Source organism: Dysosmobacter segnis (genome assembly GCF_014297285.1).
GTDB lineage: Bacteria > Bacillota > Clostridia > Oscillospirales > Oscillospiraceae > Oscillibacter > Oscillibacter segnis.
The window spans coordinates 1-53,548 of the sequence record NZ_JACOQI010000020.1; the positions used below are offsets into that span (position 1 = coordinate 1).

Below are 53,548 nucleotides of genomic sequence, written 5' to 3' on the forward strand. Positions count from 1 at the left end.
CTGTCTCAGATATGCGATGTATCTCATTCGACCCTGAAAAACAGCGAACGCCGCGGCGGACAATTATCTGTCGACACGATTGAGCGGATCTGCGATGGGTTGGGCATTACCATGTCGGATTTTTTTGCGAGGAAAGGTTGATACGAACACAGTCTTGCCATTTTACCTTGAATTCGATATAATTACTTCATATCAAAGGCAAACCCAATGTGCTATGAGGAGAAATTACTATGAATAAGAGCGAATTGATTGCCACCATGATTGAGACCAGCGGCCTCTCTAAGAAGGATTGCGATGCTGCTCTGTCTGCGTTCATCGCCACTATTGAGGGTGCTTTGAAGTCTGGCGATAAGGTGCAGTTAGTTGGCTTCGGCTCTTTTGAGGTCAGAGAACGCGCTGCACGTATCGGGCGCAATCCCCGTACCATGGAAACTGTGGAGATTCCCGCATCCAAGGTTCCTGCCTTCAAGGCGAGTCTGGCATTCAAGGACGCAATCCAGTAATTACAAAACACGGCCTGGGCTCTTGCCCCAGGCCGTGTTTTTAATATGCGAAACGCTTATCCGCAAAGATGGCAATTATATTTTATCATCTGGTAACCGTCAAAGCTAAAGGCGTATAATAATCGTGGCGGCTTCTTCAAGTTATCGAAACTGCGCCATATCATTTTGCTTGTCCATTTATATTTCCTCCTGCAAAAAAATAAGCCGGAGCGAACTTGATCGCTTCGGCAGGTAAACGTATGATGGGCAAAACGCCCTTTTTGAATCTGGAATGCATCAATACTAAGATTGGATATATTTCCGGATGGTGAAGACCGAGGCACGCTTGGAGAAGTGTTGCGATTTTGAACATTAGTCGTTATATATAATGCATGGTAGGTTGGCACATCATTTCTAGAGAAGGCAACAGTGTTGATATGGAATTGTAGGAAGATACAATATACGTCATATACAACGCTATGGGAGATTCAGTGAGGATTTTACGAGACGGGAGAATCGAAGTGGGGTTCAATGAAGATGGCATGCTAACCGCTTTATTTGAGGAGGGCAACCAAAATAAAAACAAGTGTTCTGTTAAGAATGCTGCACTGGTTGGCTATCATCAAAAACTCTGCGGAGGAAGTTACTTATGTGGGATACGGAATTGTTGATTTAGCGGGGTTTACTGGTACAACATAGGTAGTATAAGCGGATAAAATAATTCAAAAAAGGAGAACATTGAATATGCAATTTTTCAAGAAGAATCAAAAGCGGATTGTGATATTTTTCCTATTTGCAGTACTACTGGTATGTGTACGACTGACGATTGGTAAGTTACAGGAAACGATTGATAACTCGCCAGAGGCGAATGTCAGGATAACATCTACGGGAATTGATGTAGAAAATCATCAACTTCTTCTAGATGCCGCTGTACCCCTAAAAGGCTGGAAGAAGCCTGCTCTGCTTCTTGAAACGGAGGATACCTCTACGGAAATTTCCTTAACGGAGACAAAAAGCGGTTTATTCATCGGCTCTTTTAGGGTGCCCTTGGATCAGCCAAACAGCTTTCAGCTCTACCTGACGGATGAGGGTACTGTTCAAAAGCGCCTTCGTGATTGCGACAATGCAATAACACTGCTTCCGGTGCATTTTAGAAAATATAATCTTTTGACCCCAAAGTTTGAAGCGGGAAATCTCAGGAACGGAGTTATTACCACCGAAGTGAGTGATATTTGTTTAGAGGGCGACGAAGATGGTAGCTGTACCGTAGAACTACGTGTGTACTGCAATGGCATTTTGACCAAGGTAGCGCCTGCTACACGGGATGCAGAAAGCGGCCTCTATTGTTCGGAGCGTATAGAAGTACCGTGTAGACGGAGAGACGCCCTATGGTTGACCATTGCCTATCAGGATACTCAAAATATCGAATGCGAAGTTACTCTTGGACGCTGGGAGATTACCGACAATGGTGATGTCCAGCGTAAGCCTGAGCTGGCGCAAGATATTTACCCAACTTTGACTTGGCCGGAGGAAAATAACAAAACGGCGTAGCTGTAATGAATCTTTCTCATCTGGCGTTCGAAAAGCAATAGCCAGTAAAATTTTAATAGGCGGCATCATAGTCATCCTGGAAATAATGTCCGTGATGGACGCCCTCGCGGTCGAAGTCCCACTCCCAAGTCACAAACTGGACGCCGCGCTCGCTGGGGTGGCCCGCCAGCACTGCGTCACCGAAGTCAGCAAGGACGCGGTAGTCACCAGTGAGACCGCTGGCTTTGAGCCGCGGCGCGGTTTCCAGAATCGCCATGTACTCCGAAGTCGTTTTGGCGGTGTCGATGACGCTTTGCAGCGCATCCTGCGCCCGGACGCTGTCCACACACTCCTGCCGGTACAACACGCTGCCCTGCCGGAGATGCGGCAGAGACGCCCTTTTTCCCCGCAGACGGGCAGGTGGTGATCCTCGATGGGCTCTACCGTGAAACCGTTTTGCCGCAGCCGGGTGGCGGTTTCTTCAAGGAAACGGAGCTGCGCGGTTTCGTTCTGATTGTTCATTTTGGAGTCCTCCTCGTAAGCAAAAAAATAAGCCGGAGCATCCTGAAATGCTCCGGCCGGTTGACGGATTAAGTTGTGAAATGAAAAAGGGCGCCCTTTTGATGGCTTCGACGAAACCAACAAACAGACGCCCGAAAGATCGTATAAAATTTTGAGGAAAGATCGCTCTATTCTGCGCCCGCAAAAAGGGCGCTTCTCAGGATTTTGCCTTTGAATCTGTGAAAAGGGGAGTTCAAATCTCCCCGGTTACCAAAATAACGCGAAAATATCTTTTTTTCTGAGCGCAGAATTTGAAATAAAAAAAGGCGGCAACCCTTTGGTATTCTAAGCGTTGCGCTTAAAATATCCGAATTGTTGCCACCTTATGGTACACTCAGACTCCCCAAAATCGAACCCTGTCGCTTCTTCGGCGGCGGGGTTCTTTTCTACCCGGAAAGTCTTGGTTTTGCAAGAGGTTAGGTTATATGCGGTGGTGATTTTATACCCGTCAGGTTCGTCCCACACTGTAACGGAATTGACGAGTAGATCAATGAGCCGTCTGCGAAAATCTTCATCTTCGATGTTTCCATATTTGAACTGGCTCAACCAGAATACAATTTGGTCACGGTCAATCCGATAGACGAATTTTTCCTCAGCTTTGATTTCTTTGTTGAGCGTCTTCTTCTCATGTTCGAGCTGGACAAGTCGGTTCATCAATGTTTCGGAAGCAATACCCTTTTCAATGGCAGCGGTGATATTCATGATTGATTTTTCAACTTCTGATAACTGAGCGGTCAACTGCGGAATATGAGTATCGTTTATCAAATCCTGTTCACTCTGTCGAATTGCCATGTCTGCAATTTCATCAATGAGCTGATCGGTCAAAAGGTTGAGAGCGTCACGGGCTACTATCCCTTCGATATAATCTTTTTTCAAAGGCCGCTTGTCACACCCAAGTTTTCTCTTTTTGGTGTAACAGGAATAGTAGTGGTAGACCTTGCCATGTCTACCGGCTCCGCTTTCACCGTTCATAGAAGCCCCACAATGACCGCAGAACAGCTTTCCAGACAAGAGGTAATCTACCTTAGCCTTGCCCCTTGCTGGGGCTGTGGCGGTCTTAGAAAGCCGCCGCTGTACCGTTTCAAATAGCTCCTTGTCAATGATGGCGGGAATACCATTTTCGATGACAATATCTTTGTAGGTATAAGTGCCGATGTAGCGAGTATTGCGGAACATGGCCTTAAAGCTGCTGCGGTTGAACTCTGTGTTTTTGGCGGTCTTATATCCGGCAGAGTTAAACTTTCGGCAAATGTCAGCGACACTTTCACCATTGGCATAAAGAGAGAACGCTTCTTGAACGATGTGTGCGGTATCTGGATTAACGACCAGCTTATGATTTTCCACCTTGTATCCAAGGGGGATATGACCGCCTACGCTGTGGCACTTCAAGGCAGATTCACGCATACCTCTTGTGACCTTCTGCGACAGCTCGGCAGAGAAAAACTCAGCCATACCCTCTAACACAGATTCCAAGATGATACTCTCAGGGCTGTCGGTAAGGTGTTCCGTGGCGGAGAGGACTTTCACGCCGTTCTTCCGCAGACGCATTTTCATAATTGCGCTATCGTTGCGGTTACGAGCAAAACGGTCGAGCTTCCAGACGATGACATATTCCCAATTCTGCTTTGCGCTATCCGCAACCATTTCCATGAGGTGAACCCGCTTTTCCACATCTTTGTGAGCGGTCGTTGCTCGGTCAACATAGATTGCTACAATGCGGTAGTGGTTTGCTTTACAGAAGGCACGACAGTCACGAAGCTGCCCTTCAATGGATTGGTCACTTTGACCTGTGGAGCTATACCGAAGATAGAGAGCAACATCTTGATCGCCGTTGTAAAGCGTATATGGGTCTTCTTGAAATTGAGAGATTTCTTCCTCTGTCAGACAGGAGAGGTCGATTGGAAATTTTTTCATGCAAATCTCCTTTTTAGCTCCATGACTCTACCAACAAAGCGCAATCGTCCAATTTCAACACCGCCAAAAACACGGGGAGGATAGTGTGGGTTAAAAGAACGAAGGGTCACAGTATCTTCATCAATACTGATTTTCTTAACAAATCCTTCTTCGTCATCAACAATGACAACCATAAGAGTATCTGTTTCGGGAGGTGTATCCTTTTTAACCAGCACTAAATCGTGATCGTCTAAGACTGGCGACATACTATCTCCGTCAACTTGTAACCAGAAACAATCATCACAGTCATATTCGGGGTCAACTTGTTCATATCCCAATGCTTCTTGCTGAGCGATGACACCTTTTCCTGCGGACGCATGACCGAAAATAGGTCGCTTGCAATTCTTTTCATAAGGTTCGGTGGTCAAACCAACAGAGGACAAGTGAAAGAGAGGGTCGTCAGTTTCGCCTTTCAAATAGTCAGCCGTTGTTCCAAGATTGATAGCAAGAGTTTTTAAGTCTTCATCTGAAATCATGCGGTCAGGCTTTTTATCTACATCGTTCAAATAATACTTGGGGCGGTTGATAAGTTTGCAAATATAGGTGACGCTTTTCCCTTGTTGTTTGGCTAAATCTCTAATACGGCTTGTGTTCATAAGTACCTCCTTCAAAAATATCCTACTTTTTTAGGATTTGCTATTGACAATCCTACAAAGGTAGGATATACTTTGGATTGTGAACAAGAGATTTTGACAACAAAAACCCGACCCCCGAAAGGTTTTCTTTTTTCGGCGGTTGCTGTGGTCAATGGTTTAATTGTCTGGCAAGTAAATTGTACCATTACGCCCACTGGTTGTCAATAAATATTGTTCTCAATTCAAAGAAAGGAGAGGTTTTGTGAAAGAGCGTGAGAAAATTCGCTATCGCCTGAGCGTCAATCACCTGTCGTTTGCATGGTTGATTGATATGCTCCGAAAGCGGGGTATTGAAACGAACGGCCCTGTCCTGAGTGCAATTCTCGCAGGGACTCGTAACGGCCCTTCTGTGGACAAGATCATCGCTGAGTCTATCGACATTCTGGACTGGTACGAGCGGCAGATCGGCGGTGTGTCATGAGCGACAGTGCATTTGCCCCGGAAGTGCGAGGACAGGCCAAAGCGTTCAGCTCACTCCTTGCTCGATCTGTCCGAGAGTTTTTCAAGGACGAAGGGAACCGCAAGCAGTTCGAGAGCTGGTACGAACAGAAGTACGGAACACCGTATCAATGGAAACCTATGGTTTGGAGGAACAGATAATGAAAAAGGTATTTGGAGTATTGGCATTTCTCTCGTTTTTCTACCTGTTAGGTGTCGTTGGTGCGGTAGAGCAAGACACGATGACTCTTGGCGCAGGCATGGTTCGCATGGGTATCGGCCTTGGCTGCTTCTGGTTGTTCTGTGAACTGTCCGGTGCGTTTTATCCTGACCCGCCGAGAAAAAGAAAGAGCCGCTGACGGAACTGGTACTTCCATCAACGGCAAGCGTAAAAGCTCAATCTGATTATATCAGAACCTATTGTTTTGTAAAGGAGAACTTTATGAATAGCACGATTGCAAAACTCGCTGACGAGTTCGAGAAGATGGAGAAAACCATCGCTTCTCAGAAGAAGATGATCGAAACCCTTATGCCTACGGGCTATGTTGATACCGATACCGTCAAACTTCACCTTAACTCTGTGTATGGTGTCATGTTCGGCGGTCGCCCCTCTCCGAAGCGCTGCAAGCTGGAAGACTGTTCTTGGGACGAGATCAATATGTATTCTTCCTTCGGCCTTGCCGACAAGATGTTCGAGGTCGGTGATACCAAGAAGTTCCGTCTGGCTGACGGCTCCTACCTGACTGCCCGTATCATCGGGTTCAACCATGACTACGCAAGGGACGGCAGTCTGGTTCATATCACTTTTGAGACTGTGGAAACCCTTGACGGTGACATTCCTATGAATGAGAAGTCTACCAACGAGGGCGGCTGGGACGCTTCCTATCTCCGTGCCAAGCTCAACGGCAACTTCTTCGAGAAGCAGCTTCCCGCTGATTTGAAATCGGCCATTAAACCCGTGGTGAAGATGACCGCCAAGAGCAGCAAGAACGAAGTGCGGGTTCCTTCCGTTGACAAGCTGTTCGTTCTTTCTGAGCAGGAGGTCTTCGGTCGCAAGATTTATTCCTGCGGTTATGAGGGTAAGTGGTACGAGTGGTACAAGCGAGAGAACACGCCCTATGGCAAGTGCAAGCAGAATGGTGAGAGGGATTGGAGATGGGAGCGTTCTCCTTTTTCCGGCAACACCAGCTATTTCTGTGGTGTGTACACCAGCGGCGACGCCGACAGTATCTACGCCAGCTACTCCTATGGCGTGTCCTTCGGCTTCTGCGTTTGATCGGGTATCTCGTAAATCCCGCCCCGTCAGGGGCGGTGAAAGGAGTGAAAACATGAATGTCAATCGCAAGGTTGGCACTGGCTTTGAAAGAGACTTATGCCTGAGCCTGTCGGGTTGTGGCTTTTGGGCGCACAATCTCGCTCAGAACAGTCAAGGTCAGCCGTTCGATGTGATTGCGGCTCGAAACGGTGTCAGCTATCCCATTGACTGTAAGGATTGTTCCAAGAACATTTTCAAGATGGAGCGTATCGAAGAAAACCAGTTTTCCGCTATGACGCTCTGGAAAGATACCGGGAATGGAGAAGGCTGGTTTGCAATCAGGTTGATAACTGGTGAAGTTCGGTTTATCTCCCTTTCTACGCTTTTGGAATTGTCCGTTTTGCGAACTGTGCTGACTGCCAACGATATTAGGCGATACGGTATCACACTCGGAGAGTGGGTGTCCCAATGCAAGTAACTGTTGGTAATCAGCTCCGAATTGAAAACCCGTCTGAGCAGTTGCTTACATGGTGCAAGAAGCAGCTTATCCTTCCCAATCCTGAGTACGCCAAGAAAGTCCGTATGCACTTTTGGGTAGGCAACACGCCTGAGAAGTTGTACCTGTTCCAATGGGACGGTGACACACTGGTTCTTCCCTATGGTTGTTTGAACAATGTGTTGGCGATGGACGATTGTCACATGAAGGTCAATCTTCCTACACCGACCGAGGTGGATTTCGGTTGCACCATTCCGCTCTATGACTACCAAGTGGAAGCCAAGGAAGCCCTGATAACTGCCTACTACGGTATTCTTCAAGCCCCTGCGGGGTGTGGTAAGACGCAGATCGGAATTGCTGTTGCGGCGGATACAGGACGAAGAACCCTCTGGTTGACTCACACGAGAGATTTGCTCGTACAGAGCAAAAGCCGAGCAGAGCAGTACATGAGTCCTTCTCTGACTGGCACGATCACCGAAGGTAGGGTTCAAATAGGTAAGGCAATTACCTTCGCAACGGTGCAGACCATGTGCAACCTCGATCTGAGCCAGTACCGTGATGTTTGGGATTGTATCATCGTGGACGAGTGTCACCGTGTAGCAGGAACCCCAACCGCTATGACGCAGTTCTCAAAGGTGCTGAACGCTCTGGCAGCTCGACACAAGTATGGCCTGTCCGCTACGGTTCACAGGGCAGACGGTATGATTGCCGCTACCTACGCTCTGCTGGGCGGGATTGCCTATCAGGTGCCGGACGAAGCGGTGAAAGACAAGATTATGACCGTTAGCGTTCTCCCCCGTGCCACCCATCAAGGACTCAGCCGTGAGTTCTTGGACACGGACGGTACAATCATTTACGCTAAGTTGGTCAATTTCCTCGCTGACCGTTATCCTCGAAATGACCTGATTGCCGCTGATCTTGTGGCAAACCGAGATCACTACAATCTCATTCTCTCTGATCGGCTGACGCATTTGGAAACCCTGATGAATAGGCTTCCGCCCGACCTGAGAAAACAGGCAGTCATGATTGATGGGAAGATGACCACGAAGAAAGCCAAAGCTCTCCGAGAACAGGCCATTGAGGAAATGCGACAGGGGCGCAAGCGGTATCTGTTCGCCACTTACTCTCTGGCGAAAGAGGGGCTGGACATTCCCCGGCTCGACCGGCTGTACCTGACTACGCCGCAAAAGGACTATGCTGTGATAACTCAGAGCGTTGGTCGTATCGCTCGTACCTTCGAGGGAAAGGGTGAGCCTATTGCCTACGATTATGTGGACGATGGTATCCAGTACCTCGTGAGAAGTTATAAAAAGCGGTGTACCACCTACCGCAAGTGTGGTTGTAAATTCATCGAATAGGAGGTGTCGAAGTGAAAGTTTTGGTCGCTTGTGAAGAAAGTCAAGCGGTTTGTACTGCGTTCAGAGAGAGAGGTCACGAAGCCTACTCATGTGATATTCAGGAACCGTCAGGCGGACACCCCGAATGGCACATTCTCGGTGACGCTCTCGAAGCCGTTAAAGGCGGGAGCGTGACTACGATGGACGGACAGGTTCATGTCGTTGGTAAATGGGATTTGCTGATTGCACACCCGCCATGTACTTACCTAACCAATGCCGGAGCAAGACACATTTGGAAAGGCGGTCAGTTGCAGCCAGATCGAGTGCAAAAGGGCATTTTGGCACGAGATTTGTTTATGCGTTTCTGGTATGCGGATATTCAGAGGGTGGTTATTGAAAATCCAGTTCCTTCTAAGATTTTCTGCCTACCTGAGTATTCTCAAATTGTTCAGCCTTTTCAGTTCGGACACGCCGTAACTAAGAAAACCTGTTTGTGGGAAAGAGGGGTGCGCCCCTTGGAGCCAACAAACATCGTGGAACCGGTTAAGGGACGAAAGATGGTTTTGAAAAACGGAACTGTCCGCTACTCCTGTTGGGAAATGGATTGCGGTGGAAGTAAGGAGGAACGGGCGAAAGCTCGAAGCAAAACTTTCCCCGGTATTGCAAAGGCGATGGCTGACCAATGGGGAGGTGACGTCGGCAGTCATGGATAATCTCTTTATCTTCGACTGCGAATAGCAGTCTTTCAAGATGACTGGCTGTTCGTGTTCAAGCACAGAGGTACAGGTGAATACACAGTCATTCACAACGATAATGACGCAATCTGGCAGTTTCTTCGAGAGCAACCACTTCTCTGTGGCTTCAATAATAAGGCGTATGACAATTTCATTCTGAAAGCTGTTGCCGCTGATTGTACGCCGCAGGAAGTAAAAGCTCTGAGTGAATACCTCATTGATGGTGGACAGGGCTGGCAACACCCTCTTATGCGGGGCAATCCCGTATTCGTGACCTCGTTTGATATTCGTGACGATATGTACGAGGGTCTTTCGCTGAAAGCCTGTGAGGGTCATTTAGGAATGTCGGTGGTTGAAAGCTCTGTGCCGTTTGATCTTGACCGTCCTCTGACCGATGAAGAACTGGACGAAACGATTTTTTACTGCAAGCACGATGTTGACGCTACCGAGAAATTGGTAGACCTCAGACAATCGTATTTGCAGACAAAGATTAACCTCGGTCGCAGAGTGGGTATCTCGGACGAAAAAGCCCTGTCCTGTACCAATGCTAAGCTGACCGCTCTCATGTTAAACGCAAGGCGTAGAGAGTGGAATGATGGTCGAGATTATGTCTATCCTCCACGGTTAGATGTGTCCATTATCCCGCAAGAGATTTTGGATTTCTTCGACACCATTCACGACAAGTCAATCCCAGACGAAGTTCTTTTCAAAACCGCTCTGACCTACAAGTTTGGCGATTTCCCTTGCCGGTATGCGTGGGGCGGCGTTCATGGCTCAGTTAAAGGGTATCACGGCAAATCCACGGTGAAACGGGTTATCCAAAACCGAGATGTTTCTTCACTGTACCCCTCGCTATTGGAATTGTTCCAGTATCTTTCCCGGAATGTGCCTGACCCTCATGTGTTCTACAATATTCGCAAGGAACGCATACAGGCCAAGCATGACGGTAATGACCAGTTGGCGAAGGACTTGAAGCTCCCGCTCAACACGGTGTCGGGGGCGCAGGAGAACCGCTACAACGACCTCTACGACCCGTTGAAAACCCGTTCTATGCGAATATCGGGACAGCTTTTCCTGACAATGCTGCTTGTTCAGTTGCTTCAAGCGTGTAAGTCAATCGTCCTGCTGAACTTCAACACGGACGGTCTAATGTACGAGATTGACGCTGACGAGGTTCCCATTGTAGATAGCGTCTGTGCGGCGTGGGAACAGACCACAGGGTTTGAATTGGAACTGGACGAGATTGACGAGGTTTGGATTAAAGATGTCAATAACCTCATTCTCCGAAAGACCAACGGCAAGGTCAAGTCAGTTGGCTCGTATGTTAGCTACGGCGCAACCTCGAAAGGTGCATGGCAGATCAACAATTCGATGGTAATTGTCAAGAAAGCCCTGATTGACTATTTCACGAAAGGCGTTCCTGTTCGAGAAACAATCATGAATAGCAATGACATTATGGATTTTCAGATCATCGCAAAAGCAGGTTCTTCCTATGACGGTGTTGTTCAGAAGATAGGCAATCGTGAGGTACAAGTCCAGAGAGTCAACCGTGTGTACGCCGTAGACCCGTTCAAAGATCGCCAATGGTTCGGTACGCTTTATGCGCTGCAAGGCGAGAGCTACAAGAAAATTGGCAATATCCCCGATCATTGTCTGGTAGACAACGACAACCATCTATCCTTTGATGAAATTGACCGAGAGTGGTATATCGCTACAACCGAAAAGAGAATTATGGACTTTCTCGGAGAGAAACGGCGAAGAAACACCCGTAGAGTCAATTCCATCAAGAAAAAATTATTAGAAATGTTGGAGGTATAAATATGGCTACTACCAAGAAAGCCGCTGAAACTGCGGCGGTGGATTATTCCACCATGAATGTATTCCAGAAGTTGCAGCTTGCCCGTGTGCGCTTCCTCGAAGCTGGCGTGGACAAGAGCGGCAAGCACATGAAGCTCGAATATAAGTATTTCGAGCTGGCGGACATTGTTCCTAAGGCCGAGCAGATTTTTCTTGAAATTGGTCTAATGATGGTTCCGTCCATGTACGGCGACAAGGCGACCGCTCGTGTCTACAATGTCAATGACCGTGAGGACTACATTGACTTCGTGGCACCGTACACCCCCATCGCTCCTATCGTGTCCAACGCTGGCAATCAGGTTACAAACGAAATGCAGGCGACCGGCAGCTCCATTACCTACATTCGCCGCTATCTGTGGCAGCTCGTTTTGGACATTGTGGAGCATGACAGTATCGACAGCGGCGAGTTTGATACGACTCCCGCCCCCTCTCCCACCGTCACGAAGAAGCCCCCTGTGACCACTGAACAGCGTCAGGAGATCAAGAAGGAACTGACCGGCGCTCCTGCTGGTGCGGCTACCGAGGAACAGGTCGGTACGCTGAAAAGTCTGCTGAAAAAGCTCATGGATATTGACGCAGAGCAGGAACAGTTCGTGCAGACCATCGCTATGAAGACGGAAGGTTTCTCCAAGATCGAAGCCGACAAGTGTGACGCTCTGATCGAGGGCGTGAACAATATGCTGGCTGGCTACGAAATGAAAACGGCAAAGGAGGGGTAATCATGGCAATCATGCTTGGGAACCTTAATATGTCAAGCATTGAAGCGAGATTGGGTATTACTCTGCAAGAGAAAGATCGGAATACTCTCAGCTCCATGCGACAAGATGATGCACAGAACATTCAGCCGGGAAAGTGGCATTGTTTTGACCTCCCGTTCATGATTATGTGCGGAGATTTGGGAACCGCTCAAAAGGTTTGTGAAATCCTCCGCCCTTATTCAAATTCAATGAAAACTCAACTGCAAATCAGTTGGCAGAAAGGAGAAAGTGAAAATGGAATGGCTTGACGGCAATAAAATCCAGATTATCCCTCCCAAGCGTCCTAAGAAGCTGACGGGTACTCGCTTTGCCACTATTCTCGGTCTGAACCCGTGGTCTACGCCGTTCGAGATTTGGTGTGAAGTGACCCGTACCTATCAGAAGCCGTTCGAGGACACGATCTACACCATCGCCGGTAAGACCATCGAGCCTAAGCAGGCTGAGTACATGAAGCAAACCTACTTCATGAGCAATCTGGTCACGCCGACCGACATTTGGGGCAAAGACTACTTCCGTCAGACCTACGGTGACTTTTTTAGGGAAAGCCCCGTTCTCGGCGGTATGTGGGACTACTTGCTCTATGGTAAAGATGGTAAGCCCACCACCGTCCTCGAAATGAAGACTTCCAAGCGTGTCGAGGACTGGAAGGACGATATTCCTGAGTATTACGCTTTGCAGGCGGCGTTGTACGCTTACCTTCTCGGCGTGGACGAGGTTATCATGGTCGCTTCCTTCCTCGAACCCAAGGATTACGACAATCCTGAGAAGTTTGTGTGCAGCGGTGAGAATACCATCACTCGTCCCTTCAAGGTGTCTGAGCGGTATCCTGACTTCGAGAAGAAGTATGTGAAGCCTGCCCTGAAATGGTGGAAGGACTATGTGGAGAGCGGCATTTCCCCCGCCTTTGACGAGCGCAAGGACGCTGAAATCCTGAAAGCTCTCCGCACCAACAACCTGTCCCCTGAAACGGATATGGCGGCGCTGGTCAAGGAAGCCGAAGACCTGAAAGTCAAGCTGGACGCTCACGCCGCTGAGGTGTCTGAGGACGAGAAGCGGTACAAGGTCTTGACCGACATGATTAAGAAAGCCGCAATCGCTCAGTTCCGTGACGGTGACAAGAAGGTGTCTATCGCTGGTTCTGCCTATAATTGGGAGGTCAGCCGTACTTCCACCTCGAAGATCGACAAGGACGCTATGAAAGCGGACGGTATTCTGGCGAAGTACACGACCACCGAGGACAGCTACCGCATTTCCCCGAAAGCCTTGAAAGAAGGTGCGTGAAATGGCGCAGAGTATGCAGAGATTGAGCAAAGATGATTTGCTCAAACTTCTCGACCGGTATGCCGATGACGATTTTGTTGGGGTTTTGTTCACAGCAGCTCGTGATATTCACTCCGACCAGTCCACCATCTTCGTATTCTATGACAAAGTAACGGAGGTTTAATTATGAAATTTTCCAAGTTCGTGAAGTCCCTCGCCCCTGATGGCGGCGCTATCTATGAGTACATGGACGAACGCTGGCTTGCTTCCCCGTCCGTACTTATGCTCATTCCCGATGGTATCCGCAGCGTGACCGGGTATAGCAACGAGAAAATGCCTGACGGCATTGGTCGCCTGATTTCTCAGGTCGGTTGCACCGAGTACGCCACGCTGGTCAAGGCAATCATGCCTGAGCCGGACGGCGCAATCAAAGATTGTGTCCGTATCTTCGCCACGCAGGACAGCACCATGACCTTTCCCATCACCAATGATGACTGGTCGCTGATCGAGAAGTCTGACTTCTGCGAAATCTTGTACGCTTACGATCTGGAAAGCGACAAGAGCGTACCGAAAGCCCTGCTGGTCAAGCAGTACGCCAAGTACCCCGATGACGAAGACCAGTTGGTCGGTATCATCTTTCCCTGCGAGTACACAGAACAGCTCAATTTCCACACCATAAAAGAAGTATGAGCGTTTGTGGTGGTTGCCCCATCTATTACAATGAATATTTCGGTGTTTATTGTGGAGGTGGGTGCTTAGGTCAAAGCGCTTGTGCCGAAAACCTAATAACTCTCGTTGCTAATATAGCAGACACTATTACAAGATCAAGAAAGGACGATAAAACAATGGCTAAAATCGGACTCACCGAGGGTTTCACCCTCATTCCCGAAGGTACTCATATCTTTCAGATTACCGATGTGAAGTACAAGGAAGACTTCGGCAAGCTGGAAATCTATATGCAGACGCAGACCGGCAGTAAGCACATCGAGCGCTTCTCTCTGCTGAAATCCGATGGCTCTCCCAACGAGGGTGCATACAACGCTTTCAGCTACTTCGCCAAGACTGCCCTCGGCAATTTCGACCTGACCGAGATCGACCACACTGATCTGATTGGTCACTTCATCGAGTGCGATGTAGAACATGATGTTCAGGAGAACAAGAAGAAGCCCGGACAGAGCATTACCTTCGTCCGTCTGACCGATAAGCGCCCCTCTGAGGGCTGGGACGGCGCTGGCAATACGGTTACTACCCCCGCTGCTAAAACCGCTCCTGCGGCTTCTCAGGCCGCTCCTAAGACCCCGATGGATTTGGCGGCTCTCCTTGGCTGATACCGAGTGCGAGGGAGGGCTAATTTGAAAGGCTCTCCCTCGCCAATGGTATGTTGAAAACTATGTTGAAAGTGAGGATAAGCTACAATGGCAGAAGCCTATATTTGTTCGCTCTCCAAGGTTCAGCGCCACGCTGAAATCTGCAAGGAGATCAACAGGCTCTATGAGCAGAAGAACCATGACTACGGTGACAGCTTCCACCAGACCTTTGTTGAAGAAGGAATGGCGATGGCTCGTATCCGTTTGGGCGATAAACTCAGCCGCTTTAAGACTCTCTCCCGTGGCTGTGAGCAGAAAGTCAATGACGAGTCTATCCGTGACACCCTGATTGACCTTGCCAACTACGCCATTATGACGGTGCTGGAAATGGAGGTAGCGGAAGATGTTGCAAATTAAAACCATTCGGAACCGTCTGGACAATCCCACCCTCTTTGACGACGAAGTAAATGCGGCTCTGCGTGATGGGTGGACTCTGAAAAAGAGAACCGTTCTGCGGCCTATCGGCCAGTCCGAGTCCGTCTATATGCACACGATGTTGTATGCAGAGTTGGAGAAGGAGGTCGCTGACGATGACGCTGAATGAATATCAGGTACTCGCCTATCGAACGACCAACCATGAGCTGACCAATCAGGGACTTATCGAAAATGGGGTCATGGGTCTATGTGGCGAAGCTGGTGAGTGTATCGACCTCGTGAAAAAATCCTTGTTTCAGGGTCACGACCTTGACCGTGAAAAGCTCATTGACGAGCTGGGCGATGTTCTCTGGTACGCCGCACAGTTGGCAACCGGATTAGATGTGGGCTTAGATGTTGTGGCACAGTACAACATCAATAAGCTCAAAGAGCGTTACCCTGACGGGTTCGACAGCGAAAAGAGTATTCATAGAAAGGAGTACGAAAATGTCTGACTGCTTCTCCAAATCCGAAGTGACCGATTTTCTAAACTTCATGAAGCTGCCTGACGGAACCTCTGTTGTTTCCGATGGCATGATGAAGTACCTGACGGCTTACGGCTTCTTTACCGCCCCTGCTTCCACCAAGTACCACGGCAATTACGAGGGTGGTCTTTTTGAACACTCCTACACGGTAACGAAGTTCCTCCTGACACTCACTCAGGACAATCACCTGATCTGGCGCAAGGCTCGTTCTCCCTTCATCGTGGGTATGTTCCATGACCTATGTAAGATCGACCAGTACCGCCACCCGGTAACAGGCCACATTGAAGAATTTAATGGTGGGCGCACACCAATCTATGACGAACAGGCGTGGGAGTACAATCCCGACACCCTTCTGAAAGGTCACGGCGATAAGTCCGTCATGCTTCTCTCTCAGTTCTACACGCTGACTGATGAAGAAATCATGTGTATCCGCTACCACATGGGCGCTTTCACCGACAAGTCTGAGTGGAATGACTACACCAGAGCAGTCAGCCAGTACCCGAATGTGCTGTGGACACACCATGCGGATATGCTGGCAAGCCATGTTGCGGGGGTGTGAAGTATGTATATTCCAACGGTTTCTTTCGATTTCGATGGCGTAATTCATTCCTACCGAAGCGGGTGGAAGGGTGCCGCTGTTATCCCCGACCCTCCCGTGGAAGGGATTAAAGAGGTCATTGAACAACTCATAAGCGATGGTTTATGTGTGGTCATCTGTTCTTCTCGTGCGGAGTCCTTTGAAGGACAGACGGCGATTGCTGAATGGCTAAAACACTACGGGTTCCCGATGGTGCAAATTCAAGCGAAAAAAGTTCCTTCCATCGTTCATGTCGATGACCGTACAATCTGTTTCGATGGTAGAGCAAACCACCTCCACGAACAGATTATCAACTTCAAACCTTGGTATGAAAGGGAGTCTGAAAGTGAAAATCATTGAACCTTCTGTGAAGCTTATCAACGCTCCCGATTATAAGACCCTTCTGACCACTATCGAAGCCGCAGGGCGCACTTGCTACAAGTCCGAGGACAAAATCACAGACGGTAGCGCAGAGAAGTTCGTCCGTGGCATTATCAAACGGGGCCACGAGGCTGTCATTGAGCATGGCTCTCTCACTGTCCGCTTCATCTGCGACCGGGGTGTGAGCCACGAGATCGTTCGTCACCGTCTGGCTGCGTTCTGTCAGGAGTCCACTCGGTACTGCAATTATGGCAAGGAGGGTTTCGGCGGCGAAATTACCGTCATTCGTCCCTCAACCTTCGCCAAGACCGACTCGACCTACCACATCTGGAAACGGTCGTGTGAACACGCTGAGGTCGCCTACTTCGATCTGCTGAACGAGGGCTGCACCCCGCAGGAAGCTCGATCTGTCCTTCCGAACAGCCTGAAAACCGAGGTGGTCATGACCGCTGACCTCAGAGAATGGCGGCATTTCTGCCGTATGCGCTGTCCCGTAGCGGCTCACCCCGATATGCGGGTCGTTGCCAATATGCTCCTGACCCTGCTGAAACAGACCTATCCTGTCTTCTTCGAGGACATTGAGGTATGAGAATTAAGAAAGCTGGCGGCAAGGTGTTCGGTGCGGTCTTAACTGCCGCCGAGAGAAAAGCGATGGACATGGAAATCAATCGTCAGATCGTGGAAGCCGACAGGCGCTACGCCAATGACATTGACGCTATGGTGCTTTACACCCTTCATGTTCACCTTGGTTTCGGCAAGAAGCGCCTGCGGAAGTTCTATGACGCTTTCTCTGCCGAGCATGACCGCCTTATCCAGTATTATCAAATGCCTGACGATTACACATGGCTCTGTAAAGAAATGTTGAAGCGTATCGGCGTTGATGTTGAAGCGTGGAACAAAGAAAGGAAAGAACCCGATGAAACTGAAAAGCATTGACGGCAAAGTGCCGTATATCATGGCTGCGGGAAAGGACTTCGTGAAAGATGAAATGTCGCTGGCGGCGGCAGAGCAGATTTGTTCCCGTGGAACGCGGACCGCCAGCAAGCTCTTTCCCGATTTCCCCATCTGCGTAGATGACAAGTTCTATTTTGCTGGAACCTCGACAAAGCCCAAGTCCAGCAAAGCCAAAGCCCCTTGCGAGGACTGAGGTTTTCAATCTTCCTGTGGTTCGTCACCGTTGTCGCTGTCCTCTGTCTGAAATTACCCACGGTTGAGGTTGAAGAACCTTCTCCCGTTGTCGAGGTGGTAGAGGTAGTCACCCCGGAGCCAGAGCCGGAGGTGACACCTCAGCCGTGGACAGACGAGGAAGTGATTGTGCTGGCGAAAATGCTATGGGGAGAAGCCAGAGGGGTCAGCTCTGACGCTGAGAAAGCGGCTTGTGTGTGGTGTGCGCTCAACCGTGTCGATCATGGCTACGGCGATATTATAACGGTCGTAACTACACCTAAACAATTCGTAGGGTATAAAGAGAAAAATCCGGTCGATGACAATTTGATTACTCTCTGTATAGATATACTGACTCGCTGGTATGCAGAGAGAGAAGGTCAGGTTGAGGTCGGTCGTGTCCTCCCTGCGGATTACCTGTGGTTCTCTGGCGATGGCGAGAGAAACCACTTCCGCAACGCCTATCGTGGCGGCGATAGATGGGACTGGTCTTTACCGAGTCCGTATGAAAGCTGAGGTAAGCCTATGAGCTATTTGAATATACCCGCTGAGATTCGAGGGGAAAAGGCATGGGTCAATGTGTGGGACGGGTCAAAGGTTCCCATGCAGGCCACCGTCAGAAAGGCGGCTTCTTCGTCTAACCCGGACACATGGTCAAATTACATTGACGCTGAACACAATGTCCAGCACGGCTACTATGACGGTCTTGGCTATGTATTTCACGATACAGGGGTTGTAGGTATCGACATTGACGATGGCTTTACTGATGGGCTTCTAAACCCGCTGGCGGCTGACATTATCGGTCATTGTCAGTCCTACACGGAAAAGTCAAGAAGCGGGAGGGGGGTTCACATTCTCGTTCGTGGTGAGCTGCCTTTCAAGGGTAAGAACAACCGTGCCGCCGTGGAGATTTACAAGAGCAATCGGTACTTCATCATGACCGGCGAGGTTTTGATCTTCTCCGAGATCGTTGAAAACCAGTCAGCGATTGACTATGTGATCGAGAAGTATTTTCCCGACACACCGAAGGAAAGTAGCTCAGGTACGGTTGCCCCTCAGCGTATCTATTCTCCCATCTACCGCCGCCCTGAAAACGGCAAGCTGCATTTGAAGCCTGAATACCCGCCTATCACACCGGGAAGCCGGAACCTCAGCCTGACTTCTTTGGCGGGTCAGCTCCATAACCAAGGATACACCAAAGCAGAGATTTACAAAGAACTGTTGTACGCCAACTCCCAAGCCTGCAAACCCCCGCTTCCGCAGTCCGAGGTAGAGTTAATTGTAAACTCTGTGACGAGGTATAGACGATGAGTGCTATCGAGTGTTGTTACGGTTGTCCTGACAGGTACGCTGGCTGTCATGCAAAATGCGAGAAATACCAGTGTGAAAGAGAAGAACATGAGCGGCAGAAAGAGTTGGAGAAGCGCCAAAAGGCACAAGAGATGTACTACTATGACCGCTTCAAGTATTGGAGGTAATTATGAAACCATATCAGCGTGGCGATGTTGTCATCATTGATGTTCCCATGCTTGCCAACAGTCATATTCAGGCTGGTAAGCGTCCGTGGGTGGTTGTGCAAAACAATGTTGGCAATCAGTTTTCTTCCACCAGCATTGTCGTTCCCCTGACCACTAAAATCAAGCGGCTTGAGCTGCCGACCCATGTGGCTGTCACTTGGGGTTCTTTACAGCCGAGCATGGTTGAGTGCGAACAGGTGCGTGTCGTAGATGTGTCCGATGACTGGGAATACATCTGCACTTTGCCGCCTGAGATCATGCGTCATGTGGATACCGCTTTGAAAAACGCTTTCTTCTATGGGAGGGGAGGGGATGTAGATAATGACAAAACTTGAATATGACAGTTTGCAGATGGCGCTATCTGCCCTACTTGATAAAGAGCGGATATATCGCAAACGTATAAGCGGTAGTGAACAAGACGGTTATAAGATGGGTGTCCGAGCTTGTAAAAGCGCACTTTCCAACTTTAACCCAAACGGAAAAGACAAGAGAGGTGAAATCCATGAGTGATGAAGTTATGACAGCTCCCGAAGAACAGGCTCTCTTTCAGCTCTCCAACGGTCGTTACATCATGGACGAAGCTCAGTCCAGAGTGATGTTCCAAATCAAGGAAGCACAGCCTGAGCATAGCCACCCGATCAGTGGTACGGGGTATTCGTGGGACGAGTCCGGCATGGCGGAGTTGTTCTCCGAGTGCTACAAGAATGATACCCGCTACTGCCCCGAAGCGAAAAGCTGGTTCACCTACTCCGAGGGAGCATGGCGCAAGGATACGGGTTCTCTGCTGGTAGCGGAAAAGATCAAAGAATTCTGCCGCCTGATGGCTCTCTATTGCGGTGAAATCGCCAATGAAGAACGCCGCACCGAGTACATGAAGTTCATCGTAAAGATGGGCGACAGGCGCTTCCGTGACCGGCTGATGAAGGACGCTGCCAGTGTGCTTCCTATCGCTTCGGCGGAGTTTGACGCAAACCCCTACCTTATCAACTGCAAGAACGGCACTTTCGACCTCGAAAAGATGGAGTTCCGGGAACATGACTGGAAAGACTTCCTGACCATGCAGACCAACTTCAACTACACCTTGCAGGACGCACGGTGCCGCCGCTGGGAGAAGTTCGTTGCAGAGGTCACTTGTAATGACGAAGACAAGGCTGACTATCTGCAAAAGGCGCTGGGGTACTCTATGCTGGGTATGGCGAACGAAGAATGTATGTTCATTCTTCACGGCAAGACCACTCGCAACGGCAAGTCCACCATGCTCTCGGCAATTCACCACCTTCTCGGTGACTATGCTTCCGTATCCCCCGTGTCGATCATCTGCAAGGCAGAACGGTCGAAGAACGCCGAAGCAGCAAACCCCATGCTGGCTTCCCTGAAAGGTAAACGGTTCGTCACAATGGCAGAGAGCAACCAGTATGGCAAGCTGGACGAGGAAACAATCAAGCAGCTCACGGGTGGCGAGGAAATCAAGGCTCGGAACCTCTATGAGACTGCTACAACCTTCCTGCCGCAGTTCACCCTTTGGCTCTCCTGCAACGATCTTCCCACCGTCAGCGATAAGTCCCTGTTCGCTTCCGACCGTGTTCGGGTCATTGAGTTCAACCGTCACTTCACCGAAGCGGAACAGGACAAGAACCTGAAAAATGAGTTCCAGACGCAGGAAGCTATGCAGGGCATTTTCGCTTGGCTGGTCGCTGGGTACTTCAAATACAAGCGGTTCGGTCTGAAAATGTCTCCCGCTATGCGGAAGGTAGTCAACCAGTACGAGCGTGACAACGATCTTTGCTTGCAGTTCCTCGAAGAACGCTGTGAGCAGGCCGAGGGAGTCAATACCCGCTCGAAGTCCCTGTTTGACGCTTACAAGATTTGGTGCAAGTCCAACGGGTACTTTGCCTGTTCTGCCAAGCGGTTCAACGCCGACATGGAAACGCACCCTGAGTGGCATGGCGGCAAGGTCGTGTATCAGGGCTACCCCGTCTACAAGAACCTCAGACTGAAAGGAGCGTCCTAATGAACCGTTCATGTAATTCTATCCTCTGTCGCTTCGGTATCCACACAGCAGACCCGTATGTTCATATTCAGGTCAAGTGCCGTAATGGTTCTCACCGCTGGCAGAGCAATTATGAAGTCTGTAAGCGGTGTGGCAAACGCCTGAGAAAAATCCGTATTGTGAAGGAGCGTCCGTGATGAAGTGGAAAAGGATTAAGTGTTTCCTGACTGGTGGACACCGCCTGTACGATAAAAACCTTCAAACCATTCATGACACAAATGGGTATCACTTCATTAACTACTGCGTGAAGTGCGGTAAGGTGTTCGCTGCGTTCATGGCGGAAGCTGAATTGAATGGCCTGATCAACCGAGACATTGAGCAGTTCAGAAAGGAGAGATTGCATGATCGCAACGACTGAGGAACAACACCTACTGGAAAAGTGGCAGAAGAAGCTATGTTTGCAGGAGTGGCGCATAAAGCTCGTCACTCACCTTCGCCCCGAAGAAATGTCCGTCAGTAATGCGGCTGGGTGTACGGATTGGTCGGAGTCCATCAAGACCGCCCGTATTGAGATCATCAATCCCGCCTGCTACGGCGACCGCATTGTACCGTTCAACTTTGAAAAGACATTGGTGCATGAGCTGTTGCACCTGAAATTCTCTTTCTGGTGTCAGGACGAGTACAGCGTAGCTGATAGGCTTATGCACCAGATGATTGACGATCTCGCAAGAGCTTTGACGGAAGGTGACAGCGATGAAGACTGAATATTGCCCCGATTATGTGGGCGTTGCCTGCGTTGATGGCACTTGCCCTGTTGCCAACTGTGAAGAATACGCTGAGCGGTGTATGCCTGTCATTTCATGTTGCCGGGACTGCTTCTATTATAAGGGCTGTGAAGACTGTGCAATCTCTGACGATTGCAACCGAATGGAGGATAAACATGAGTAAAAAGTGTGTATGCGGTAACGAAATGTTCACCGTCTTCATGTGCCGCAAGTGCGAACACCTTCTGTATGTCGAGGAAGACGAGAATTTTCCTCAGAAACTCGGAAAAATCGCCGCCAAATCCTGCCCCTGTTGCGGTGAACAGGACGAGGGACTGTGGAGACTTCTCGGTCGAGCGGAAGGGTTCGAGGGAACGATTTTCGTGGAGGAACAGGACGATGAATAATGATGCTGTGAGAGAGTTGCTAAACGCCGTTGGCGCTTTGGCTGAAATGTCTCTGAATTTTTACAGGGCTTTACTCAATGCTGGTGCGACCAAAGAGGAAGCCTTTGTTCTCTTGCAGTCTTTCATCTCTGCTACCATTCATGGCAACAAGGAGAAAAGCGATGAAGACTGAGAAAAAGAACCTTCGCCGTATTTCCATCGTAGTCACGGCACAGACCAAGGGCAACCTCGAACGGCTGGCGGCGGTCTGCGGCTACTCGGAGATCGGTCGGGTGGTTGACAAGCTCACCCGTGAAAAGATGATTGCCCTTCACGACTTTGAAAGAAAGGAGAAGTACCATGAATGATGTAATGGAGCAAATCAAAACGCTTTCTGCCACCTTGGACGAGGAAACCACCCGTTTTCACCCTACCGGCAGATTGTTACTACTGGGTTCCTACGAAAGCGTATTTCTGAAAGCGGTCAAGCGCAAGGCCGATCTGTTAGGCATTGACTGTGACCTCACTCAATACCCCTGCCCTCCATACAAGGCCGTGGTAGTGGACAGAGAAACCGTCCCGTCTGACATTAAGCTCGCCGCCGAGGTTGACATTGACCACTCCTACTCACAGGGAATGTCATCGGTGTCTCAGGCAACTTTGGCGCTCCTGTTGGCATTGGACTTGGTTTACGCCAAGGACATTACCATCGTAGGTCGGGGTCACGCCGTTCAGAACTTGGCAAAGTACCTCACCCTCGACAACGCAACTGTGACGGTGGCGCACTCCAAAACCAAGAGTCTCTTGCAAGCCACGATGAACCGTGATGTGGTGATCTACGCCACGCCGACTATCACGAAGGACATTTCCTACAACACCCGTGATCTGGTCATCGACCTCGGCAATAGTATTCCCCACCCTGACCGCTTCAATTGCCCCTATGTGAACAGGATTGGTCAGCTCACCGTGAGTGTGTTGCTCAACCGCTTTGCGAGAAAGGAGCATAGAGCATGAGTGACATTCTGACAACTATCGCCGCCGTTGAATGGATTGTTGTAGGCTGCCTATTCCTCTGGCGACTGCGCCACTGGAACCGCCGCTTTTCGGAACTCTATGACGAGCTGCGAAAGGAGATCGACCATGAATAAGGAAGACGCTCACATTGTCATAGCTATGGCAAATCACAACATGAATGTCACCGATGTTGCTCGTGCTATTTTCGCACACAGAAATACCGTTCTCTATCACTTGGACAAGGTGAAGCGGCAGACCGGGTTAGACCCTCGGCGGTTCTATGATTTGGTCGAGCTGGTGAAGATGGCGCAGGAGGTGTTGGAAAATGGGTCTTGATATTACGGTCATGGAACGCAAAGATGTTCGCTGCCCTCATTGTGGTGAGGTCATCACCACGGTAGATGTTGCCAGCACCGACAGCGGTGGTCGGCTTTGGTACGACTTTCTGGAAAGGCTCGGTTACTATGTTCCCTATGAGAAGCGTACCAAGGAGAACGACTGGTACGGCAAGGACATGGTTCTTGACAACGAGCAGGCAAAGCAGCTCACCGACTATGCCGTGAAGAAAGAGGTCTACAACTGGGACGGTGTGGAGTGGATTGTGACGGAAGCACTCGCTCATGGGAACAAGGTGGTCATTAACGCCGACTGGTAGTTAGGTGATAAAGGTGATAAAGGTGAGTGTTTCTGCAAAGACTTTTTTTCAAATTGGCGTGTTTTGAAAAATTGTTTTTCGTATTTTAGGTGAGTTAGGTGAGTAATCGGGCATAAATGCCTATAACTCTCTCTTATACGCGCGTATATAGAAATAGTTATAGGGAAATGCACCCGATTACTCACCTTTATCACCTTGGCGACTTTGAAAGGAGAAAACAACTATGGCAGATAAAATTGTGAAAAAGCGCACTCGGCCTGATCGTAAGGAAGCCCTGAGCGTTCATACAGAGCCGGGTGACAACAGAAAATATCTGGAACATTCGATGGTCATGTTGGATTGGCCTGATGTGAATGTAAGAGAACCTGAACAGGTCAAAGAGCGTATGGGTATGTACTTTGCTCTGTGCGCTCAGGACGATATGAAGCCCTCGGTTGCTGGTATGGCATTGGCTTTTGGAGTTGATAGAACGACTCTATGGAAATGGGCAAATGGAGTGGATAGTAAGACTTTGCCCACGGAAAGCCGCAACCTCGTTAAAAAGGCGTACCAACTTTTGAACGCACAAATGGAAAACTATATGCAGAATGGGAAGATCAATCCGGTTGCTGGTATCTTCCTGATGAAGAACAACATGGGCTATGCGGACAAGCAGGAGGTCGTGTTGACACCCAACCAGCAGCTCGGAGATCAGGTTCCCGCTGAGGACTTGGAGAAGAAGTATCTCGAAGATGTGGTGGGTGCGTCCAGCGACTATGACCCGGAAGACTGAGCGACTTTCACGACTTTTGCGACTATGGCTTACGACTATGCCGAGCGACTTTGCGACTTTCGCCCGAACGACTTTACGACTTTGACAGAGCTGCCGATCTCCTCACGGGGTCGGCGGCTTTTCCTTTTTTTTTGGCTGATCGGCGGCGGGTTCCACCGGGGCGGCGTGGGCGCTGCCGGGGTTCCGGCCTGATCTGAAAGCAAAAACATTTTTCAGCCCTTTATATTGTATAGCTGCCGTATTTGCAAAAAATCTTGATTTTCTTTTGTATTTACGCTTGACAAGTAAATGCAAATATGCTATCTTGTATTTACCGAAAGGCAGTAAACGCAAATTGAATTTTGAAAGGGGTTTGCATTATGAAAATTTATGATCTGCCTGTTATGGGTTATGAACGGGCAAAGAGTTTTTACGGAAAGGCAAAAATCATTGAAACGGACAACGGCGAAAAAGTTTTACAGTCCTACAATACTTTTGTTTGCCGCATCACGGCGGCGGGGCGGTTCGTTCGTATGTGGGGCGGTTATTCTGCTACCACAATGCGCCATGTAAATAGTTTTCTTTCGTTCTATGATATGAACGGCGGCGGGAAATCGTGGTGGGATATGCAGCCGGTAGAAACGGAAAAGCCGAAAGCGGCGGATATGACCCCCGCCGAAAGTTTGAAAGCTATGTGTAACCGCCGTGCAGCTAACAACATGAATTATTGAAAGGGGTGTATTAAATGAAATTCAAGACAACACAAAAGGCAATCAGGGCGAATTACAATAAAATTATTTGCGTTCCCTATTGCGGATTGCAAACCCTTTTGAATTATGAAACCCCCGTTGCGTACACAGTACGCCGTGAGGGGTGGGCGGCTGATATTTACGATATGGGCGGCGGGGTTGCCATTGTAACAGGCTATGCCCCTTTCGGAAATATTCGCCCATCTTATGAATTGCGTGAACGGTATGAAACGCAAGCCGAAAAAATCCGCTATGATTATAGCCTTTCCTATGAACAACAGCGGGAAAGCCTGAAAAGCCTTGCAAGGGATTTTATAAAGGGGGTTTGCAATCATGAATAAGCGTGAATACTGCGAAAGCCGGGAAAGCATTGCATACTATAGCGGCTTGAATGGGCTTGAAATCAAGGGTATTGAACACGGTATAGATGATTTCATTTATTGCGTTTCCGGGGCATGGGGCGGCGGTAAAGCGTTCCACCGGTGCAAGATACAGTACACCCGGAAAGGGGCGGCGTTTTTCCGGGTGCATGGGTATAGGGTTCCACTTGATGAATGTATTAGAATGGGGGTTTAATTATGAATTACATTTTCAAAACAACGGCAACAATGAAAGAATACAACAATAAAAAGTGGTACATTGACGGCGGTATTGTTTCAGATATGCGTATAGATGCGGATAGCGTGGAAAATGCGCTTGAAATTTACCGGGAACGGGTGGAAAAAAAGCATTGTATCACTATTTCCAAAAATGCCATTAAAAACAAGTCGGAAATGTTCGTTGATCTATCAGACGGGGGCGCAAAACAAGTTGGTTATGTTATCACGGGTAAAACAGAATTTGACAAGGGCGATTATGCCGGATATAGCACACAATATATTGATCTGTGGGTGACAATTCTAACCGTTGTTGATACGGTATTTTAATAGGGCGGTGAAAGCGTGTATTTGATTTTATTATTGCTTTTGCTGTCGGTGCAAATCCTGATTGAAATATTGAAATTGAATAAGTGAACGCCGCCCCGGTGCTATTCCGGGGCGGTTGTTTTTTGTGCTTTTTCGGCCTGTTTGGGGCGGCGTGAATGGGTGACGGGGGCGGGGGATATGCCAGCGGCAGCGAGGGCGGGGTGAGCTGAAAAATACCCGCAAAAAATAAAAAGACTTATTTACACTTACCTATTGACAATTACATTTACCTATGCTATATTATATGCAAGAGGTGATCTTATGATGACATTCAAAAACGCAATCGGCTATATCCGAGTCTCCACCGAGCGACAGGCCGATGATGACAAATACGGTATCGAGGTTCAGAAGCAGGCCATTCTTCTCTACGCTAACGATAACGGTTACAATATCGTAGACTGGAAGGTCGATGAAATCAGCGGTGCGAAAGATGACCGCCCCGGCCTGAACGAAATCCTTTATGGGGACGATGTAAGCAACCCTCCTTATGAAGCGGTGATCGTATTCAAGAATGACCGTGTGGCTCGTGATACCAAGCTGTACTTCTACTACCTGTATGTGCTGGAAAAGAAGAACATCAAACTTCTGAGTACGCAGGAGAGCTTCACAGAGGGTAGCGAGTTTGCCAACATCTATCGTGCGCTGTTACAGTTCGTGGCAGAGCAGGAGAGAAAGAACATCGCTCTGCGAACCGGCAAGGGTCGTTCCATCAAGGCTTCCTGCGGTGGGTACAGCGGCGGTCGCCGTCCCTACGGCTACAAGGTGGTTGATGGTGTTCTCACCATTGACGAGCAGGAAGCTCCTATCGTGAAGTTCATCTTCGAGAAACACGAAGACGGCGTTTCCATGCTGGGTATCACGGAGCTGCTGGAAAAGGCGGGATACCAGACCCGTTCCGGCAAGCGGTTTCAGGTGTCCACCATCAAGAGTATTCTTGGCAACCGCCCTCTGTACGAGGGTATGTATAAATACGGCGACATGAATTGGGTTAAAGGTGTTCATGAGCCGATTTTGAAGACGGAGTGTTAAATAAATATGAAAGATCTTTATGGACTTCGCAGTGAAGACATAGATATGCTCAAACAGGCAGGTTACGGTGATGACATATTCTATGTTGGAAATTATGGAATATCCGATGTAACCGGAGAGCAACTTTTCTTTATTTCGTTCTATACTTCCGAGCAAAAGAATAAAGCCTATAAATATCTTTATGAAAGTAAATGAGGGGTAAGAAAGGTTGGGTGAAATGAAAAAGATGGTGTGGCTGATAGGGCTGGCGGTCATCGTGGTCTTCTTTCTGGTCGGGTGTTCTAAGAAGGACTCGGCTGAACCTATTGCTTGGGACTCGGCTCTTTCCGAAGCCGGGTTCACCGATGACGAGATCGCAAGCTATCGGGAAGTGTTTGACACCGTAGGGGTGACTGATTTCCACGATATTTCTATCGTAGATAATGACCCGATGACCGTGATTTGTGGTAAAATTTATGACAGCGAGGATTTACAGCTCAATGTGACGCTGGAAAATCGCCAGATCATTTATGTAGAGTTGGCTGGTATACCTGATACTAAGACCCAAGCCTATTTCAACTGGCGTGGCAAAGTGAAATGGAAGACAGTGAACACGAAAAAAGCAGTTGAGCTATATTCTGACACCGAGGGCGGCTATTTAGGGGTTCTGGATTGGGACAATAAGACGATTTCGGAGTATGAGGGCTGACACCATGAGGTTTTTTCTCAATGTAATCGGATATTTTCTGATAATCAGTTCTATTTTGCTGGTTCTGGCGTTTGTGATACCGAAAATTTTATAATCGGCTTCTGTAAGGGCAGGAGTGTCAGCCATGACGGGCTATCTGTGTAGAAATACACGGGTAGCTCGTTTTTTTTGTTGGAAAGGAAATGCACATGAATTATGAAAAACTCTCCGGCTCTATCCGAGCCGTGATCGACCGGCGACCGGGAGATAACGGAGCGTACAGCGACCTTTTTTCTCTATGCCGGGAGTGGGAAATCAAAGATTTCTCGGCGGCACATAAGGCGAACAAGGAGCTGCTGGCACTCTCCGCCGATCAGGTAGTCCGTGGCGGCGGGGCGAAGTTCTATGAACAGTGGCGGCGGTGTCTTCTCTTTGAAGCGCCCCATGATTTTGATTCCTTCATGACCTACATTGAACTCGACCGCAAGCCGGAAAAACGGTTCTATGCTCCCCGTAAGCACTATCTCAGACCGATGGTGCAGGGGTTTCAAGATGTTCTGGACGGGAAGCTGCGCCTTTTGACGATCTCCATGCCGAAACGAGCGGGAAAGTCTCAAACGGGTATCAATTTTGTGAATATGCTCTCCGGCAAGTTCCCTGACCGTTCGACCCTGATGGAAGGGACAGGTGATGACCTTGTAAAGAGCTTCTACAACGGTTGTCTGGAATACCTGACAGTCCCTAACGAGTATCTGTTCTACGATGTATTCCCGGACGCACGGCTGGTACAGACCAACGCCGACACGAAGACGGTGAACCTGAAAAGCAAGTCCCGTTTCCCCACCATCATGTGTCGTTCCATTGACGCTCGACAGGTGGGTTTGTCCGAAGCCACCAATGTTCTCTATCTTGATGACTGCGTAGAGGGTCGTGAGGAAGCGAAGAACCGCCAGCGGCTTGATGACAAGTGGGAAGTGATCTCCGGCGATATTATGGGTCGTGCCATTGAAGGTACGCCCATGGTGTTCACGGGAACCCGTTATTCCCTGTATGACCCCATCGGTCGTGTGCAGGAACACGCACAGCGGGAGGGCTGGGCTTGGAGAGCGATTGAGATACCCGCCCTCAATCTCGTGACGGACGAGAGCAATTATGAGTATGAACGGGAGGGCAAGAAGGTTTTCACCACCGCCTACTTCCGGGAGCAGCGGGAGCTTCTGAGTGCAGAGCAGTTTGAGAGCGAGTTCCAGCAACAGCCCTTTGAAGCGAAGGGTCTGCTGTTCAGCAAGGACGAGCTGAACTACTTCTTCGAGCTGCCGAAAGACCGTGACCCGGATACCATCATCGCCGTTGGTGATACGGCAGAAAGCGGCTCGGACTCGACTTCCATGCCGGTGGCGATGATATACGGCAGCGATGTGTATATCGTTGATGTGGTCTTTGATGATTCTCCCGCTGAGGTGACGAAGCCGGAATGTGCCAAGTGTCTGATTGAGAATAAAGTCGCTTCTGCTGTTTTTGAGTCCAACAATGCCGGTCAATATTATGCCAGAGATGTTGACCAGATCATTCGTGAGCGTGGGTACTCTGTTGGTATCCGCACGAAGCGCACGATCTCCAATAAGCAGACTCGTATCGAGTTCGCTTCCGACAACATCAAGAAGAACTTCTACTTCAAGCACCCTTCCACCTACAAGCGGGGCAGTCAGTATTGGAACTTCATGAAGGAAGTGACCACCTACACCCGTTCCGGCAAGGTTCCGCACGATGACGCTCCCGACTCCCTCTCCTTATTGGAGAACGAAATTCGTATGCTGTCCGGGGGCAAGGTGGAGGTCTTCAAGCGTCCCTATTGAAAGGTTGGTTTTGACAAATACTGTGGCGAATGGTATGATTAAAGATTAACTATTGACAACCATTGGACACAACGGTATACTTATAGTTAGAAACCAGCAGAAACCAACAAAACGGTATACGAATGAACAGATAACGATAGGGTGGAAAGGAGGTGCTGTAAGTGGGTGCGAGAACGTTGTTTGGTCGCCGTGTGATCTATACCGATGTTGCCGAAATCAATGCCGGGAACATCATTGATGTTCTGCAAAAGGCTCTATTCGTCCATCTGCAAAACAGCGCCGACATTGACTATCTCTATCGGTACTATCGTGGAGATCAGCCCGTGCTTTACCGGGAGAAGGAAGTACGGCCTGAAATCTGCAACAAGGTCGTTGAAAACCGAGCCAATGAGATCGTGTCCTTCAAGGTCGGCTATCTGATGGGTGAACCCGTTCAGTATGTGAGCCGAAGCGATGACGAGAACATTTCCGCTGAGGTCAGCCGCTTGAATGATTATGTTCTCAGCGAGGATAAGCCTGCCAAGGACAAGGAACTGGCGGACTGGTCGCATATCGGCGGAACTTCCTATCGCATGGTGCTTCCTGATGGAGAAGCCGATGTGGAGGAAGATGAAGCTCCCTTTGAGATTTTCACCCTTGACCCCCGCTTCGCTTTTGTGGTCTACTCCACCGCCCTCGGCAATCCTGCCATGATGGGCGTGAAGTATGTGAAGGACGAGAACGGAAACCTGATTTTCAGTTGCTACACCCGTGACCACTACTACGAGGTGGAGAACACTTGGGCGATCATTCGGAGCGAACCTCAGATTTTGGGTATTCCCATCATCGAGTATCCGGCGAATAAGGCTCGGCTGGGAGCCTTTGAGATCGTCCTCCCTCTGCTGGACGCTATTAACACCGTGGAGAGCAACCGCCTTGACGGTGTAGAGCAGTTCGTACAGGCGCTCATGCTGTTCCACAATGTTGACATTAACACCGAGGATTTTCGCCAGCTCCGTGACGAGGGGGCAATTAAGTACAAGGACATTGACCCGCAGTTCAAAGCTGAAATCGAGTATCTGACCTCGGAAATGAACCAGACGCAGACGCAGACCCTCGTGGACAGTATGTATAACACCGTCCTGACGATCTGCGGTATGCCGAACCGCAACGGTGGTTCTTCCACCAGCGATACCGGCTCTGCGGTCATCATGCGTGACGGTTGGTCGGCAGCGGAAGCGAGGGCGAAGGACTCCGAGCTGATGTTCAAGCAGTCCGAGAAGGATTTCTTGAAGCTGGTTCTGCGTATCTGCCGTGACCTGAGCGACTTGACGCTGAAACTCAGCGGTCTGGAAATCCGCTTTACCCGCAGAAATTACGAGAATATCACGGAAAAGGCAAATGTGCTGACTGCTATGCTTGCCAATCCGAAGATCGCCCCGGTTCTGGCCTTTACCCATTGTGGTTTGTTCTCTGACCCGCAGCTTGCGTACCGTATGAGTATGAATTACGCTGAGGAACAGGAGAAAAAGGCCGCTGAACTCGCAACCAAACAGAAGGAGGTTAATCCTGATGGAAAAGGAAATCCGCCTGACCCCGGAAGCGGTCAGACAGATTGAGGAAATCTTGACTACGGGAAAGACCGTTGAGATCGCAGAACGACACGAGAAGGTGATCGTGTGGGCGGTCAGCAGCAAAAAGAAATATGAACAGCCTATCGCATAGGTGATAGGAACAGCCATTACGGGCTACTGATACCGAAAAGGTATTGGTAGCCCTTTTATTTTTCCTTCCAATGCCCTCGGAGTTTTCGGACAGTCCGTGAAAGCTCAGTCTTTTCGGAGATATGAGAAAGGCGAAGACAATGATTTGACCGCCGCAAGGCGTTGAATGGTCAGGGAAGACCTTAATCGCAAACGGGAGACAACCCGTAAAAACGGAAAATAGTGCTGAGTGAACAGCCTTGTTAAACGCAGGAGGTAATCATTATGGCAAAGATCGACACCAGCAAAATCACGGGCTATGCGGAAATGTCTGCGGAAGACAAGCTGAAAGCACTGGAAGCGTTCGAGTACGAGGACAACGTTGCCGAGCTGGAAAAGCAGAAAGCCGCTGTTTCCAAGGCCAACTCCGAAGCCGCTGAGTGGAAGCGCAAGCACAACGCTCTGTTGGGTGAGGACGAGAAGAAGAAGCAGGAGCAGGAGGAAAAGTTCGCCAACATGGAGAAGGAGCTTTCCGAGCTGCGGGAAGCCAAGCGTGTTTCCGAGTTTAAGGCCAAGTTCATCGCTCAGGGCTATGACGAGGCTCTTGCTGAGGATACCGCAAAGGCGATGGCTGATGGTGACTCTGCCAAGGTGTTTGCCAACCAGCAGAAGTTCCTTGACGAGTATGCAAAACAGGTCAAGGCTGACGCTCTGAAAAAGACCCCCAAGCCTACTCCCGGTGCCGGTGGCGGTACTGGCGAGATGGATTACGCCAAGAAAATCGAGGAAGCACGGACAAACGGTGATTTTGCCGCCGTTGCTTACTACACCCGCCTGCAAGCCGAAGCGGAAGCGCAGGCGAAAAAAGAGTAAAGGAGAGTTTTTACTATGGCAGATCAGTTTGCTATGAGTTTCGGGGTACTCAATTACTCCGGTATGCTCTTTAACAAGGGCAACACCCGCACCCCTCTGAGTTCTATCATCGGCGGTCGTGCCAAGACCACGAACCATGTTGAGTTCGTGACCGGTCAGGAGTTCACCTCTGGCGGCGGCGCTCAGCCTGCTATCAGCGAGAGTGCTTCTCTGACCGCCCCTGATGCTACCGTTGTAACCCGTGCGCAGAAGACCAATGTGACTCAGATCTTTCAGGAGTCTGTGGGCATTTCCTACGGGAAGATGTCTAACATGGGTACTCTGAGCGGTATCAATGTGGCGGGTCAGCAGGCCAACCCCATGAACGAGCTGGACTTTCAGGTTGCCGCCAAGATGATGAAGGTCAATGCCGACATTGAGTACACCTTCATTAACGGCGTTTACAGCAAGGCTACTGATGACACCAAGGTCAACAAGACCCGTGGCATGATTCCCGCAATCACCACCAACACTACGGCGATGGCAAAGAAGCCCCTCGGTCTGTGGGATATTGCCGACATGGTGAAGAAGATTTACGGCGCAAACGCTCCCACCGATGGCCTGTGCCTGTGGTGTGACGCTGTGACCCTGTTCCAGATCAACGCTGACGCTGTTCAGAACGGTCTGACTGTGGTTCCCGCTGCCCGTAACATCAACGGTATCTCCCTGTCCAGCGTGGTCACGCCCATCGGCGTTGTCTACCTGTACCTTGGCGAGTACCTGCCTGCCGGTACTGCCCTACTGCTGAACCTGAGCGTTCTGGCTCCCGTTTATCAGCCTGTCCCCGGCAAGGGCAACTTCTTCCTTGAGCCGCTGGCGAAGACCGGCGCTGGCGAGAAGTATCAGCTCTTTGGTCAGATCGGCCTTGACCACGGCCCTGAGTGGTTCCACGGTAAGTTTACCGGTATCTCTACCGAGTTTACCGCTCCCACTTACAGCCGCAGCGTCTTCATCGCCAATGACGCAAACAACCCGGTGAACACTAAGGCCGTTGCTGGTGCCTAAGAACGGCGCAGGGGCAAAACAAATATTTTAGAAAGGAAAGGTGGAAAGCATGACGGACGCTGAGAAGTTGAAAATGGTGAAAGCCATGACCGGCGAGACAGACGAGGACACGCTTTCCACCTACCTTTCTATCGCCGGAAATAAGGTGTGCCGCAGAGCATACCCCTTTGACCCCACCGTGACCGCTGTTCCTGACCAGTACGCTCACATTCAGGTGGAGATCGCCGTGTATCTGCTGAACAAGCGGGGGGCCGAAGGGCAGACCACTCACAGTGAGAACGGTATCTTCCGCTCCTATGAAGACGGCGATGTGCCGCCTACGCTGCTGAGGGACATTGTTCCCTTTGCCGCTGTGATGGGAGGTTGAGCGCATGAGGACGCTGAACCGCAACAAATCGCCCTTCTGGTATCTGCTGTATGACCGCAAGGTTCCCGTCAAAGACGAGTACGGCAACGAAACCGGCGAGGAACTGGTGGTTTACAAGCCTGCCGTGGCGATGAACGCCAATATCTCGGCGGCGACCGGCTCCGCTCAGGTGGAGCAGTTCGGTAATTTCGCAGGGTACGACAAGGTGATCGTCACCGATGACCTGAGCTGCCCCATTGACGAGCATACCGTGCTGTTCATTGACAAAGAACCGCAGTATGACGAGGACGGGAAGCCGCTCTACGATTACATGGTCAAACGGGTCGCCAAGTCCCTCAACTCCATTTCCTATGCGGTCAGTAAGGTGACGGTATCGTGAGTCAGACGATCAATATTCCGCTCTCCGGGAGAGGGATTGAGCGGCTGATACGGGAAGCCGAGAACCGGAAGAACCGGCTTCAAGAGCGGACTGCGGTCTTTCTTGACCGGGTGGCGCAGGAGGGCATGGAGAGAGCTTCTGTCAAGTTCTCGCAGGCCGTTTATGACGGCACGAACGATGTTTCCGTGACGGTGGAACCCCGTGGGAACAATGTTCGAGCGGTGGTGGCGACAGGCGGGGCTACCCTGTTCATTGAGTTCGGCACAGGCGTGACCTACCCGGACGATCACCCGGAAGCGGAAGAACTCGGTATGAAGCGTGGCGAATACGGTCAGGGTCACGGCAAGCAACACTCCTGGGGTTATTACGACGACCCCGGCACGAACGGAGTGCTGAAAGAAAAGAAGAACGGCGGGTTCGTGGTCATCACTCACGGCAATCCCGCCAATATGCCGATGTATGAAACGGTAAAGGAGCTGCAAGACCGGCTCACGGAGATTGCGAAGGAGGTGTTTTCATGATTGATGTGGAGAGTCAAATCTACACGCCGATTGCGGAAGCCCTGAGAGCGCAGTTTCCCGGTATCTTGGTCAGCGGTGAGTATGTTAATGCCCCTACCCGTTTTCCCTATGTGAGCTTGGTGGAGCAGGATAACTACACCACGGAAGCCCACATGGACAGCGGCGATACGGAGAGGTTCGCTACGCTGATGTACGAGGTGAATGTCTACTCCGACAAGGCAGGCGGTAAGAAATCCGTTTGCCGAAAAATCATGAGGTTTGTGGACGATCTCATGTACGCCAAGAATTTCCGGCGTACTTCTCTGTCCCCGGTTCCCAATTTGGAGAACGCAACAATCTACCGTCTGGTCGCCCGATACAAGGCTGAAACGGACGGAACCACTCTTTATAGGAGGTAAATGAAATGGCTATTTCCACCTACAAGGTTTTTCTGATGAAGAAAGCCGACACTGGTGAACAGTGGAGCAAGCTGATCGACATTAAGGAGTTTCCTGACCTCGGCGGCGAACCCGAAATGCTGGAAACCACCACCCTGAGCGACAATATGCAGACCTACATCGCCGGTATCCAGTCCCTCGATGGTCTGTCCTTCACCGCCAACTACACGCTGACTGATTTCCAGACCCTCAAGGCTTTGGAAGGCAAGAAGGTCAGCTATGCAGTCTGGTTCGGCGGCACGGAGAACGCCGGTGTGGTCGCTCCCGATGGCTCTAACGGTAAGTTCTCCTTTGACGGTGAGCTGTCCGTGTATCCCGTGGGCGGCGGCGTGAACGAAGTGGTGAACATGAACATCACCATCGCTCCTTCCACTCCCATCACTTTCTCCGCAACCTAAAACACCAACCATCGCCGTATTGATAAGGAGGATTTATCATGGCAAAGCAGTTGACGATCAATGACCCTACTACCGGCGTGACCTACACGCTGGAATACACCCGCAAGACCGTTGAAGCGATGGAGAAGAACGGCTTCGTTGCTGCCGATGTGGAGCGCAAGCCTATGACCCTGCTTCCGGCTCTGTTTGCCGGTGCGTTCCTCGCCCATCATCGGTTCGTGAAGCGTGATGTGATCGACAGCATTTACGCTCGTATGAACCACAAGGACGAGCTGATTGCCGCTCTGGTAGAGATGTATAACGACCCCCTGCTGAGTCTGCTGGACGAGCCTGAGCAGGAGGGCAACGAGGGAAACCTGAGCTGGAAGACCGGCTGGTAAGCGACCGATCTTCCAGAAGTGAGGGGGGCGGCGGCGACCATCGCCCTGCTCCCCTTCTCGCTTACACACCAAAGTTTTATGGGGTTTTCCCGTACTATCTTTCCATCGGCATGACCTATGAGCAGTTTTGGGAACAGGACTGCGAATTGGTGAAGTATTACCGAAAGGCGGCGCAGATCAAGCAAGACCTGAGAAATCAAGACGCTTGGCTCCAAGGAGCTTATTTTTACGAAGCTCTTATTGATGCCGCCCCGGTTCTTCGTGCTTTCGCCAAGAAGGGAACCAAGCCCACGCCGTATCGGGAAAGCCCCTATGAGCTGTTCAGTCGGCAGGACAAGAAACAGCAGAAGCAGCTTCAAGAAAAACACGATGACCAAGCCAAGGCATACATGGAAGCCTTTATGGTATCGGTCAATAAGAAATTTCAAGAGAAAGGTGGTGGCGTAAGTGGCCGACAATGTGGAAATTCAGGGGTTGGAGTTTCAGATCGTCAATGACAGTACGCAGGCGGTCGCAGGACTTCAAAACCTGATTAACACACTCAATCGTTTGAAAACCGCTACCAACGGCGGCGCAACGGGTCTGAGCAAGACCGCTCAGGGTATTCGGGAGCTTTCCAATTCTCTGAAAGGCTTGAACAGCGGTGACGCTTCGCAGAAGATCACCCGGCTTACCAATGCGCTAACCGCTCTGAGTCAGGTTGGAAATGTGAAGATTTCTTCCTCCATCGCCAACCAGCTCACGGCAATCAACACCGCTCTCGCTGGTCTGAAATGGACGGACGGCGACAAGCTGACTTCCCTTGCCAACGGTTTATGCCCTCTCTCCGAGTTGGGTAAGGCTAATATGACCACCTTTATCAATCAGCTCTCCAAGCTGCCGAAGGTGATCGAGGATTTGGAAGCGGCGGACATTGACAAGTTCACACAGCAGATGACCGCTCTTGCCGCCGCCATGAAGCCTTTTGCCGATGAAATGCAGAAGGTGTCCAACGGCTTCTCGGCGTTTCCGTCCAAAATCCAAAAGCTGATTACCAGCACGGAGAAATACAACGCTTCTGCCCGTAAAGCAACCTCCACTACCGGGAAGTTCACAAGCGGATTGAAAGCGTTGAATGTCGCCGCTGTTGCAATCACTTTCCGCAAAATCGGTCATTTCATCGCACAGGCGGTCACGGAGTCCAATAAGTACCAAGAAGACCTGAACCTGTTCACGGTTGCCTTGGGGCAGTACGCCGCCGAAGCTCAGAACTACGTCGAAAAGGTATCCGATGTTATGGGTATTGACCCCGCACAGTGGCTCCGCAATCAGGGTGTTTTCAACACGCTGCTGACCGGCTTCGGTGACACAGCAGAACGAGCGCAAATCATGAGCCAAAACCTGACACAGCTTGGCTACGATATTTCGTCTTTCTTCAATATTTCCATTGAAGACGCTATGCAGAAGTTACAGTCCGGTATTTCCGGCGAGTTGGAACCTCTGCGGCGGCTGGGCTACGATCTGTCGCAGGCACGATTGGAACAGACCGCTTTGAACCTTGGCGCTAAGGAGAGCGTATCCGCCATGACACAGGCGGAAAAGGCGGAACTTCGGTATTACGCCATTATGACTCAGGTAACGACCGCTCAGGGCGATATGGCGAGAACGCTGGAAGCTCCCGCAAACCAGCTTCGTATCTTGCAGGCACAGCTTACACAGGCCGCACGAGCGATCGGTAACATCTTCATTCCCGCACTGAACGCAATTCTTCCCTATGCAATCGCCGTTGTTCAGGTCATTCGAGAGATCGCCAACGCCCTTGCCAACCTTGCGGGGTTCAAGCTAACCGATGTGGACTATTCGGGAGTGAATAGCGCTGCTGTCGGAGCGGGGTCTTTGGCTGATAATCTCGATGACGCTGCCGGTGCTGCTAAGAAGCTGAAACAGTACACCGCAGGCTTTGACGAGCTGAATGTCTTTGCTCCTAACACGGGAAGCGGTTCCGGGGCGGGTGCTGGCGGCGCAGGCGGATTTGATTTCGATTTGCCTACCTACGATTTCCTTGGTGACGCTGTGCAGACCCGTATCGGTGAAATCAAGAAAATGATCGAAGACACTCTCGCAGAGATCACTACGATTGTTTCCGGCTTTATGCTGGCGGTAGGTGCAATTCTGGTCGTAACCGGTGTGAATATTCCGCTGGGTGTCGGCCTGATGGCGGCGGGTGCGGTCGGCCTTGCGGCTACCGTTGGGCTGAATTGGACTGCTATGAGTAGCGAATTGGCAAGTACGCTGGCTCTTATTACAGGTGTTGTCGGCGGCTTCCTGCTGGCTCTTGGCGCAATTATGGCGTTCTCCGGGGCGAACCTTCCTCTTGGTATCGCTTTGATGGCCTTGGGCGGGGCAAGCCTTGTAACTGCCGCTGTTATCAACTGGCATAACAGCGACCGGCACCTCACTGACGCTTTGACCACCTTAACGGGAGTTCTGGCGGGTGCTTCTCTGGCGGTAGGCGCTATGTTGGCCTTTACCGGGGTCGCAACCGGGCTGGGTATTGCGCTGATGGCTATTGGTGCTGTCACGCTTGTATCTGCCGCAGCTCTGAACTGGAACAGTATCCCGGACGCTCTGGCTTCTCCCTTGTCCAGAGTAGGATTGCTGGTCAGCGGAGCAACCTTGGCGCTCGGCGCTATCCTCGCTTTCTCCGGGTGTATGCCCCTCGGTATTGCGCTGATGGCTATTGGCGCTACTTCTCTGGTTTCCGTAATGGCTCTCAACTGGAATGGCCTGAGCGATGAAATCCAGAATGTGATTGCCATTATTACCACGGTTGTATCTGTGGCGTTCCTCGCTATTGGTGCGGCACTGGCGTTCTCCGGGGCGAATATCCCGTTGGGTCTGGCTCTGCTGGCGGCGGGTGCGGTCACAATGGGTACGGCTATCATGCCGAACTGGAATGACCTCTCCGACAATGTTCAGCAGAAGATCAGCATGATTACCACCGTTGTCGGCGGCGCTCTCTTGGCGGTCGGCGCTATCCTTGCTCTGAGCGGGGTCGCCCTTCCTCTCGGTCTTGGCCTGATGGCGGCTGGCGCATTGAGCCTTGGCGCTGTTGCTACCCTGAATTGGGATTTTGTTGTTAATTCCATTAAGAAAGTCGTATCGGTCATCACGGGTATTCTCAGCGGCGCATTGATCGTTCTCGGTGTCCTGCTGTGTCTGAGCGGTGCGGGTGTTGGTCTTGGCCTTGCGGTACTGGCGGCGGGTCTGTCCCTGTCGTATGCGGCATGGACGCTGGACGATAACCCCATTACTCGCTTTGTGCGACAGATGGCAAACTCCATCATTGGACTTGTGAACGGTGTCATTGACGCAATCAATGATATGTTCCACATCCAGTTCAACGGTCTGTCCGTTATGGGTATCACGCTTATTCCTGCGTTTGATATTCGATTGGTGGATATTCCGCACATTCCGTTCTTTGAAGACGGCGGTTTCCCGAATGAAGGGCAGCTCTTTATCGCCCGTGAAGCGGGTGCGGAAATGGTCGGTGCGATGGGTCGCAGAACGGCAGTTGCCAACAATGACCAGATCGTTGAGGGTATCTCCGCAGGCGTGTCCATCGCCAACGATGGCGTGATCGCCGCTATCTACGCTCTGCTGAATGTCGTTGAGGAAAAGGATATGTCCGTTGTCATTGGTGACAATGAAATCGGTCATTCCTACGACCGCTACAAGGAGAAGCGAGGTCGGCAAGTATCTACTGGCGTGTTCGCCAATGCCTACTAAGGAGGGCTGAGGAAATGCAAAGTTTCATTACAATCAATGGCACAAAGTTTCCTCAGCCCCGCAGGGGCTTAGAGCTGCTGTCTGCCACTATCGTAGACTCTGCCAGAAATGCCAACGGCGTTGTGGTAGGTCAGAAGGTCGGCAGAGATCAACAGAAGCTCAACAACCTCTTTTGGGGCTACTTGACAGCGGAACAGTGGTCTACCATGTTGCAGATTTTTGACAAGAACTTCTTTGTGACAGTCACTTATCCCGACATGGTGAACAACCGCTGGACAACCAGAAAGATGTACCCCGGCGACCGCACGGCGACCCCGTACCATCTTGACCCGAACACGGGGCTTCCTGCGGACTACATCAACTGCAAAGTCAACATCATTGACTGCGGCGAACCATTCTAAGGAGGTGTAGCCGTGAAACAGGTAAGCAACGCTTACAAGCTGTCGATGAAGTCTTTGCTCCGTGAGCAGTCCTTTGTGGAGATCACCTTCTCTCAGGTGGACACGGCAGCGGCAACAGACGGTAATTGGGTCAGCAACGGGGCGCAGAGCTATTCTGAGTTCGACACGCTGGACTACGGATATGATTATCAGGAGTCCTATGCGGCGTTGGAGCTGAACCGATGGGCGCTGGACGGAAATACGGTTATCGTTCCTTCTTCCGGGACGATGTATGACGGCTTTGTTTCGAGCCACATGAGTAATGCTGAGGGCAAGTTCACCACTCCTGCGGTGCTGACCCGTGCTTTCAGCAATCCTCATACCTTCCCCGGTATCACTCTGACTTTTGACACTCGCTATCAGGAATGGCCTGACACCGTGACAGTTGATTTCTACCTGAATGGTACGGCGTTGGAAAGTCTGACCCTTCCCGTAGAGGGAACAGAGTTGGTCATCAACACGAAGGTCACTTCTTGTGACAAGATCGTGTTGACGATGGGGAACACCCTCCCGTACCGCCGACCTCGGTTGCAACAGGTTCTCTACGGTGTGCAGAAGAAATTTGGAAATGATGACATTGTTTCCATCAAGGAGTCTCACGACGTAGATCCGCTCTCCCGCAGACTACCGCAGGAAACCATGCAGTTCGTTCTTTTGGACTACGAACACAATTATGACCCGGATAACCCGAAAGGCATTTATGCCTATCTGGATAAGAAGTCACCGATTTCTCTCCGATACGGTTATATGCTTCCCACGGGCAAAGTCGAGTGGCTGAAAGCGGACAAGTATGTGCTGAACAGTAAACCGAAAGCCGCCAAAAATCAGGCCACCTTCACAGGGACAGGTCTGGTTGGAAGTCTGACCGGAACCTTCTACAAGAGTAAGCTCGGTTCCAAAAACTTCTACGACATAGCTGAGGAAGTACTTTTGGACGCAGACCTGACGCTGACAGCGCAAGGTACGCACCCGTGGGTGATTGACCCAACCTTGAAGCAGATGTTCACTACGGCGGCGCTCCCCATTGACTCGCACATGAACTGTCTGCAACTGATCGCTCATGCCTGCCGCTGCCGCCTGTTTACAGACGATGACAATATCATTCACATCAAGCCTTTTGGCGTGACTGTGGTTGGTATTTACAGCGGCGTATGGGCGGATAACGGTCACTTGTGGTACAGCGAATGGGACACTGTTGACCGTGGTAACAAGGTCGGTAACACCTATGCGGCGTTGGAATTGAACCGCTGGACGCTGGATGGTGGAGATCAGGTCATTGTCGAAGACACCGACCCCTCCGGTCGAGGGTTTATCAGTGAAGCGATGACTGCGGCAGATGGTACTTATACCACGAAGCCGACCTTCACTAAAACCTTTGATGTTTCTCACGATCTACCCGTGCTGGCTCTCCGTTTCGATACTCCCTTGGGTGAGTATCCTACATCTATTCAGGTGAAATATTACGCCGGGACGAAGCTGCTGGACACGCAGACTGTGAAGGGTATTACTTCTGCGGAGGTGTTTGTCAACAGCGAAGCGGCGATTGACTGCACCAAAATTGAGGTGACGATGGACGGTGGCCTGCCATACCGCCGTATGCGGGTGAGCAAGCTCTACTACCGTGAAACGGACTTCACGCTGGACTTTGACTCGATTGACAAGGACTCCCAATCCATCGCAAAGATCGACCAGCTCAAAGCGGTGTCTGTCGCCAAGTATGCGTACACGGCGGCAAATGACACCACCAAACTTTTCGAGGGAACGACCACCGAAACTCAGCTTCATGTCGAGTTCTCTGGTCTTGCACAAGATGTTTCTATCTCTGTTTCTGGCGGCTCGTTGGTATCCTCCAACATTTACGCCAGAGCTGCGGATTTGGTGTTATCCTCCGGCACTAAAACCGTAGTCATTACCGGCAAAACTCTGTCTGAGAACTCGGTGGTCGTTTCCTATCCCGTAGCTCTCGATGGAGAAATCGACAAGGAGGAAAACCCCCTTATCACCAACGATACGATGTGCGCCGCTCTTGCCGATCAGGTGAAAAAGTATCTGCAAATGAGAAACACCTATCAGACAAAATACCGTGGCAATCCTGAGTTGGAAGTGGGCGATGTGATTGGCTTGCAGACGCTCTACACCGATGAAATGGACGCATTGATCTTGGTGGACGAGATCACATTTAACGGCTCTCTGAGCGGAAAGTTGAAGGTGAAAGGTCTGATATGAGTATTATTGATAATCTCGTCTACGACCGCACACAGGCCGATGTAGACAGGGTTTTTACCCTGAAAAACAAAATCCTCACGGAAGGGCTTTCGAGCCTTTCCGCTGAGGAAAAGACCGAGTACATGGCTGGTATGAAGGGTGCTTACAATTACGGGGACATGAACCGTGTGGGGCAGGCGGTAGCCTATATCGCCAACCGTATGACTTCTCTCCCCGGACAGTTGGCGGCATACCGAGCGGAGAAAGGAGTCGCTGATGACCCGATCTACCAAGTTCCGTATGACCCTTCCTCGGTGGTGGTTGCGGCAAAGACGAATTGGGCGATGGGTGATACGCCCACCCAATCTCTCGTGAAAGCCTACTTAAACAACCTGACGGTTCTCCGAAAGCAGCTCACGCTTCCGCCGGACGCACCGCTGGTTCCGAGCAGTCTGGACAATCTCACTTTTTCCACGGCAAACAACATTGAATATCTCCTGTATGTCATCGACACAACGCTGACTGAGGTAGAAACCGAGCTGTATTCCAAGATCGACCGCACGGTGGACGCTTTCGCCTATGTTGGTCTGTATAACTGCGGAGAGTAAGGAGGAAATTTCATGAAAGATACTGTCATCAAGGGCAACGGTAAGTCCCGTTCTATCAAGGCTCCTACCGATATGCCTGCAACCTTCGAGGAATGGCGCACACAGCTTCTCGCTGGAACCGCCACCCTCGACATTGGTCTGAACGCCGCAGGCTGTGATGTGGTCGGCACAGCCATGAGCAAGGCAAATCTGCTGTCCGACACCACCAAGTCGGCACTGGAACTGAGCGGCAGCGACCCCACGGTGAATGACGCTCTGTATGCTCTGAGCCAGAAGGGTTCTCCCGCCGAGGTGCGTGTCATCGCTGATACAGGCTCGACCGTCACCATGAGTAGGGGTGGCAAAACTCTGACAGGCAAGGTTGCTTCGACCGGCTATGCCACTCTGTACCCGACCGAGCTGGGTGACTGGACTATCGTGTTTACTTATAACGGTTCTCAGAAAACCAAGGTTTACACGCTGGAAGTCATCGGTATCGTGTATGTCTATCCCTTTGTAGTTGGCGCTACGCTGGAAGCTACCTCTTGGGATAACATCGCCGCCGTTTCCAAGTTTGGTCAGGCTCCGAACTACTGGAAGGTCGGTGACAAAAAGAACATCACCGTCAACGGTGTGACCTATGCGGCGCAGATCATCGGCTTTGACCATGACACTCTAACCACCGCAGACGGTAGCCGCACCAAGGCTGGTATCACCTTCCAGTTGGTTGACTGCCTGAAAACCACCTACTCTATGAACGGCTCCAATACCAATGTGAACGGCTGGCGTGGTTCCACTATGCGTACCTCCACAATGGCAACGCTGCTGAACCAGCTTTCCTCTGACCTGAAAAGCGTGTTGAAGTTCGTCAACAAAGTGACCAGCAAGGGCAACAATCAGTCCGGTTTGGAAACCACTTCCGACAAGCTGTTTCTTCTGTCCGAGATCGAAGTTTTTGGTGCTACTCAGTATTCTTACGCCGGTGAGGGTAAGCAATACGAGTATTACACCGCTGGCAACAGCACCATTAAGAAGGTCAATGGTTCTGCGAACATCTGGTGGGAGCGTTCTCCTTTTTCCGGCGCCGCCGACTTTTTCTGTGGTGTGGTCAGCAACGGCTACGCCAACTATTACGGCGCCAGCAACTCCTGTGGCGTGTCCTTCGGCTTCTGCGTTTAATCCCCGATTTCATCAACACCAATCCCGCCCCGTTAGGGGCGGTGTAAGAAAGGAATGTTGGCGTGTCAGTCATCAAAGCTATGCGTGGCGAAAGCTCCATGCAGTTCATCGAAACCGCCAGACGGTTAGAGCTTCACGCTTTCTCCGTCTGCACCAAGGCTCCTAAAAGATACGCACCGTTGCTGACAAATCGTATCTTCGAGCTGGCTTCCACGGTTCACGAGGAAGTCCGAGCGGCGAACAACATCTATCCGCACAATCAGCATGAAGCGCAAATGCGGCGAGATCACCTGATTAACGCCAACATCGCCCTTCAAAATCTCAGCCCGAAGCTGACTTTGCTCTATGACGCTATTCTCCAAAACCCTGAAAAATGTCCGTGGATTGACCACGCCATGAAGGAATTTGGAGAGTACATCACGGACGAAGCACAGCTTATCTCCAAGGTTCGGAAAGCTGACCACGAGAGGTATAAAGACCTCCCTGCGTGAGTTTTTCATTGGGTCAAGCCCTGTAATTGTTACCGTTTCTGCGAACAACTGGTGGGAGCGTTCTCCTAATTCCGGCAACACCAACAATTTCTGTAATGTGAACAACAACGGCAACGCCAACAATAACAACGCCAGCAACTCCAATGGCGTGTCCTTCGGACTCTGCAACTTCGCATAGGTCAGTCGTAGTAACCCCTTTGGGCGAAATCAGTACCTTTTGCAGAGGGAGGGCTTGTTCCCGGCTACCAAGCCAAAACACCCCGTCTGATGTAGTCAGCCGGACGCTTCTTGCATGGTGAGCGATTGTACGGTAGCTCATTTCATGGCTGGTACTACAAGCAGTTAGAACCCGTACCCGACAATAAGACTGTACGGAGGGGAACCTTCTATGACAAGTGAAGAACGGAGAGAAGCCCGTTATCAACGCAGGAAAGCCAAGCGGGACGAAGCTCGTCTGCGGCGAAGCAAAGAATGTGGTGATTTCGATGAAGTCTTTTCGTTCAGACACCTTTACCTTTCTGGGAAGAAATGCTGTAAGGGTGTCTACTGGAAAAACTCAACTCAGCGGTATATCGGCAATATCATTCCGATCATCGCAAAGACCCATCGTGAACTTCAAAACGGAACCTTCAAACACCGTGGTTTTCACGCTTTTACCATCATGGAACGGGGAAAGAAGCGGTATATCCGATCAGTCCATATCACGGAACGAGCGGTTCAAAAGTGTCTGTGTGACTACTGCTTAGTTCCTATCTATTCGGCCTGTTTCATCTATGACAACTCAGCCAGTTTGAAACACCGAGGTATGGACTTCGCCCTGCGCCGTATGACCTGTTACCTCCAACGGCATTACAGGAAGTACGGTCTGGAAGGAGGTGTTTTGCTTTACGATTTTCACAGCTTCTTTGACTCAGCTCCCCATGAACCGCTGTTTCGTGAAGCCGACCGCAGACTTCATGACCTGAAAATCAGGGAGCTTGCGAACAGCTTTGTTACGGACTTCGGCTCGGTCGGTTTGGGTCTTGGCAGTCAGGTGTCTCAGACGAACGCCCTCATGCTTCCCAATATGATTGACCACTACTTCAAAGAGGTCTGCCGTATTAAAGCCTATGAGCGATACATGGACGATGGTGTGGCAATCAGCCCTGACATTGACAACCTGTATCTCTACTTGGACGGACTAAAGATCATTTGCGGGAAATGCGGTCTGGAACTGAATTTGAAGAAGACACGAATTGTTCCTCTCAGAGATTATTACCGCTGGTTGAAAACGAGGTTCATCATCACACCGACCGGAAAGGTTGTTCGGAAGATGAACAAGGACTCAACGAAAATCGTTCGACACAAACTCAGGGCTTTCCGAGGAAAGCTCGACCGGGGCGAAATGACCTTGGCTGACATTCGGTGTTCCGTGGACTCCTACAACGGTCACATGAAACGAGGTCACAGCTTCAAGGTGCGGCAACGCACCAATCAATACTTCAAATCATTGTACGGGTTCTACCCGAACAAGAAAGGTTGGGAAACTCATGTTCAAGATCATCAAGGAAAATAAGGTTCTCGGTATTGTTAGTAACCCGACATGGGTTCGTATGCAGGACAACGGTTGCTATGGGCTGACTATCGAGGACAACGCTCAGGGTATCGCTCTAAATGGTACGGTGTATCACGTCAATGGCAAGCCTGATCTGAACGGTGCAGAAACCGTTTCGATTGAAGATGTGGACGATGGCATTTATGCCAACAGTCTGACGGCTCTGCTGTCTGACCCGAATGACCTCCGCAATTCTGAGCAGTTCCGCAAGGCGGTTCAGATGTTCGCCAAAAGCCTTGACGAAGACTCTGCGATGATGATTGCAACCATCTACGACCCCTATCAGGTCGGTCATGCCTATGCTGTTGGTGATTATTTCACCTACGGCGTGAACGGTGTAGGCGACCCGCAGCTCTACAAGGTAGTACAGGCGCACACTTCCCAAGCAGATTGGAAGCCTGACACAACTTCCGCTCTCTACACTCCGATTGGCCTGACCCCCTCCGGCTACCCCGTGTGGACTCAGCCAACAGGCGCTCATGACGCTTACAACAAGGGTGACATCGTGAGTTACAACGACAAGCTGTACCGCAGTCTGATTGACGGAAATGTGTATTCCCCGGACGCTTATCCTGCTGGCTGGGAAGAATACACCGGCAAGTAAAAAAAGGGGGGGCAGGACATGAGTGACGCAATTCTGGTCGCTATTATCACGGGTGGTCTAAGCCTGCTTGGTATCATCTACTCGTCCGGCAAGTCTGCCAGTAAGGTTGATGCAAAACTGGACAAGCAGCAGGCGGTCATCGAAACCAAGTTAAACGAACTGACCCGTGAAGTGCGGGAACACAACAATTTTGCAAGGCGTGTACCTGTGGTTGAGGAACAAATTAAGGTCATCAACCACCGTATCGAGGACTTGGAGGGCTTTCACAAGCCTGCATGACCCGAAAGGTGATAAAGGTGAGTAATCGGGTCAAAATCCCTATAACTTTCTCTTAGTATGCGTGTATAAGAAGAAGTTTATAGGAAAAACGCCCGATTACTCACCTAACTCACCTAAATTAAAAATTGGAGGTAAAAATTATGCTCGAAACCATTTTGCACAACCTGACGAACATTGGCTGGGCTATGCTCATTTTCCTGTGTGCCTACCTCTCCAATGTATCCTTTTCTCTGTATTACAACATCAAAATCCTGCTGGAACCGTTCAGCAAGGAAAAGCTGATAAACTCAGGCTTGAAGATCGCCGCTTTTGTCTGCGGCTTGACCCTGCTGTGTGTGGCTATTACCACGCTGCCGCTGTTTGCGGATATGGTCGGGTGGGAAATTCCGGCTGAGTATGTGGATATTTTCAGCAATTTGGTGATTATTGGTGCGGTACTCATGGTGTCCTGCAAGTACATCACAGAAGCATTTACGAAATTCAAGGCCATTTTGGACGCTACCAAGGAGGATAAGAGCTATGATGAAGTCAAGTGAACTGGTTGCCAAGGTCGTTGATATTGCCAAGCACTACAAGACCCTGTATGTCATGGGGTGCTTTGGTGCGCCGCTGACCGACACAAACAAGTCTCGGTATATCAAGAACCACCCCTACAACATGGCGGCAGCTCGTACCTCTATGATTATGGCGGCGACCCCTGACACCTTCGGCTTTGACTGTGTGAACCTTATCAAAGCCGTTCTGTGGGGCTGGACAGGGGATAAAACCAAGTCCTACGGTGGTGCGAAGTATGCCACCAACGGCGTACCTGACGAGGGCGCTGACACCATGATTAAGAGGTGCAAGGACGCTTCCGCTTTCGGGTGGGACAAGGTTGACCCCGGCGAAGTGGTGTGGACTACGGGACACATCGGCGTGTATATCGGAAACGGTCTGGCTGTCGAGTGTTCTCCCCGTTGGGCGAACAATGTGCAGATCACCGCTGTCGGTAACATCGGGAAGAAGAACGGGTACAATACCCGTATGTGGAAGAAGCACGGACACCTCCCCTATGTGACCTACGACAAAACCGTGACCCCCGCACAGCCCGAAACGGTCAAGCCCGTTCCTACCACCGAGGTCAAGGCGAAGGGTGTCGCACGGTCTTTCAATAAGGCTGTGGCAGGCACTTACACCGTGACCGCTGGTGCTGGCCTGAATGTCCGTGACGCTGCCGGGACGGACAGTAAAGTGCTGGTGACAATCCCCAAGGGAACCACTGTCAAGAACTACGGCTATTACACCGTTGTAAACGGCGTTAAATGGCTCTATGTGGCTTTCTCGCACAAGAGGGTAAATTATACTGGCTTCGTGCATGAACGCTTCTTGAGCCGCTGAGAGGGCTTCCTATGGGTGGTAAACGAGTGCAACCTAAGCCGAAGAAGAAAAGAATGAGAAAGCGCACGAAGTTCACGATCTTGTCCATCTTCAATCTGACTTGGTACGCCGTTGTGGTTCTAATTTTGAACGCCTGCGGTCACACAGTTGACACAGAATTGACGGTCGGCTGGTTTGCGGCTTGGACTGCCGAACTTGCCATTCTGTACGGCATTAAGGTCAAGTCGAAAGAAACCTCAGACGAGGACGCTCAGGGGTGAGAAAATGCAAGTGCTGAAAGAAATCACGCTCGACAAGGTTATCAATCTCTATGAGGGTCAAGTCGTTCACGACAAAAAGCAGCTCATTGAATGGGACGATCATCGCCGTACTCCACTCTATGAGCTGAAAGAACGAACACTGGCTCAGGACAAGATGATCTTGGGTGCGCTGAAATGCGCCAGAGCGAACGGGTATTCTGGCGAAGAATAAAAGAAGACACTCCCTACCGATTAAGGTAAGGAGTGTCTTTTGGTTTGAACGAATACCGTTCCCCATACTATGTATGGTTCGGATATGCGCTCAATGGTACGCCGTGAGGGATTCGAACCCCCGGCCTTCTGGTCCGTAGGTTGTCTCACGCACAAATCGGAGCTGTTTCGGCTCCGATTTGTGCTTTTTGCCACCATTCGCTCGGCGGATTTTCCGTTGTTTCCGTCCAGCCCTGCCCATTGCAATTCCATTCTGGGTCAAAAATGAGTCAGAGAAAATTTTGAAATTACAAAACAAAAGTTGTCAAGCGTTTGTCCAATATAATTTTTATCACGTTGACACACGTAACTTAGAGTGTGGGTGTCGATTGTCCATACTACGTTTCAGAGCACCCTAAGATCATACTTTTTGAGTTCGCTTCCCGGTGTTCTCAGAGCCGCGTACTTCCTCGTGGTAAAAATAATTCACAATGACCGGATGCCCCGGCTCTGCTCGTCCGTAGGGCAGCTCGTTGTCCACAAAGGGACAGTCGTTCTCTTTCGCCAGCCGTTCCGCTTGATCCTCCAAACCACAGAAGTAGCTTCTATCTCCCTTGTTGTAGATAGCGTCGTACAGCGGAACCAAGTCAGGATATTTTTTACAAATATAGTCCATGATGTCTTTTTTGAATCCGCCTCGCAGATTTAGATTTTCTAACCATATCAGGTCGCATTGATTTCTGACCTGATGGAAGATAGCCTCAAAATCCGTGATACCGGGAAAAACCGGAGCGATAAAGCATACTGTGCGGATACCTGCGTCATAAACCTGCTTCATGGCATCCAGCCGCCGCTGGATGCTGACGGCATTGTCCATATCGTTTTTAAAATCCTCGTCCAGCGTATTGATCGACCAGGAAACCGTGACCTTTCCCAGTTCTTTCAGAAGGTCGATATCACGGATCACCAAGTCTGACTTGGTACAGATGAGAATTTCCGCCTCGCTGCCCCGAAGCTGCTCAAGAAGCTTTCGGGTGTTCTGAAACTGAGCCTCCTGGGGCAGATAGCCATCGGTCACCGAGCCGATGACTACGCGCTGTCCGGCGTACTTCCGGGGGTTTTTGATTGCCGGCCAATATTTCACATCCAGAAAAGTACCCCAAGGCTCAGTATGGCCGGTGAACCGCTTCATGAACGAAGCGTAGCAGTATTTGCAGCCATGGGTACAGCCTACATAAGGATTGACGGAATAGCCGCCCACCGGCAGGGTGGATTTTGTCATAATATTTTTGGTTTCGACATCCTGAATCAGAATGCTGCTCTCTTTCACTTCTGCCATGTCTTCTGTTCCTCCAATACCCGGTAAAAGGCCGGGGGAAATTCCTGTACCATTTGTGCCTCTCCCATGATAGGAAGTAGATCTTCCTTCATGAATACAGGGATGCCCAGTGTGTGAGCTTGATCGGTCAAATTCCGTACCCACTCTGGTTTCGATACAGCTTTGCCCTTCCTATGTCCGGTCTCAGTACCGATGACGATCCATTCGATGCCGGTAAGATCTACCATGCCAACATCATCAAACATAGGTTCAAAGGTCACATGATAGTGTCCGCCATGGATATGCTCCCGCAAAGTCCGGATACGGTTTTTCTCTTTGCTGGAGGTAACAGTTACACCAAGCCAAGCATTCTCCAGGGTAGTGGAAAACACAATATCCTCCGGTCGCTTGGTCAAAAACAGATATTGGTGCTGCGGATTTTCAGTCATCTTGTCAAATATCTGTTCCCGCCACTCTGTCTTCCAGTGGGAAAAATCGCTCATGCCGGTGAGCAGAAAATTCTGTGGGCGCTTTTTCTCCATCAGCCGCAGCTTATTGGGAAAAAACTCCGGCTTTTCAAAATCATCAATCATGTGGAACCGGCGGACATTGTTTCTGGCGTAGCAGTAGCTGCAGCCGATCGTACAGCCGATCACCAGATTCATGTTCTGAATACAGTCTTTGATACAAACAGCCACCGCTGACGTCTCCTTACCGTTTTAAGATTTAGCCTTCTGCCGCAGGTGCAACTTTCCCGAAGCCGTTCCAGGCATACAGGCCCTTCTTGTCCTCATTGCCCAGGAACTTGTCCACCTGACAGATGTGCAGGATATGGTCGCCCACCTCCACCGACTGCTGCAAGGTAGCCACCATCGCCAGCCGGGTGTCCGCCGGAATCTGGATGTCGCTGCCCTCTACAGCCATCATCTCGATGTTGTTGGCGGCCACCTTGTCGGTCTCGGCACCGGTAGATGCTCCGCAGGCCATTACTGCGCCTGCCAGACTCTCACATGGAACAGTGACAATGACTTTGCCGGTCTCACGCACACGCTTGCCGGTGTGGGACTGTTTGCCAGTGGCGAAACCCACCATAGGCGGATTGAAGGAGAGGTAAGACACAAAGCAAATGGGAGCCAGGTTCGTAGAACCATCCTCCTTTTTAGAGCAGATCAATGTCAGCGGATTGGGGGAGGTCAGAACAGTAGCCTCCATAATGTTCAGTTCTTTCATATCATTCAGACCTTTCTGAGAAATTTCAGTCGTTGACTGCATGGCCAACCAGTGATATATTTATTATACTTGACAGCAATTTTTGCTCAAGTACGCAAATTATTTGTACCTGGTATCAAAAAGTATACTGCAAAAGACGAGGAAAGATCCAATCATGACTTATGAAGAATTCAAAGAAAAGGTTGGCAGTGTCATTCTAACCGATGATGGAAACTGCCCAGTCACGCCGGTGGTTCAAATGCTGCAGGGCAAATGGAAACTCCAAATTCTCTATGAACTGTGCATCAAGTGTCCCATGCGGTTTGGGGAACTGAAAAAGATGCTAAAGCCAATTACAAATACAGCGCTGACAAATGCCCTCAAAGAGTTGGAAGCCGATGATTTGATACAACGAATCCAGTACAATGAGATGCCGTTGCGAGTAGAATACTCCCTAACACTGAAAGGGCAAGATTTGTTGCCGGTATTTTATGCCATTATGCAGTGGGGAATAAAATATATCCCTTGAATTTCTAAAACAAATGATTTCAAAAAATTACTGGTGTAATTTACCCTTGACAAATCTCATCACAATGCAAAAAGCTCTTTAGATGGGCGAAGCTGGCTGTAGTCATAACAAAGATCCTTTGTCCGAGCCAGATCATCTGATAACTCTTTAGATCATTCGCGTCATGAAGCATTTGCTTCAGCATTTTTTCCTTTTCTGTCATTCTGGCTCACCCTCATCTCCGAAAGATCCGGATTTGTGGGACTTATCATACCATAACGCAAAAGAGTTTGCTACTGAAATTACCGACAGGGATATCTGCATATTAGCAGAAAAAGTGACCGCGCAGGGAGTGCTGCTCGGCAACCTCAGAAAGCGGCAAATGAGCCCTTTTGACAAGCGGCCGTCCAGCGTTTCAGCAGCACGCAAAGCGCGCCGAGGGTAGTGATACCACCCCTATCTCGCACACGCACGTATGGCATACAAGTCACAATTTCGACAGAAGTGAAAAAAGATCACGCAGCCCAGCGGGGCCGCGACGCCTCGGGACAGCGACGCGCATAAGCGCATCGCTGTCCCGAAGGCTCTCTGCGTTCTTTGGGAGCACCCACGACCAAGCCCCAAAAGCGACAAAGCACGCCGTTCTGGTACCCGGCCCGGGGATGTTCGTGAACGTGCGGAACGGTCCGAGGGTAGTGATACCACCCCCATCCGAAACGCCCCGTGTTTCGCCGTGTGAGCCGCTGTGTGCGATCCTTTGAGCAAAGCCGAGTGTGTACCCGCTTTCACTCGTGAAAGCGAACGTGGGCCGTTTGTGCGAGAAGTTGAAAAACGTAATGAAAGAAGGTCTGAGATAGAACTGTTGCTGATAGTGAGGGGTCACAGAGAACCGGGAAATGTATGTATATAAAAGCGTGGCAGAACAAAAGGAATTTCGCTGGCAGCACAAGACCGTGCTGTGGCCGGGGGAGGGAAGGCTCCTGTTTCGCCGTGTGAGCCGCTGTGTGCCATCTTTCTCCGAAAGGCGAGTGTGTACCCACTTTTGTCAGCGGAAGCAAATGTGAGGCGTTTGTGCCGGAGGTGTTGAAGTCCGTGTGATCGATGCATTGGATACGTTGGTATGGCTGCGTTTCCTGCGCTTTTCGCAGCTTTTCCGAGGACGAAAAAGAAAGCAGTCGGCTATGGGTTTGTCAAGGGATAAAATTACAGTTCGCGTGTATAAGGGATATATCGGAAAAGGGCACAAAGAACCAGACCCTTTGCGGGCCGGATGAAAATGATGCAGCTCAGTTAACCGGCAGATTGCAAAATGGGTTGGTACGGTTGTCCATCCCGGAGGACAGCGAAGATCACAGCGGTCATCTTTCTGCTGACATGACCAATCACATTCATGTAATGCAGACCTTCGGATATTTTCTTTTCGTAATAGGTT

78 protein-coding genes are annotated in these 53,548 nt (G+C 50.3%); 72 read left to right on the forward strand and 6 right to left on the reverse strand.

Going from position 1 to position 53,548, the window contains the following annotated elements; all coding sequences use genetic code 11:
• Positions 1 to 230 precede the first annotated feature (230 nt).
• Together H8Z83_RS15125 and H8Z83_RS15130 are read left to right on the forward strand one after the other, a co-directional pair.
• Entirely contained in the window at positions 231 to 503 is a 273-nt protein-coding gene (locus tag H8Z83_RS15125; protein ID WP_187015824.1) for an HU family DNA-binding protein, read from the forward strand.
• 723 nt (positions 504 to 1,226) lie between these two features.
• Entirely contained in the window at positions 1,227 to 2,033 is an 807-nt protein-coding gene (locus tag H8Z83_RS15130; RefSeq protein ID WP_187015825.1) for a hypothetical protein, read from the forward strand.
• A gap of 52 nt (positions 2,034 to 2,085) precedes the next feature.
• On the opposite strand, the gene H8Z83_RS15135 is transcribed toward H8Z83_RS15130, so the two are convergent.
• The 3 genes from H8Z83_RS15135 to H8Z83_RS15145 all read right to left on the reverse strand — a co-directional run bounded on the left by H8Z83_RS15135 (position 2,086) and on the right by H8Z83_RS15145 (position 5,122).
• On the reverse strand, positions 2,086 to 2,379 hold the full coding sequence (locus H8Z83_RS15135) for a hypothetical protein (protein WP_145985075.1): 294 nt from the start codon (positions 2,377 to 2,379) through the stop codon (positions 2,086 to 2,088).
• A gap of 479 nt (positions 2,380 to 2,858) precedes the next feature.
• Entirely contained in the window at positions 2,859 to 4,487 is a 1,629-nt protein-coding gene (locus tag H8Z83_RS15140; RefSeq protein ID WP_187015826.1) for a recombinase family protein, read from the reverse strand.
• Positions 4,484 to 5,122, reverse strand: coding sequence for a S24 family peptidase (locus H8Z83_RS15145; RefSeq protein ID WP_187015827.1), 639 nt, complete (start codon positions 5,120 to 5,122; stop codon positions 4,484 to 4,486). The genes H8Z83_RS15140 and H8Z83_RS15145 overlap by 4 nt, the downstream gene beginning before the upstream one ends.
• 241 nt (positions 5,123 to 5,363) lie before the next feature.
• On the opposite strand from H8Z83_RS15145, the gene H8Z83_RS15150 reads away from it, so the two are divergent.
• The 69 genes from H8Z83_RS15150 to H8Z83_RS15485 all read left to right on the forward strand — a co-directional run bounded on the left by H8Z83_RS15150 (position 5,364) and on the right by H8Z83_RS15485 (position 49,103).
• A complete protein-coding gene (locus H8Z83_RS15150) occupies positions 5,364 to 5,582 on the forward strand; it encodes a hypothetical protein (RefSeq protein WP_187015828.1) in 219 nt (72 codons plus the stop codon).
• A gap of 178 nt (positions 5,583 to 5,760) precedes the next feature.
• Positions 5,761 to 5,958: a hypothetical protein gene (locus H8Z83_RS15155; protein ID WP_187015829.1), complete on the forward strand. Its 198-nt coding sequence runs from the start codon at positions 5,761 to 5,763 to the stop codon at positions 5,956 to 5,958.
• An 83-nt stretch (positions 5,959 to 6,041) separates the two neighbouring features.
• On the forward strand, positions 6,042 to 6,875 hold the full coding sequence (locus H8Z83_RS15160) for a DUF6273 domain-containing protein (protein ID WP_187015830.1): 834 nt from the start codon (positions 6,042 to 6,044) through the stop codon (positions 6,873 to 6,875).
• Positions 6,876 to 6,927: 52 nt separating this feature from the next.
• A complete protein-coding gene (locus H8Z83_RS15165) occupies positions 6,928 to 7,332 on the forward strand; it encodes a PDDEXK family nuclease (RefSeq protein WP_187015831.1) in 405 nt (134 codons plus the stop codon).
• Positions 7,323 to 8,708: a DEAD/DEAH box helicase gene (locus H8Z83_RS15170; RefSeq protein ID WP_187015832.1), complete on the forward strand. Its 1,386-nt coding sequence runs from the start codon at positions 7,323 to 7,325 to the stop codon at positions 8,706 to 8,708. The genes H8Z83_RS15165 and H8Z83_RS15170 overlap by 10 nt, the downstream gene beginning before the upstream one ends.
• 11 nt (positions 8,709 to 8,719) lie before the next feature.
• Complete coding sequence (locus H8Z83_RS15175; protein WP_187015833.1) at positions 8,720 to 9,400, forward strand: DNA cytosine methyltransferase; 681 nt, start codon at positions 8,720 to 8,722, stop codon at positions 9,398 to 9,400.
• A 51-nt stretch (positions 9,401 to 9,451) separates the two neighbouring features.
• Positions 9,452 to 11,239: a DNA polymerase elongation subunit (family B) gene (locus tag H8Z83_RS15180; protein ID WP_187015834.1), complete on the forward strand. Its 1,788-nt coding sequence runs from the start codon at positions 9,452 to 9,454 to the stop codon at positions 11,237 to 11,239.
• A gap of 2 nt (positions 11,240 to 11,241) precedes the next feature.
• Positions 11,242 to 11,997 carry an ERF family protein gene (locus H8Z83_RS15185; RefSeq protein WP_187015835.1) on the forward strand — a complete coding sequence of 252 codons (756 nt, stop codon included), beginning with the start codon at positions 11,242 to 11,244 and terminating at the stop codon, positions 11,995 to 11,997.
• A 2-nt stretch (positions 11,998 to 11,999) separates the two neighbouring features.
• Positions 12,000 to 12,284 carry a hypothetical protein gene (locus H8Z83_RS15190; RefSeq protein WP_187015836.1) on the forward strand — a complete coding sequence of 95 codons (285 nt, stop codon included), beginning with the start codon at positions 12,000 to 12,002 and terminating at the stop codon, positions 12,282 to 12,284.
• Positions 12,271 to 13,317 carry a YqaJ viral recombinase family protein gene (locus H8Z83_RS15195; protein WP_187015837.1) on the forward strand — a complete coding sequence of 349 codons (1,047 nt, stop codon included), beginning with the start codon at positions 12,271 to 12,273 and terminating at the stop codon, positions 13,315 to 13,317. Before H8Z83_RS15190 ends, H8Z83_RS15195 begins: the two co-directional genes overlap by 14 nt.
• 1 nt (position 13,318) lies before the next feature.
• Positions 13,319 to 13,480, forward strand: a complete 162-nt coding sequence (locus H8Z83_RS15200) for a hypothetical protein (protein WP_187015838.1) — start codon at positions 13,319 to 13,321, stop codon at positions 13,478 to 13,480.
• A gap of 2 nt (positions 13,481 to 13,482) precedes the next feature.
• The gene (locus tag H8Z83_RS15205; RefSeq protein ID WP_187015839.1) at positions 13,483 to 13,986 is read left to right on the forward strand and encodes a hypothetical protein; all 504 of its coding nucleotides are present in this window, start codon (positions 13,483 to 13,485) and stop codon (positions 13,984 to 13,986) included.
• Between the two features lie 155 nt (positions 13,987 to 14,141).
• A complete protein-coding gene (locus H8Z83_RS15210) occupies positions 14,142 to 14,624 on the forward strand; it encodes a hypothetical protein (RefSeq protein ID WP_187015840.1) in 483 nt (160 codons plus the stop codon).
• Positions 14,625 to 14,711: 87 nt separating this feature from the next.
• Positions 14,712 to 15,020 (forward strand): nucleotide modification associated domain-containing protein, encoded by a 309-nt coding sequence (locus H8Z83_RS15215; RefSeq protein WP_187015841.1) that lies wholly within the window; start codon positions 14,712 to 14,714, stop codon positions 15,018 to 15,020.
• Complete coding sequence (locus tag H8Z83_RS15220) at positions 15,007 to 15,207, forward strand: hypothetical protein (RefSeq protein WP_187015842.1); 201 nt, start codon at positions 15,007 to 15,009, stop codon at positions 15,205 to 15,207. Before H8Z83_RS15215 ends, H8Z83_RS15220 begins: the two co-directional genes overlap by 14 nt.
• Positions 15,194 to 15,532: a nucleoside triphosphate pyrophosphohydrolase family protein gene (locus H8Z83_RS15225; protein WP_187015843.1), complete on the forward strand. Its 339-nt coding sequence runs from the start codon at positions 15,194 to 15,196 to the stop codon at positions 15,530 to 15,532. Before H8Z83_RS15220 ends, H8Z83_RS15225 begins: the two co-directional genes overlap by 14 nt.
• Positions 15,525 to 16,121: a hypothetical protein gene (locus H8Z83_RS15230; RefSeq protein ID WP_187015844.1), complete on the forward strand. Its 597-nt coding sequence runs from the start codon at positions 15,525 to 15,527 to the stop codon at positions 16,119 to 16,121. Before H8Z83_RS15225 ends, H8Z83_RS15230 begins: the two co-directional genes overlap by 8 nt.
• 3 nt (positions 16,122 to 16,124) lie before the next feature.
• Positions 16,125 to 16,499 carry an HAD family hydrolase gene (locus H8Z83_RS15235; RefSeq protein ID WP_187015845.1) on the forward strand — a complete coding sequence of 125 codons (375 nt, stop codon included), beginning with the start codon at positions 16,125 to 16,127 and terminating at the stop codon, positions 16,497 to 16,499.
• On the forward strand, positions 16,486 to 17,109 hold the full coding sequence (thyX, locus tag H8Z83_RS15240; RefSeq protein ID WP_187015846.1) for an FAD-dependent thymidylate synthase: 624 nt from the start codon (positions 16,486 to 16,488) through the stop codon (positions 17,107 to 17,109). The genes H8Z83_RS15235 and thyX overlap by 14 nt, the downstream gene beginning before the upstream one ends.
• The gene (locus H8Z83_RS15245) at positions 17,106 to 17,456 is read left to right on the forward strand and encodes a hypothetical protein (RefSeq protein WP_187015847.1); all 351 of its coding nucleotides are present in this window, start codon (positions 17,106 to 17,108) and stop codon (positions 17,454 to 17,456) included. Before thyX ends, H8Z83_RS15245 begins: the two co-directional genes overlap by 4 nt.
• Positions 17,437 to 17,667, forward strand: a complete 231-nt coding sequence (locus tag H8Z83_RS15250; RefSeq protein WP_187015848.1) for a hypothetical protein — start codon at positions 17,437 to 17,439, stop codon at positions 17,665 to 17,667. The genes H8Z83_RS15245 and H8Z83_RS15250 overlap by 20 nt, the downstream gene beginning before the upstream one ends.
• Before the next feature lie 167 nt (positions 17,668 to 17,834).
• Positions 17,835 to 18,200, forward strand: coding sequence for a hypothetical protein (locus H8Z83_RS15255; protein ID WP_187015849.1), 366 nt, complete (start codon positions 17,835 to 17,837; stop codon positions 18,198 to 18,200).
• Positions 18,201 to 18,209: 9 nt separating this feature from the next.
• Complete coding sequence (locus H8Z83_RS15260; protein WP_187015850.1) at positions 18,210 to 18,995, forward strand: primase C-terminal domain-containing protein; 786 nt, start codon at positions 18,210 to 18,212, stop codon at positions 18,993 to 18,995.
• Between the two features lie 169 nt (positions 18,996 to 19,164).
• Complete coding sequence (locus tag H8Z83_RS15265) at positions 19,165 to 19,536, forward strand: type II toxin-antitoxin system PemK/MazF family toxin (protein ID WP_187015851.1); 372 nt, start codon at positions 19,165 to 19,167, stop codon at positions 19,534 to 19,536.
• Entirely contained in the window at positions 19,523 to 19,711 is a 189-nt protein-coding gene (locus H8Z83_RS15270; RefSeq protein ID WP_187015852.1) for a hypothetical protein, read from the forward strand. Before H8Z83_RS15265 ends, H8Z83_RS15270 begins: the two co-directional genes overlap by 14 nt.
• Positions 19,704 to 21,212, forward strand: a complete 1,509-nt coding sequence (locus H8Z83_RS15275) for a DNA primase family protein (protein ID WP_187015853.1) — start codon at positions 19,704 to 19,706, stop codon at positions 21,210 to 21,212. The genes H8Z83_RS15270 and H8Z83_RS15275 overlap by 8 nt, the downstream gene beginning before the upstream one ends.
• A 175-nt stretch (positions 21,213 to 21,387) precedes the next feature.
• The gene (locus H8Z83_RS15280) at positions 21,388 to 21,609 is read left to right on the forward strand and encodes a hypothetical protein (protein WP_187015854.1); all 222 of its coding nucleotides are present in this window, start codon (positions 21,388 to 21,390) and stop codon (positions 21,607 to 21,609) included.
• Positions 21,593 to 21,955: a hypothetical protein gene (locus H8Z83_RS15285; RefSeq protein ID WP_187015855.1), complete on the forward strand. Its 363-nt coding sequence runs from the start codon at positions 21,593 to 21,595 to the stop codon at positions 21,953 to 21,955. The genes H8Z83_RS15280 and H8Z83_RS15285 overlap by 17 nt, the downstream gene beginning before the upstream one ends.
• A 176-nt stretch (positions 21,956 to 22,131) precedes the next feature.
• Entirely contained in the window at positions 22,132 to 22,362 is a 231-nt protein-coding gene (locus H8Z83_RS15290; protein WP_187015856.1) for a hypothetical protein, read from the forward strand.
• Complete coding sequence (locus H8Z83_RS15295; protein WP_187015857.1) at positions 22,355 to 22,534, forward strand: hypothetical protein; 180 nt, start codon at positions 22,355 to 22,357, stop codon at positions 22,532 to 22,534. Before H8Z83_RS15290 ends, H8Z83_RS15295 begins: the two co-directional genes overlap by 8 nt.
• Entirely contained in the window at positions 22,524 to 22,709 is a 186-nt protein-coding gene (locus H8Z83_RS15300; protein ID WP_187015858.1) for a hypothetical protein, read from the forward strand. Before H8Z83_RS15295 ends, H8Z83_RS15300 begins: the two co-directional genes overlap by 11 nt.
• Positions 22,702 to 23,355, forward strand: a complete 654-nt coding sequence (locus H8Z83_RS15305; protein ID WP_187015859.1) for a hypothetical protein — start codon at positions 22,702 to 22,704, stop codon at positions 23,353 to 23,355. Before H8Z83_RS15300 ends, H8Z83_RS15305 begins: the two co-directional genes overlap by 8 nt.
• Entirely contained in the window at positions 23,352 to 23,489 is a 138-nt protein-coding gene (locus tag H8Z83_RS15310; RefSeq protein ID WP_187015860.1) for a hypothetical protein, read from the forward strand. The genes H8Z83_RS15305 and H8Z83_RS15310 overlap by 4 nt, the downstream gene beginning before the upstream one ends.
• A complete protein-coding gene (locus tag H8Z83_RS15315) occupies positions 23,482 to 23,691 on the forward strand; it encodes a helix-turn-helix domain-containing protein (protein WP_187015861.1) in 210 nt (69 codons plus the stop codon). Before H8Z83_RS15310 ends, H8Z83_RS15315 begins: the two co-directional genes overlap by 8 nt.
• The gene (locus H8Z83_RS15320; protein WP_187015862.1) at positions 23,681 to 24,010 is read left to right on the forward strand and encodes a hypothetical protein; all 330 of its coding nucleotides are present in this window, start codon (positions 23,681 to 23,683) and stop codon (positions 24,008 to 24,010) included. Before H8Z83_RS15315 ends, H8Z83_RS15320 begins: the two co-directional genes overlap by 11 nt.
• 223 nt (positions 24,011 to 24,233) lie before the next feature.
• Positions 24,234 to 24,782, forward strand: a complete 549-nt coding sequence (locus H8Z83_RS15325) for a terminase small subunit (RefSeq protein WP_187015863.1) — start codon at positions 24,234 to 24,236, stop codon at positions 24,780 to 24,782.
• A 359-nt stretch (positions 24,783 to 25,141) separates the two neighbouring features.
• Entirely contained in the window at positions 25,142 to 25,492 is a 351-nt protein-coding gene (locus H8Z83_RS15330) for a DUF8033 domain-containing protein (protein WP_187015864.1), read from the forward strand.
• Positions 25,493 to 25,506: 14 nt separating this feature from the next.
• On the forward strand, positions 25,507 to 25,851 hold the full coding sequence (locus H8Z83_RS15335; RefSeq protein WP_187015865.1) for a hypothetical protein: 345 nt from the start codon (positions 25,507 to 25,509) through the stop codon (positions 25,849 to 25,851).
• A complete protein-coding gene (locus tag H8Z83_RS15340; protein WP_187015866.1) occupies positions 25,844 to 26,086 on the forward strand; it encodes a hypothetical protein in 243 nt (80 codons plus the stop codon). Before H8Z83_RS15335 ends, H8Z83_RS15340 begins: the two co-directional genes overlap by 8 nt.
• 2 nt (positions 26,087 to 26,088) lie before the next feature.
• Positions 26,089 to 26,436, forward strand: coding sequence for a hypothetical protein (locus H8Z83_RS15345; RefSeq protein WP_187015867.1), 348 nt, complete (start codon positions 26,089 to 26,091; stop codon positions 26,434 to 26,436).
• A gap of 300 nt (positions 26,437 to 26,736) precedes the next feature.
• Positions 26,737 to 27,504 (forward strand): recombinase family protein, encoded by a 768-nt coding sequence (locus H8Z83_RS15350; protein ID WP_187015868.1) that lies wholly within the window; start codon positions 26,737 to 26,739, stop codon positions 27,502 to 27,504.
• Between the two features lie 6 nt (positions 27,505 to 27,510).
• Positions 27,511 to 27,699: a hypothetical protein gene (locus H8Z83_RS15355; RefSeq protein WP_187015869.1), complete on the forward strand. Its 189-nt coding sequence runs from the start codon at positions 27,511 to 27,513 to the stop codon at positions 27,697 to 27,699.
• Between the two features lie 22 nt (positions 27,700 to 27,721).
• Positions 27,722 to 28,192 carry a hypothetical protein gene (locus tag H8Z83_RS15360; RefSeq protein WP_187015870.1) on the forward strand — a complete coding sequence of 157 codons (471 nt, stop codon included), beginning with the start codon at positions 27,722 to 27,724 and terminating at the stop codon, positions 28,190 to 28,192.
• A gap of 188 nt (positions 28,193 to 28,380) precedes the next feature.
• Complete coding sequence (gene terL / locus H8Z83_RS15365; protein ID WP_187015871.1) at positions 28,381 to 30,027, forward strand: phage terminase large subunit; 1,647 nt, start codon at positions 28,381 to 28,383, stop codon at positions 30,025 to 30,027.
• Positions 30,028 to 30,188: 161 nt separating this feature from the next.
• Positions 30,189 to 31,625, forward strand: coding sequence for a phage portal protein (locus H8Z83_RS15370; protein ID WP_187015872.1), 1,437 nt, complete (start codon positions 30,189 to 30,191; stop codon positions 31,623 to 31,625).
• Entirely contained in the window at positions 31,579 to 31,731 is a 153-nt protein-coding gene (locus H8Z83_RS15375) for a hypothetical protein (protein ID WP_187015873.1), read from the forward strand. The genes H8Z83_RS15370 and H8Z83_RS15375 overlap by 47 nt, the downstream gene beginning before the upstream one ends.
• Positions 31,732 to 31,994: 263 nt before the next feature.
• Positions 31,995 to 32,582, forward strand: coding sequence for a hypothetical protein (locus H8Z83_RS15380; protein ID WP_187015874.1), 588 nt, complete (start codon positions 31,995 to 31,997; stop codon positions 32,580 to 32,582).
• A gap of 15 nt (positions 32,583 to 32,597) precedes the next feature.
• Positions 32,598 to 33,626 (forward strand): SU10 major capsid protein, encoded by a 1,029-nt coding sequence (locus tag H8Z83_RS15385; RefSeq protein ID WP_187015875.1) that lies wholly within the window; start codon positions 32,598 to 32,600, stop codon positions 33,624 to 33,626.
• A 49-nt stretch (positions 33,627 to 33,675) separates the two neighbouring features.
• Positions 33,676 to 33,993, forward strand: coding sequence for a phage head-tail connector protein (locus H8Z83_RS15390; RefSeq protein ID WP_187015876.1), 318 nt, complete (start codon positions 33,676 to 33,678; stop codon positions 33,991 to 33,993).
• 4 nt (positions 33,994 to 33,997) lie between these two features.
• On the forward strand, positions 33,998 to 34,372 hold the full coding sequence (locus H8Z83_RS15395) for a hypothetical protein (protein WP_187015877.1): 375 nt from the start codon (positions 33,998 to 34,000) through the stop codon (positions 34,370 to 34,372).
• Positions 34,369 to 34,893, forward strand: a complete 525-nt coding sequence (locus H8Z83_RS15400) for a hypothetical protein (protein ID WP_187015878.1) — start codon at positions 34,369 to 34,371, stop codon at positions 34,891 to 34,893. The genes H8Z83_RS15395 and H8Z83_RS15400 overlap by 4 nt, the downstream gene beginning before the upstream one ends.
• The gene (locus H8Z83_RS15405; protein WP_187015879.1) at positions 34,890 to 35,291 is read left to right on the forward strand and encodes a hypothetical protein; all 402 of its coding nucleotides are present in this window, start codon (positions 34,890 to 34,892) and stop codon (positions 35,289 to 35,291) included. Before H8Z83_RS15400 ends, H8Z83_RS15405 begins: the two co-directional genes overlap by 4 nt.
• Before the next feature lie 5 nt (positions 35,292 to 35,296).
• Positions 35,297 to 35,728, forward strand: coding sequence for a phage tail protein (locus H8Z83_RS15410; RefSeq protein WP_187015880.1), 432 nt, complete (start codon positions 35,297 to 35,299; stop codon positions 35,726 to 35,728).
• A gap of 38 nt (positions 35,729 to 35,766) precedes the next feature.
• Entirely contained in the window at positions 35,767 to 36,108 is a 342-nt protein-coding gene (locus tag H8Z83_RS15415) for a DUF5055 domain-containing protein (RefSeq protein ID WP_187015881.1), read from the forward strand.
• A 149-nt stretch (positions 36,109 to 36,257) separates the two neighbouring features.
• Positions 36,258 to 36,605, forward strand: a complete 348-nt coding sequence (locus H8Z83_RS15420; RefSeq protein ID WP_187015882.1) for a hypothetical protein — start codon at positions 36,258 to 36,260, stop codon at positions 36,603 to 36,605.
• Entirely contained in the window at positions 36,556 to 39,876 is a 3,321-nt protein-coding gene (locus tag H8Z83_RS15425; RefSeq protein WP_187015883.1) for a hypothetical protein, read from the forward strand. The genes H8Z83_RS15420 and H8Z83_RS15425 overlap by 50 nt, the downstream gene beginning before the upstream one ends.
• Positions 39,877 to 39,890: 14 nt before the next feature.
• Positions 39,891 to 40,277 (forward strand): DUF6711 family protein, encoded by a 387-nt coding sequence (locus H8Z83_RS15430; protein WP_187015884.1) that lies wholly within the window; start codon positions 39,891 to 39,893, stop codon positions 40,275 to 40,277.
• 12 nt (positions 40,278 to 40,289) lie between these two features.
• A complete protein-coding gene (locus H8Z83_RS15435; protein ID WP_187015885.1) occupies positions 40,290 to 42,542 on the forward strand; it encodes a hypothetical protein in 2,253 nt (750 codons plus the stop codon).
• A complete protein-coding gene (locus H8Z83_RS15440) occupies positions 42,539 to 43,129 on the forward strand; it encodes a hypothetical protein (RefSeq protein ID WP_187015886.1) in 591 nt (196 codons plus the stop codon). Before H8Z83_RS15435 ends, H8Z83_RS15440 begins: the two co-directional genes overlap by 4 nt.
• A gap of 12 nt (positions 43,130 to 43,141) precedes the next feature.
• Positions 43,142 to 44,287, forward strand: coding sequence for a DUF6273 domain-containing protein (locus H8Z83_RS15445; protein WP_187015887.1), 1,146 nt, complete (start codon positions 43,142 to 43,144; stop codon positions 44,285 to 44,287).
• Between the two features lie 62 nt (positions 44,288 to 44,349).
• Complete coding sequence (locus H8Z83_RS15450; protein ID WP_187015888.1) at positions 44,350 to 44,778, forward strand: hypothetical protein; 429 nt, start codon at positions 44,350 to 44,352, stop codon at positions 44,776 to 44,778.
• Positions 44,693 to 44,956 carry a DUF6273 domain-containing protein gene (locus H8Z83_RS20235; RefSeq protein ID WP_366464422.1) on the forward strand — a complete coding sequence of 88 codons (264 nt, stop codon included), beginning with the start codon at positions 44,693 to 44,695 and terminating at the stop codon, positions 44,954 to 44,956. Before H8Z83_RS15450 ends, H8Z83_RS20235 begins: the two co-directional genes overlap by 86 nt.
• A gap of 210 nt (positions 44,957 to 45,166) precedes the next feature.
• On the forward strand, positions 45,167 to 46,333 hold the full coding sequence (locus tag H8Z83_RS15455) for an RNA-directed DNA polymerase (protein ID WP_187015889.1): 1,167 nt from the start codon (positions 45,167 to 45,169) through the stop codon (positions 46,331 to 46,333).
• The gene (locus H8Z83_RS15460; RefSeq protein ID WP_187015890.1) at positions 46,308 to 46,976 is read left to right on the forward strand and encodes a hypothetical protein; all 669 of its coding nucleotides are present in this window, start codon (positions 46,308 to 46,310) and stop codon (positions 46,974 to 46,976) included. Before H8Z83_RS15455 ends, H8Z83_RS15460 begins: the two co-directional genes overlap by 26 nt.
• 18 nt (positions 46,977 to 46,994) lie before the next feature.
• Positions 46,995 to 47,255 (forward strand): hypothetical protein, encoded by a 261-nt coding sequence (locus H8Z83_RS15465; protein WP_187015891.1) that lies wholly within the window; start codon positions 46,995 to 46,997, stop codon positions 47,253 to 47,255.
• 140 nt (positions 47,256 to 47,395) lie between these two features.
• Entirely contained in the window at positions 47,396 to 47,791 is a 396-nt protein-coding gene (locus H8Z83_RS15470) for a hypothetical protein (protein WP_187015892.1), read from the forward strand.
• Positions 47,775 to 48,632, forward strand: coding sequence for an SH3 domain-containing protein (locus tag H8Z83_RS15475; RefSeq protein WP_187015893.1), 858 nt, complete (start codon positions 47,775 to 47,777; stop codon positions 48,630 to 48,632). Before H8Z83_RS15470 ends, H8Z83_RS15475 begins: the two co-directional genes overlap by 17 nt.
• 53 nt (positions 48,633 to 48,685) lie before the next feature.
• Entirely contained in the window at positions 48,686 to 48,892 is a 207-nt protein-coding gene (locus H8Z83_RS15480) for a hypothetical protein (protein ID WP_187015894.1), read from the forward strand.
• Between the two features lie 4 nt (positions 48,893 to 48,896).
• A complete protein-coding gene (locus H8Z83_RS15485; RefSeq protein WP_187015895.1) occupies positions 48,897 to 49,103 on the forward strand; it encodes a hypothetical protein in 207 nt (68 codons plus the stop codon).
• A 399-nt stretch (positions 49,104 to 49,502) separates the two neighbouring features.
• On the opposite strand, the gene H8Z83_RS15490 is transcribed toward H8Z83_RS15485, so the two are convergent.
• The 3 genes from H8Z83_RS15490 to H8Z83_RS15500 are packed head-to-tail and all read right to left on the reverse strand — an operon-like array spanning position 49,503 to position 51,629.
• Complete coding sequence (locus H8Z83_RS15490; protein ID WP_187015896.1) at positions 49,503 to 50,420, reverse strand: radical SAM mobile pair protein B; 918 nt, start codon at positions 50,418 to 50,420, stop codon at positions 49,503 to 49,505.
• Positions 50,408 to 51,097 (reverse strand): radical SAM mobile pair protein A, encoded by a 690-nt coding sequence (locus H8Z83_RS15495; protein ID WP_187015897.1) that lies wholly within the window; start codon positions 51,095 to 51,097, stop codon positions 50,408 to 50,410. Before H8Z83_RS15495 ends, H8Z83_RS15490 begins: the two co-directional genes overlap by 13 nt.
• Positions 51,098 to 51,125: 28 nt before the next feature.
• Positions 51,126 to 51,629 carry a flavin reductase family protein gene (locus H8Z83_RS15500; protein ID WP_187015898.1) on the reverse strand — a complete coding sequence of 168 codons (504 nt, stop codon included), beginning with the start codon at positions 51,627 to 51,629 and terminating at the stop codon, positions 51,126 to 51,128.
• Positions 51,630 to 51,783: 154 nt separating this feature from the next.
• Here H8Z83_RS15500 and H8Z83_RS15505 point away from each other — a divergent pair, with 154 nt between their 5' ends.
• Positions 51,784 to 52,137 carry a winged helix-turn-helix transcriptional regulator gene (locus H8Z83_RS15505; protein ID WP_187015899.1) on the forward strand — a complete coding sequence of 118 codons (354 nt, stop codon included), beginning with the start codon at positions 51,784 to 51,786 and terminating at the stop codon, positions 52,135 to 52,137.
• Positions 52,138 to 53,548 lie beyond the last annotated feature (1,411 nt).

Coding starts and splice junctions, on each gene's coding strand:
- H8Z83_RS15125 (WP_187015824.1), top strand. CDS start 231: ATGAATAAGAGCGAATTGATTGCCACCATGATTGAGACCAGCGGCCTC.
- H8Z83_RS15130 (WP_187015825.1), top strand. CDS start 1,227: ATGCAATTTTTCAAGAAGAATCAAAAGCGGATTGTGATATTTTTCCTA.
- H8Z83_RS15140 (WP_187015826.1), bottom strand. CDS start 4,487: ATGAAAAAATTTCCAATCGACCTCTCCTGTCTGACAGAGGAAGAAATC.
- H8Z83_RS15145 (WP_187015827.1), bottom strand. CDS start 5,122: ATGAACACAAGCCGTATTAGAGATTTAGCCAAACAACAAGGGAAAAGC.
- H8Z83_RS15155 (WP_187015829.1), top strand. CDS start 5,761: ATGAAAAAGGTATTTGGAGTATTGGCATTTCTCTCGTTTTTCTACCTG.
- H8Z83_RS15160 (WP_187015830.1), top strand. CDS start 6,042: ATGAATAGCACGATTGCAAAACTCGCTGACGAGTTCGAGAAGATGGAG.
- H8Z83_RS15165 (WP_187015831.1), top strand. CDS start 6,928: ATGAATGTCAATCGCAAGGTTGGCACTGGCTTTGAAAGAGACTTATGC.
- H8Z83_RS15170 (WP_187015832.1), top strand. CDS start 7,323: ATGCAAGTAACTGTTGGTAATCAGCTCCGAATTGAAAACCCGTCTGAG.
- H8Z83_RS15185 (WP_187015835.1), top strand. CDS start 11,242: ATGGCTACTACCAAGAAAGCCGCTGAAACTGCGGCGGTGGATTATTCC.
- H8Z83_RS15190 (WP_187015836.1), top strand. CDS start 12,000: ATGGCAATCATGCTTGGGAACCTTAATATGTCAAGCATTGAAGCGAGA.
- H8Z83_RS15195 (WP_187015837.1), top strand. CDS start 12,271: ATGGAATGGCTTGACGGCAATAAAATCCAGATTATCCCTCCCAAGCGT.
- H8Z83_RS15200 (WP_187015838.1), top strand. CDS start 13,319: ATGGCGCAGAGTATGCAGAGATTGAGCAAAGATGATTTGCTCAAACTT.
- H8Z83_RS15205 (WP_187015839.1), top strand. CDS start 13,483: ATGAAATTTTCCAAGTTCGTGAAGTCCCTCGCCCCTGATGGCGGCGCT.
- H8Z83_RS15210 (WP_187015840.1), top strand. CDS start 14,142: ATGGCTAAAATCGGACTCACCGAGGGTTTCACCCTCATTCCCGAAGGT.
- H8Z83_RS15215 (WP_187015841.1), top strand. CDS start 14,712: ATGGCAGAAGCCTATATTTGTTCGCTCTCCAAGGTTCAGCGCCACGCT.
- H8Z83_RS15220 (WP_187015842.1), top strand. CDS start 15,007: ATGTTGCAAATTAAAACCATTCGGAACCGTCTGGACAATCCCACCCTC.
- H8Z83_RS15225 (WP_187015843.1), top strand. CDS start 15,194: ATGACGCTGAATGAATATCAGGTACTCGCCTATCGAACGACCAACCAT.
- H8Z83_RS15230 (WP_187015844.1), top strand. CDS start 15,525: ATGTCTGACTGCTTCTCCAAATCCGAAGTGACCGATTTTCTAAACTTC.
- H8Z83_RS15235 (WP_187015845.1), top strand. CDS start 16,125: ATGTATATTCCAACGGTTTCTTTCGATTTCGATGGCGTAATTCATTCC.
- H8Z83_RS15245 (WP_187015847.1), top strand. CDS start 17,106: ATGAGAATTAAGAAAGCTGGCGGCAAGGTGTTCGGTGCGGTCTTAACT.
- H8Z83_RS15250 (WP_187015848.1), top strand. CDS start 17,437: ATGAAACTGAAAAGCATTGACGGCAAAGTGCCGTATATCATGGCTGCG.
- H8Z83_RS15260 (WP_187015850.1), top strand. CDS start 18,210: ATGAGCTATTTGAATATACCCGCTGAGATTCGAGGGGAAAAGGCATGG.
- H8Z83_RS15265 (WP_187015851.1), top strand. CDS start 19,165: ATGAAACCATATCAGCGTGGCGATGTTGTCATCATTGATGTTCCCATG.
- H8Z83_RS15270 (WP_187015852.1), top strand. CDS start 19,523: ATGACAAAACTTGAATATGACAGTTTGCAGATGGCGCTATCTGCCCTA.
- H8Z83_RS15275 (WP_187015853.1), top strand. CDS start 19,704: ATGAGTGATGAAGTTATGACAGCTCCCGAAGAACAGGCTCTCTTTCAG.
- H8Z83_RS15280 (WP_187015854.1), top strand. CDS start 21,388: ATGAAGTGGAAAAGGATTAAGTGTTTCCTGACTGGTGGACACCGCCTG.
- H8Z83_RS15285 (WP_187015855.1), top strand. CDS start 21,593: ATGATCGCAACGACTGAGGAACAACACCTACTGGAAAAGTGGCAGAAG.
- H8Z83_RS15290 (WP_187015856.1), top strand. CDS start 22,132: ATGAGTAAAAAGTGTGTATGCGGTAACGAAATGTTCACCGTCTTCATG.
- H8Z83_RS15295 (WP_187015857.1), top strand. CDS start 22,355: ATGAATAATGATGCTGTGAGAGAGTTGCTAAACGCCGTTGGCGCTTTG.
- H8Z83_RS15300 (WP_187015858.1), top strand. CDS start 22,524: ATGAAGACTGAGAAAAAGAACCTTCGCCGTATTTCCATCGTAGTCACG.
- H8Z83_RS15305 (WP_187015859.1), top strand. CDS start 22,702: ATGAATGATGTAATGGAGCAAATCAAAACGCTTTCTGCCACCTTGGAC.
- H8Z83_RS15310 (WP_187015860.1), top strand. CDS start 23,352: ATGAGTGACATTCTGACAACTATCGCCGCCGTTGAATGGATTGTTGTA.
- H8Z83_RS15315 (WP_187015861.1), top strand. CDS start 23,482: ATGAATAAGGAAGACGCTCACATTGTCATAGCTATGGCAAATCACAAC.
- H8Z83_RS15320 (WP_187015862.1), top strand. CDS start 23,681: ATGGGTCTTGATATTACGGTCATGGAACGCAAAGATGTTCGCTGCCCT.
- H8Z83_RS15325 (WP_187015863.1), top strand. CDS start 24,234: ATGGCAGATAAAATTGTGAAAAAGCGCACTCGGCCTGATCGTAAGGAA.
- H8Z83_RS15330 (WP_187015864.1), top strand. CDS start 25,142: ATGAAAATTTATGATCTGCCTGTTATGGGTTATGAACGGGCAAAGAGT.
- H8Z83_RS15335 (WP_187015865.1), top strand. CDS start 25,507: ATGAAATTCAAGACAACACAAAAGGCAATCAGGGCGAATTACAATAAA.
- H8Z83_RS15340 (WP_187015866.1), top strand. CDS start 25,844: ATGAATAAGCGTGAATACTGCGAAAGCCGGGAAAGCATTGCATACTAT.
- H8Z83_RS15345 (WP_187015867.1), top strand. CDS start 26,089: ATGAATTACATTTTCAAAACAACGGCAACAATGAAAGAATACAACAAT.
- H8Z83_RS15350 (WP_187015868.1), top strand. CDS start 26,737: ATGATGACATTCAAAAACGCAATCGGCTATATCCGAGTCTCCACCGAG.
- H8Z83_RS15355 (WP_187015869.1), top strand. CDS start 27,511: ATGAAAGATCTTTATGGACTTCGCAGTGAAGACATAGATATGCTCAAA.
- H8Z83_RS15360 (WP_187015870.1), top strand. CDS start 27,722: ATGAAAAAGATGGTGTGGCTGATAGGGCTGGCGGTCATCGTGGTCTTC.
- terL (WP_187015871.1), top strand. CDS start 28,381: ATGAATTATGAAAAACTCTCCGGCTCTATCCGAGCCGTGATCGACCGG.
- H8Z83_RS15375 (WP_187015873.1), top strand. CDS start 31,579: ATGGAAAAGGAAATCCGCCTGACCCCGGAAGCGGTCAGACAGATTGAG.
- H8Z83_RS15380 (WP_187015874.1), top strand. CDS start 31,995: ATGGCAAAGATCGACACCAGCAAAATCACGGGCTATGCGGAAATGTCT.
- H8Z83_RS15385 (WP_187015875.1), top strand. CDS start 32,598: ATGGCAGATCAGTTTGCTATGAGTTTCGGGGTACTCAATTACTCCGGT.
- H8Z83_RS15390 (WP_187015876.1), top strand. CDS start 33,676: ATGACGGACGCTGAGAAGTTGAAAATGGTGAAAGCCATGACCGGCGAG.
- H8Z83_RS15395 (WP_187015877.1), top strand. CDS start 33,998: ATGAGGACGCTGAACCGCAACAAATCGCCCTTCTGGTATCTGCTGTAT.
- H8Z83_RS15405 (WP_187015879.1), top strand. CDS start 34,890: ATGATTGATGTGGAGAGTCAAATCTACACGCCGATTGCGGAAGCCCTG.
- H8Z83_RS15410 (WP_187015880.1), top strand. CDS start 35,297: ATGGCTATTTCCACCTACAAGGTTTTTCTGATGAAGAAAGCCGACACT.
- H8Z83_RS15415 (WP_187015881.1), top strand. CDS start 35,767: ATGGCAAAGCAGTTGACGATCAATGACCCTACTACCGGCGTGACCTAC.
- H8Z83_RS15430 (WP_187015884.1), top strand. CDS start 39,891: ATGCAAAGTTTCATTACAATCAATGGCACAAAGTTTCCTCAGCCCCGC.
- H8Z83_RS15440 (WP_187015886.1), top strand. CDS start 42,539: ATGAGTATTATTGATAATCTCGTCTACGACCGCACACAGGCCGATGTA.
- H8Z83_RS15445 (WP_187015887.1), top strand. CDS start 43,142: ATGAAAGATACTGTCATCAAGGGCAACGGTAAGTCCCGTTCTATCAAG.
- H8Z83_RS15455 (WP_187015889.1), top strand. CDS start 45,167: ATGACAAGTGAAGAACGGAGAGAAGCCCGTTATCAACGCAGGAAAGCC.
- H8Z83_RS15460 (WP_187015890.1), top strand. CDS start 46,308: ATGTTCAAGATCATCAAGGAAAATAAGGTTCTCGGTATTGTTAGTAAC.
- H8Z83_RS15465 (WP_187015891.1), top strand. CDS start 46,995: ATGAGTGACGCAATTCTGGTCGCTATTATCACGGGTGGTCTAAGCCTG.
- H8Z83_RS15470 (WP_187015892.1), top strand. CDS start 47,396: ATGCTCGAAACCATTTTGCACAACCTGACGAACATTGGCTGGGCTATG.
- H8Z83_RS15475 (WP_187015893.1), top strand. CDS start 47,775: ATGATGAAGTCAAGTGAACTGGTTGCCAAGGTCGTTGATATTGCCAAG.
- H8Z83_RS15480 (WP_187015894.1), top strand. CDS start 48,686: ATGAGAAAGCGCACGAAGTTCACGATCTTGTCCATCTTCAATCTGACT.
- H8Z83_RS15485 (WP_187015895.1), top strand. CDS start 48,897: ATGCAAGTGCTGAAAGAAATCACGCTCGACAAGGTTATCAATCTCTAT.
- H8Z83_RS15490 (WP_187015896.1), bottom strand. CDS start 50,420: ATGGCAGAAGTGAAAGAGAGCAGCATTCTGATTCAGGATGTCGAAACC.
- H8Z83_RS15500 (WP_187015898.1), bottom strand. CDS start 51,629: ATGAAAGAACTGAACATTATGGAGGCTACTGTTCTGACCTCCCCCAAT.
- H8Z83_RS15505 (WP_187015899.1), top strand. CDS start 51,784: ATGACTTATGAAGAATTCAAAGAAAAGGTTGGCAGTGTCATTCTAACC.